This is a genomic window from Deinococcus sp. LM3 (assembly GCF_002017875.1).
Lineage (GTDB): Bacteria > Deinococcota > Deinococci > Deinococcales > Deinococcaceae > Deinococcus.
Genome location: NZ_MUFV01000002.1, coordinates 288,357 through 345,629, shown reverse-complemented (window position 1 = coordinate 345,629; position 57,273 = coordinate 288,357). Strand labels below are relative to the sequence as shown.

The 57,273-nt window shown below is 71.6% G+C and carries 48 protein-coding genes and 2 pseudogenes (2 of these 50 running past the window's edge); 23 read left to right on the top strand and 27 right to left on the bottom strand.

The genetic code is table 11. The annotated features are described in order from the left end of the window. Both BXU09_RS15670 and BXU09_RS15665 read right to left on the bottom strand, forming a co-directional pair. Positions 1–1,344 carry the 5' portion of a TolC family protein gene (locus BXU09_RS15670; protein WP_240501406.1) on the bottom strand. It extends 147 nt beyond the left edge of the window, so only the first 1,344 of its 1,491 coding nucleotides appear in the window; it begins with the start codon at positions 1,342–1,344; its stop codon lies beyond the left edge, outside the window. Positions 1,345–1,503: 159 nt separating this feature from the next. Next, entirely contained in the window at positions 1,504–2,097 is a 594-nt protein-coding gene (locus BXU09_RS15665) for a TetR/AcrR family transcriptional regulator (RefSeq protein WP_078305269.1), read from the bottom strand. Positions 2,098–2,229: 132 nt separating this feature from the next. Between BXU09_RS15665 and BXU09_RS15660 the strand changes: the two genes are divergently transcribed. Both BXU09_RS15660 and BXU09_RS15655 read left to right on the top strand, forming a co-directional pair. Further along, positions 2,230–2,529 carry a recombinase family protein gene (locus BXU09_RS15660; protein ID WP_078305268.1) on the top strand — a complete coding sequence of 100 codons (300 nt, stop codon included), beginning with the start codon at positions 2,230–2,232 and terminating at the stop codon, positions 2,527–2,529. Between the two features lie 37 nt (positions 2,530–2,566). Further along, on the top strand, positions 2,567–2,854 hold the full coding sequence (locus tag BXU09_RS15655) for a PAAR domain-containing protein (RefSeq protein WP_078305267.1): 288 nt from the start codon (positions 2,567–2,569) through the stop codon (positions 2,852–2,854). A gap of 69 nt (positions 2,855–2,923) precedes the next feature. Here the strand turns inward: BXU09_RS15655 and BXU09_RS15650 are convergent, their stop codons facing one another. The 10 genes from BXU09_RS15650 to BXU09_RS15605 form a co-directional block, all read right to left on the bottom strand. After that, on the bottom strand, positions 2,924–4,996 hold the full coding sequence (locus BXU09_RS15650) for a beta-galactosidase (protein WP_078305266.1): 2,073 nt from the start codon (positions 4,994–4,996) through the stop codon (positions 2,924–2,926). Between the two features lie 115 nt (positions 4,997–5,111). Next, positions 5,112–5,996, bottom strand: a complete 885-nt coding sequence (locus BXU09_RS15645; RefSeq protein ID WP_240501400.1) for an urease accessory protein UreD — start codon at positions 5,994–5,996, stop codon at positions 5,112–5,114. Further along, positions 5,924–6,592 (bottom strand): urease accessory protein UreG, encoded by a 669-nt coding sequence (gene ureG / locus BXU09_RS15640; RefSeq protein ID WP_078305265.1) that lies wholly within the window; start codon positions 6,590–6,592, stop codon positions 5,924–5,926. The genes BXU09_RS15645 and ureG overlap by 73 nt, the downstream gene beginning before the upstream one ends. Before the next feature lie 25 nt (positions 6,593–6,617). Then, positions 6,618–7,262: an urease accessory UreF family protein gene (locus BXU09_RS15635; protein ID WP_078305264.1), complete on the bottom strand. Its 645-nt coding sequence runs from the start codon at positions 7,260–7,262 to the stop codon at positions 6,618–6,620. Further along, a complete protein-coding gene (locus BXU09_RS15630; protein ID WP_240501398.1) occupies positions 7,259–7,711 on the bottom strand; it encodes an urease accessory protein UreE in 453 nt (150 codons plus the stop codon). The genes BXU09_RS15635 and BXU09_RS15630 overlap by 4 nt, the downstream gene beginning before the upstream one ends. Beyond that, positions 7,708–8,373, bottom strand: coding sequence for a hydrogenase nickel incorporation protein HypB (gene hypB, locus BXU09_RS15625; protein WP_078305263.1), 666 nt, complete (start codon positions 8,371–8,373; stop codon positions 7,708–7,710). The genes BXU09_RS15630 and hypB overlap by 4 nt, the downstream gene beginning before the upstream one ends. Next, on the bottom strand, positions 8,370–8,732 hold the full coding sequence (locus BXU09_RS15620; protein ID WP_078305262.1) for a hydrogenase maturation nickel metallochaperone HypA: 363 nt from the start codon (positions 8,730–8,732) through the stop codon (positions 8,370–8,372). Before BXU09_RS15620 ends, hypB begins: the two co-directional genes overlap by 4 nt. Positions 8,733–8,738: 6 nt before the next feature. Further along, a complete protein-coding gene (locus BXU09_RS15615; protein WP_078305261.1) occupies positions 8,739–8,936 on the bottom strand; it encodes a hypothetical protein in 198 nt (65 codons plus the stop codon). Next, complete coding sequence (gene ureC, locus BXU09_RS15610; RefSeq protein ID WP_078305260.1) at positions 8,936–10,657, bottom strand: urease subunit alpha; 1,722 nt, start codon at positions 10,655–10,657, stop codon at positions 8,936–8,938. Before ureC ends, BXU09_RS15615 begins: the two co-directional genes overlap by 1 nt. A 145-nt stretch (positions 10,658–10,802) precedes the next feature. Then, positions 10,803–11,489 (bottom strand): urease subunit beta, encoded by a 687-nt coding sequence (locus BXU09_RS15605; protein ID WP_078305259.1) that lies wholly within the window; start codon positions 11,487–11,489, stop codon positions 10,803–10,805. A 241-nt stretch (positions 11,490–11,730) separates the two neighbouring features. Here BXU09_RS15605 and urtA point away from each other — a divergent pair, with 241 nt between their 5' ends. The 5 genes from urtA (at position 11,731) to urtE (ending at position 16,492) form a co-directional block, all read left to right on the top strand. Then, positions 11,731–12,915, top strand: a complete 1,185-nt coding sequence (gene urtA, locus BXU09_RS15600; protein ID WP_078305258.1) for an urea ABC transporter substrate-binding protein — start codon at positions 11,731–11,733, stop codon at positions 12,913–12,915. A 72-nt stretch (positions 12,916–12,987) separates the two neighbouring features. Continuing rightward, a complete protein-coding gene (urtB, locus tag BXU09_RS15595) occupies positions 12,988–13,896 on the top strand; it encodes an urea ABC transporter permease subunit UrtB (RefSeq protein WP_168174638.1) in 909 nt (302 codons plus the stop codon). Next, positions 13,896–14,966 carry an urea ABC transporter permease subunit UrtC gene (gene urtC / locus BXU09_RS15590; RefSeq protein WP_078305257.1) on the top strand — a complete coding sequence of 357 codons (1,071 nt, stop codon included), beginning with the start codon at positions 13,896–13,898 and terminating at the stop codon, positions 14,964–14,966. The genes urtB and urtC overlap by 1 nt, the downstream gene beginning before the upstream one ends. Beyond that, complete coding sequence (gene urtD / locus BXU09_RS15585) at positions 14,956–15,726, top strand: urea ABC transporter ATP-binding protein UrtD (RefSeq protein WP_078305256.1); 771 nt, start codon at positions 14,956–14,958, stop codon at positions 15,724–15,726. Before urtC ends, urtD begins: the two co-directional genes overlap by 11 nt. A gap of 61 nt (positions 15,727–15,787) precedes the next feature. Beyond that, the gene (urtE, locus tag BXU09_RS15580; protein ID WP_078305255.1) at positions 15,788–16,492 is read left to right on the top strand and encodes an urea ABC transporter ATP-binding subunit UrtE; all 705 of its coding nucleotides are present in this window, start codon (positions 15,788–15,790) and stop codon (positions 16,490–16,492) included. A 100-nt stretch (positions 16,493–16,592) separates the two neighbouring features. Here urtE and BXU09_RS15575 read toward each other — a convergent pair whose 3' ends face one another. Further along, a complete protein-coding gene (locus tag BXU09_RS15575) occupies positions 16,593–17,414 on the bottom strand; it encodes an HD-GYP domain-containing protein (RefSeq protein WP_168174637.1) in 822 nt (273 codons plus the stop codon). Between the two features lie 425 nt (positions 17,415–17,839). On the opposite strand from BXU09_RS15575, the gene BXU09_RS15570 reads away from it, so the two are divergent. Genes BXU09_RS15570 through BXU09_RS15560 form a run of 3 tightly spaced genes read left to right on the top strand, consistent with a single transcriptional unit; the run spans position 17,840 to position 21,666 of the window. Then, positions 17,840–18,355, top strand: a complete 516-nt coding sequence (locus tag BXU09_RS15570) for a hypothetical protein (protein WP_144012279.1) — start codon at positions 17,840–17,842, stop codon at positions 18,353–18,355. A 3-nt stretch (positions 18,356–18,358) separates the two neighbouring features. Continuing rightward, on the top strand, positions 18,359–21,298 hold the full coding sequence (locus tag BXU09_RS15565) for a PAS domain S-box protein (protein ID WP_078305252.1): 2,940 nt from the start codon (positions 18,359–18,361) through the stop codon (positions 21,296–21,298). Continuing rightward, entirely contained in the window at positions 21,295–21,666 is a 372-nt protein-coding gene (locus BXU09_RS15560; RefSeq protein WP_078305251.1) for a response regulator, read from the top strand. The genes BXU09_RS15565 and BXU09_RS15560 overlap by 4 nt, the downstream gene beginning before the upstream one ends. Before the next feature lie 24 nt (positions 21,667–21,690). On the opposite strand, the gene BXU09_RS15555 is transcribed toward BXU09_RS15560, so the two are convergent. The 4 genes from BXU09_RS15555 to BXU09_RS15540 are packed head-to-tail and all read right to left on the bottom strand — an operon-like array spanning position 21,691 to position 26,984. After that, the gene (locus BXU09_RS15555; RefSeq protein ID WP_078305250.1) at positions 21,691–23,613 is read right to left on the bottom strand and encodes an ATP-binding protein; all 1,923 of its coding nucleotides are present in this window, start codon (positions 23,611–23,613) and stop codon (positions 21,691–21,693) included. Then, the gene (locus BXU09_RS15550) at positions 23,610–24,038 is read right to left on the bottom strand and encodes a response regulator (protein WP_205684169.1); all 429 of its coding nucleotides are present in this window, start codon (positions 24,036–24,038) and stop codon (positions 23,610–23,612) included. The genes BXU09_RS15555 and BXU09_RS15550 overlap by 4 nt, the downstream gene beginning before the upstream one ends. A 1-nt stretch (position 24,039) precedes the next feature. Beyond that, complete coding sequence (locus BXU09_RS15545; RefSeq protein WP_205684168.1) at positions 24,040–26,358, bottom strand: ATP-binding protein; 2,319 nt, start codon at positions 26,356–26,358, stop codon at positions 24,040–24,042. Continuing rightward, the gene (locus BXU09_RS15540; RefSeq protein ID WP_168174636.1) at positions 26,355–26,984 is read right to left on the bottom strand and encodes a biliverdin-producing heme oxygenase; all 630 of its coding nucleotides are present in this window, start codon (positions 26,982–26,984) and stop codon (positions 26,355–26,357) included. The genes BXU09_RS15545 and BXU09_RS15540 overlap by 4 nt, the downstream gene beginning before the upstream one ends. Positions 26,985–27,104: 120 nt before the next feature. Between BXU09_RS15540 and BXU09_RS15535 the strand changes: the two genes are divergently transcribed. After that, entirely contained in the window at positions 27,105–29,693 is a 2,589-nt protein-coding gene (locus BXU09_RS15535) for an ATP-binding protein (RefSeq protein ID WP_078305248.1), read from the top strand. A 210-nt stretch (positions 29,694–29,903) separates the two neighbouring features. After that, positions 29,904–31,169, top strand: a complete 1,266-nt coding sequence (locus tag BXU09_RS15530; protein ID WP_078305247.1) for an AMP-binding protein — start codon at positions 29,904–29,906, stop codon at positions 31,167–31,169. Positions 31,170–31,240: 71 nt separating this feature from the next. On the opposite strand, the gene BXU09_RS15525 is transcribed toward BXU09_RS15530, so the two are convergent. Continuing rightward, positions 31,241–32,470 (bottom strand): PLP-dependent aspartate aminotransferase family protein, encoded by a 1,230-nt coding sequence (locus BXU09_RS15525; RefSeq protein WP_078305246.1) that lies wholly within the window; start codon positions 32,468–32,470, stop codon positions 31,241–31,243. A 131-nt stretch (positions 32,471–32,601) separates the two neighbouring features. Between BXU09_RS15525 and BXU09_RS15520 the strand changes: the two genes are divergently transcribed. Next, positions 32,602–33,996, top strand: a complete 1,395-nt coding sequence (locus BXU09_RS15520; protein WP_078305245.1) for an MATE family efflux transporter — start codon at positions 32,602–32,604, stop codon at positions 33,994–33,996. A 53-nt stretch (positions 33,997–34,049) separates the two neighbouring features. On the opposite strand, the gene BXU09_RS15515 is transcribed toward BXU09_RS15520, so the two are convergent. From BXU09_RS15515 to BXU09_RS15500, 4 genes and pseudogenes are all read right to left on the bottom strand, one after another. After that, entirely contained in the window at positions 34,050–35,150 is a 1,101-nt protein-coding gene (locus BXU09_RS15515; RefSeq protein ID WP_078305244.1) for a GGDEF domain-containing protein, read from the bottom strand. 163 nt (positions 35,151–35,313) lie between these two features. Then, positions 35,314–36,899: pseudogene (locus tag BXU09_RS15510) on the bottom strand (glycerol-3-phosphate dehydrogenase/oxidase). A gap of 448 nt (positions 36,900–37,347) precedes the next feature. Continuing rightward, positions 37,348–38,847 carry a glycerol kinase GlpK gene (glpK, locus tag BXU09_RS15505; RefSeq protein WP_078305243.1) on the bottom strand — a complete coding sequence of 500 codons (1,500 nt, stop codon included), beginning with the start codon at positions 38,845–38,847 and terminating at the stop codon, positions 37,348–37,350. Positions 38,848–38,936: 89 nt separating this feature from the next. Continuing rightward, positions 38,937–39,767 (bottom strand): MIP/aquaporin family protein, encoded by an 831-nt coding sequence (locus BXU09_RS15500; protein ID WP_078305242.1) that lies wholly within the window; start codon positions 39,765–39,767, stop codon positions 38,937–38,939. A 248-nt stretch (positions 39,768–40,015) separates the two neighbouring features. On the opposite strand from BXU09_RS15500, the gene BXU09_RS15495 reads away from it, so the two are divergent. Both BXU09_RS15495 and BXU09_RS15490 read left to right on the top strand, forming a co-directional pair. Next, positions 40,016–40,981, top strand: coding sequence for a sugar-binding transcriptional regulator (locus BXU09_RS15495; protein ID WP_230273628.1), 966 nt, complete (start codon positions 40,016–40,018; stop codon positions 40,979–40,981). Positions 40,982–41,037: 56 nt separating this feature from the next. Further along, positions 41,038–42,189, top strand: a complete 1,152-nt coding sequence (locus tag BXU09_RS15490; RefSeq protein ID WP_078305240.1) for an HD domain-containing phosphohydrolase — start codon at positions 41,038–41,040, stop codon at positions 42,187–42,189. A gap of 102 nt (positions 42,190–42,291) precedes the next feature. On the opposite strand, the gene BXU09_RS15485 is transcribed toward BXU09_RS15490, so the two are convergent. After that, positions 42,292–43,176 carry a BadF/BadG/BcrA/BcrD ATPase family protein gene (locus BXU09_RS15485; RefSeq protein WP_078305239.1) on the bottom strand — a complete coding sequence of 295 codons (885 nt, stop codon included), beginning with the start codon at positions 43,174–43,176 and terminating at the stop codon, positions 42,292–42,294. A 112-nt stretch (positions 43,177–43,288) separates the two neighbouring features. Between BXU09_RS15485 and BXU09_RS15480 the strand changes: the two genes are divergently transcribed. Further along, the gene (locus tag BXU09_RS15480) at positions 43,289–44,548 is read left to right on the top strand and encodes an MFS transporter (protein ID WP_240501397.1); all 1,260 of its coding nucleotides are present in this window, start codon (positions 43,289–43,291) and stop codon (positions 44,546–44,548) included. Between the two features lie 6 nt (positions 44,549–44,554). Here the strand turns inward: BXU09_RS15480 and BXU09_RS15475 are convergent, their stop codons facing one another. Beyond that, positions 44,555–45,478 carry an MJ1477/TM1410 family putative glycoside hydrolase gene (locus BXU09_RS15475; protein ID WP_078305238.1) on the bottom strand — a complete coding sequence of 308 codons (924 nt, stop codon included), beginning with the start codon at positions 45,476–45,478 and terminating at the stop codon, positions 44,555–44,557. Between the two features lie 79 nt (positions 45,479–45,557). Beyond that, positions 45,558–45,854, bottom strand: coding sequence for a hypothetical protein (locus BXU09_RS21010; RefSeq protein ID WP_168174635.1), 297 nt, complete (start codon positions 45,852–45,854; stop codon positions 45,558–45,560). 114 nt (positions 45,855–45,968) lie between these two features. Between BXU09_RS21010 and BXU09_RS15465 the strand changes: the two genes are divergently transcribed. From BXU09_RS15465 to BXU09_RS15450, 4 genes and pseudogenes are all read left to right on the top strand, one after another. Continuing rightward, positions 45,969–48,521, top strand: a complete 2,553-nt coding sequence (locus tag BXU09_RS15465; RefSeq protein ID WP_078305236.1) for a UvrD-helicase domain-containing protein — start codon at positions 45,969–45,971, stop codon at positions 48,519–48,521. Between the two features lie 60 nt (positions 48,522–48,581). Beyond that, positions 48,582–48,764: pseudogene (locus BXU09_RS15460) on the top strand (GTP-binding protein); the annotation flags it as partial. A gap of 614 nt (positions 48,765–49,378) precedes the next feature. Then, complete coding sequence (locus tag BXU09_RS15455; protein ID WP_078305235.1) at positions 49,379–49,909, top strand: MarR family transcriptional regulator; 531 nt, start codon at positions 49,379–49,381, stop codon at positions 49,907–49,909. Beyond that, a complete protein-coding gene (locus BXU09_RS15450) occupies positions 49,906–51,828 on the top strand; it encodes an MDR family MFS transporter (RefSeq protein WP_078305234.1) in 1,923 nt (640 codons plus the stop codon). The genes BXU09_RS15455 and BXU09_RS15450 overlap by 4 nt, the downstream gene beginning before the upstream one ends. 81 nt (positions 51,829–51,909) lie before the next feature. Here BXU09_RS15450 and BXU09_RS21620 read toward each other — a convergent pair whose 3' ends face one another. After that, positions 51,910–52,056, bottom strand: a complete 147-nt coding sequence (locus tag BXU09_RS21620) for a hypothetical protein (RefSeq protein WP_240501395.1) — start codon at positions 52,054–52,056, stop codon at positions 51,910–51,912. Continuing rightward, on the bottom strand, positions 52,029–52,814 hold the full coding sequence (locus tag BXU09_RS15445) for a DMT family transporter (RefSeq protein WP_240501393.1): 786 nt from the start codon (positions 52,812–52,814) through the stop codon (positions 52,029–52,031). Before BXU09_RS15445 ends, BXU09_RS21620 begins: the two co-directional genes overlap by 28 nt. Before the next feature lie 113 nt (positions 52,815–52,927). On the opposite strand from BXU09_RS15445, the gene BXU09_RS15440 reads away from it, so the two are divergent. The 3 genes from BXU09_RS15440 to BXU09_RS15430 form a co-directional block, all read left to right on the top strand. Continuing rightward, complete coding sequence (locus tag BXU09_RS15440; protein ID WP_078305233.1) at positions 52,928–54,610, top strand: DNA repair helicase XPB; 1,683 nt, start codon at positions 52,928–52,930, stop codon at positions 54,608–54,610. A gap of 76 nt (positions 54,611–54,686) precedes the next feature. Then, entirely contained in the window at positions 54,687–55,040 is a 354-nt protein-coding gene (locus tag BXU09_RS15435; RefSeq protein ID WP_078305232.1) for a hypothetical protein, read from the top strand. After that, positions 55,037–57,273, top strand: partial view of a helicase-associated domain-containing protein gene (locus BXU09_RS15430; RefSeq protein ID WP_078305231.1) — the 5' portion only. It continues 181 nt past the right edge of the window; the window shows 2,237 of its 2,418 coding nt (coding positions 1–2,237); it begins with the start codon at positions 55,037–55,039; its stop codon lies beyond the right edge, outside the window. Before BXU09_RS15435 ends, BXU09_RS15430 begins: the two co-directional genes overlap by 4 nt.

Sequence of the window (57,273 nt, the reverse complement as noted above, 5' to 3'; positions counted from 1 at the left end):
GGTGGTGATCAGTCCGGCCTCCAGGCGGGCGCGGGCGCTGCCGAGGGCGGCGCGGGCCTGCTCGTCGGTCAGGCGCGCGGCGTTCAGGGCGGCCTGCTCGTCCGTCCAGGTGTCGAACCTGGAACGGACGTCCAGTTCCACGCTCTGCAGGGCGCTGTCGAGCGCCAGCTGCGCCTGCGCCGCGCCGAGTTCCGCCTGCGTGACGGCCGCGCCGCGTCCACTGCCGAGCAGCGGCAGCGAGGCGCTCAGGGACAGCGCGAAGCCGTTCGGTGCGGCGGACGTGTCACGCAGCGGCAGGCTGACCTGCGCGCCCAGCGTGCCGGCCTTCACGTTCAGGCTGCCGCTCACGGTGCGGCCCGGGTTGCCCTGGGCGTCTGCCAGCTGCCCGGCCCGGACACTGGCGGTCAGGTCCGGCAGACGCGCGTCGAGCTGCGCGGCACCCAGACCGGCCTGCGCGTCCCCCAGTCCGGCGCGGGCGCGGGCCACTTCGGGGCGGCGCTGCTGCGCGCGGGCGATCAGGGTCGTCAGGTCGGCCGTGACGGTGACCTGCGGCGGCGGCGCGAAGTCGGCTGCCTGCGCGGGCAGCGTGACGGGCTGGCCCAGCAGGCGCGTCAGGGCGCGGCTGGCCTGCGCGGCGGCGCGGCTGGCGCGGCCCTGCGCAGCGCGGGCGTTTTCCAGTGCGGCCTGCCGGCCCAGCACGGCCTCGGCCGGGAGCAGGCCCTGGGTGCGCTGCGCCTGCGCGATCTCCAGCTGGCGCGTGGCGATGTCCAGTTGCGCGTCGGCCAGACTCAGGCCGGCGGCGGCGCTGCGGGCCGCCTCGTATGCCTGCGCGGCCTGCAGGGTCAGGGCGGCGCGGGTGGCGCGCAGTTCCACGGCAGCGCTGTCCAGGGCGCGCTGGGCGCTGCGCACGCCCTCCAGGGCCGCCGACCAGGGCAGGACGCTCAGGCCGGCCGTGACCGTCAGGGTGGCCGAGGTGTTCCAGCTGCCGCTCTCCCAGGGAAAGCGGGTCAGGGTGCCGTCTGCGCCGGCGGTCAGGCTCAGTCCGGCGCGGGTGCGGGCGCTGTCCAGGGTCAGCTGGGCGGAACGGAACTTCAGGTCGGCGGCCCGCCAGTCGGGCGAACGGCGCAGCCACTCCAGCAGCGCCGCGAATTCAGGAGAGACGGTGACGGTCGGCAGGGGAGAGGTGGCGGGCGTCACCGGGGCAGACAGCGGTGCAGGCGCGGGCGACGTGACCGGCGTCTGCTGGGCCTGGGCGGAGGCCAGCAGGGCGCTCAGGCCCAGCAGCAGCGCCCGGCGGCGCAGGCGGACGGTCCGCTCTGGAGGTGGGAACTTGGATTGGGGCATCGGGAAACCTCGGGACAACGGGAGCGGAGGGGGGAGAGGCGGGCGGCGTACGACCACGGTAGGGGCAGGCGGTGATCGGCGCGTCACCCATCGGTTGTAGGGTCACGGGCGCGCGTATTAAAAAGTGAATACTTACTTACGAATCCGGGGCGGCGCACCTCAGGGCTCCAGTCCGGGCCACATGACGTCCAGCAGGCCCCGCACGAAGCGCGCCGGGTCGACGACCTCGCGCCCCAGGGCCGGCAGCATCTGCTCGCGGTGGATGTAGTGCGTGACCGCTCCCATCAGGGCCAGCGAGGTCACGGCCGCGTCCATCGGCCGGACCCGCCCCAGCTGCGCCTCGGCCTGAAGGTACTCGGCCAGCGCGTCGGCGTCCGAGCGCACCGGGTCGTCCAGGCGTTGCAGCAGCGGGTTGTGGCTGGGGTCGTGCCCGCGTGAGAACATCACCATCAGCTTCGGCAGCAGCGACGTGGCCTCCTGCAGCAGCGCCATCAGGGCGCGCTCCAGGTTGCGGTGAACCTCGCCCTGACCGACGTGTGCCAGCAGTTGCGATCGCCACTGACCGTAGTTTCTCAGGCCGATGGCCGCGACGAACAGATCCTCCTTGGACTGAAAACGGTTGAACAGCGTGCCTTCCGAGACCCCCGCCCGCCGCGCGATGGCAGCGGTGGTGGCCGAGAATCCCTGCTCCAGGAACACCTCGTGCGCGGCCTCGACAATCTGTTCATCGGTAATTGAACGGGGTCTGGCCATATCTGAGTGTTTACTACAATAACGGTGGTCGACAGTGTAGGCTCCCTCACAACCCCCCCCGAACCCACCCTCGAAGGTGCATCATGCAGGCCAGCCCTCCCCATCCGCCCCGCCCCCTTCAGAGGTTTTCCCATGCTCATCGGTTACGCCCGCTCCGCCCAGGACAACAAACAACCCCTCACCCAGATCCGCGAACTGCTTGCCGCCGGCTGTCAGGCCGTCTACATAGACCAGAACAGCGGCGACCACCTCGAACGCCCCACCCTGCACCGCGCCATCGAAAGCCTGCGCCCGGGCGACATCCTCGTCACCCAGAACGGTGACCGCCTGAGCCGCAACCCCGCCCAGACCGGCATCCTGCTCGGACGGGTCGCCGCGCAGGGCGCCGACGTGCGGTTCCTGCACACCACGCCCCGCCAGCCCCCCACCTGAGCAGACCGGCCGCCCCCACCTGCCGTACAGTACGGGTATGCCGCAGGCCGCCCGTTCCGGAGACCACCACACCTGCCCGCTGTACAGCGGCTGGACCCCGCATGTCGGTGGTCCCATCGCCGCCGGCAGTCCCAACGTCCTGATCGGCCGGCAACCCGCCGCGCGCGCCGGTGACTCCTGCGTCTGTCAGGGGCCACCGGACTCCATCGTGCGCGGCAGCGCCACCGTCTTCATCAACGGCCGCCCCGCCGCCCGCATGGGCGACAGTACCGCCCACGGCGGGGTCATCAGCGCCGGGGCGCCCACCGTGAACATCGGCGGCTGACCTCACCCTCCGGCCCCCGGCCCACTCCGGGCGGACAGAGTGGGCCAGGGTGCCGGACAGCAGCTCCGGTCAGGCGACCGGAAATTCCGCGCTGACCTGCTGGACCGTCACGGCACTCACGTCGACCGGCCCGGGGTAGTGGATCAGGGTGACGCTGAACGGCGCGAGGTCCACCTGCGTGCCGGCCCCCCCACGTTCGGGCCGGGCGGGGAAGAAGGTGCCGCCGGCCGGGATCTGCACCCGCTGCGTGCGCTGCGGGTCGGCGCTGAGCAGGTGCAGCAGGTGCGAGCCGTCCGGCAGCTGCGAGACGCTCAGGTCCAGCGTGGCCGGCAGGTCAGTGTGGGGCACGCCCGCGCCGTCCAGCACGCCGCGCAGCACGTCCCGCAGGGCGTGGGCGGGCAGTTCGGTGCCCACGTACCACGCCGTTCCCTGCCCCGCCGTGTGGCGGGTCACGGCGGCCTGACCGGCGTAGAAGCGTCCTTCGTAGGTGGCGACCGCCTCGGCGCCGTCCAGGTGCAGTACGTCACACCAGTCGGTGACGGTCACGGTCTGGCCGTTCAGGGTCACGGTGTTCGTCTGGCCGGGCGGCAGCACGTCCCATTCCTCGACCCACAGGCCCAGCACGTCCCGCAGCGGGCCGCCGTACCCGCCCAGGTGCACGTGTTCCCGGCTGTCCACGACACCCGTGAAGTACCCGGCGATCAGGTGCCCGCCGCGCTGCGTGAAGGCCCGCAGGTCCGCGCCGGTCGCGTCGTCCATCAGGTACAGGTTCGGCAGGACGACCACGTCGTACCCTTCCAGATCGCCGCCGGGCGCAACGAAGTCCACGTTCTGCCCGAGCGTGCGCAGCGCGGCGTACCAGCGGCCCAGCAGCGGCAGCAGCGGCAGGACGCCGGGTTTACTGTCGATGTTCAGCGCCCACCAGTTATGCCAGTCGAACATCACCGCCACCCGCGCGGGCACGCGGGCGTCCAGCAGGGGCGTCAGCTCCCGCAGTTCCGTGCCGAAGTCCGTCACCTCACGCCACACCCGCGACCGCTCCGGGCCGACGTGCTGCACGAGGCCGCTGTGGAATTTCTCCGCACCGGCCTTCGAGGCCCGCCACTGGAAGAACATGATCCCGCTGGCCCCCTTCGCCAGCGCGAGGTGGTTGAGCATCCGCATCTGCCCCGGCGCCTTGGGCGCGTTACGCGTCCGCCAGTTCACGGCGCTCGTCGCCTGCTCCATCAGGATCCAGCGGTTCCCGCCGCCCAGCGACCGGGTCAGGTCGAACACCATGCCCGCCTCCAGGTGCGAGTCCGGCTGACCGGGGTCCGGGTAGGCGTCCAGGGACACCACGTCCTCCTCCTGCGCCCAGCGGAAGTAATCCAGGCCCGGCAGGAACCCCAGGAAGTTCGTGGTGGCGGGCACGTCCGGCGTCATTTCGGTCAGGATGCCGCGTTCCAGGGTGTGCAGTTCCAGGATGTTGTCGCTGGAAAAGCGCCGCCAGTCGAGCTGCTGCGTGGGGTTGGCGTAGGTGGGCGCGCGGCGCGGCGGTTGAATCTCGGCCCAGTCGGTGTACCGCTGACTCCAGAAGGCGGTGCCCCAGGCGTCGTTCAGCGCGTCGATGGTCGCGTAGCGGGCTTCCAGCCACGCGCGGAAGCGGCGGGCGCAGTGCTCGCAGAAACACTGGTCGATGTGGCAGCCGTACTCGTTGTTGATGTGCCACAGCTTCAGCGCCGGGTGCCGCGCATACCGGGTCGCCACGGCGCGCGTCAGGCGGGCCACGCCCTCCCGCAGCGCCGGGTGGCTCGGGCAGTACCCCTGCCGCCCGCCGACTTCCAGTCGCACGCCGTCCACCGTCACCGGGCGAGAATCCGGGTACTTCAGCGAGAACCACGGGGGCGGCGAGGCCGTCGCGGTCGCCAGGTTCACGTCCACGCCGCCTGCGTGCAGCAGGTCCATCACCTCGTCCAGCCACCCGAAATCGAAGTCGCCCTCGCCTCGTTCCAGCTGCGCCCACGAGAAGATGCCCAGCGACACCAGATTCACGCCCGCCTCGTTCATCAGGCGCACGTCCTCGGCCCACACCTCACGCGGCCACTGCTCCGGGTTGTAATCCGCTCCGTAAATCACGCCACCGAACCGACGAATATCGAACATTCCGTTCCCCTCCCTTCCGGCCCTGACGACGCTGCGCGCCGGGTCCCTGCTGTAACGCACCGGACTGTAGCGCGCCCCGTGCAAAGAGGGGCCGGGACCGGACCGGGGGCCGGCGTCAGCGTCTCACCTGCGCCGGTTCCGCGTTCCACAGCTGCCGCCGCAACGACTCGCGCGCGCTCAGCAGGGCCCGGTCGAGGTCCGGTCCCCGGGACGCCACGCCGCGCAGCCACACGGCCCCGCCCGCTGAGACGCCGGACGCCAGGACGCCCGGTACGCCCGGCAGCGTGGTGGGGGGCTCACCACCCACGAACACGCCGGACGCCTGATAGTCGTGGCTGCCCCACACGCCGGGCGCCCGCGTGTGCTCGCCCGGCACGAGCCGCTGCCGGTCCAGGTACACCCGCCGCCCCGCGACGCTGACCTGCACGCGGCTCTGGTACGACGCAAAGGCCAGCCGCTCGCCGGTCTGCACGCGCCCCGACGCGAGCGTCTCGGTCAGGGCGAACTGCGCGCCTTCCTCCAGCTCAGCCGTCAGGGTCTGCGCGAAGGCACTCCCGGCGAAGGGAATCGTGCGTTCCGGGTGGTACTCCAGCCGCCCGCCCGCCGCCACCTGAAACTGAACGTCCTGCGTGGCGGGCCGCCCGTCCGGCGAGGGCTGCACCCGCGTGGCCGACTGCGTGAGGATCAGCACCCGCGCGCCTCCCTCGACCGTCACGCGGATCTCGGCGTGATCGCCGCCCAGCACGCCGCCGGTCGGGTTCACGATGAAGACCATCAGCGTTCCGCACGGCAGTTCGAAGGGCCGGATGACCATCAGCGGGGCTTTCTGCGTGTCGCGCAGCAGCGCGGTGCGCCCGCCCCGCACGCCGAAGTGCAGGTGCAGGACGCCCGTGCGCGTGCGGGCCAGCAGCGCGGAAGGAGACAGGGTCAGACCGGCGCTCCCGGCAACCCCACGCGGGGCGGCGGCACGTCCCGGAACAGCAGGTCGTGCTCGATCCACGCGATCACGTCCGCCAGCCCGTCGCCGCTCTTGAGGTTCGTGAACACGTACGGCCGCAGCTCGCCCTGAACGGTGCGGCCCGCGCGGGCATCGGCGTCCATCACGCGCAGGTCGGCGCCCACCAGCGGCGCCAGATCCGTCTTGTTGATCACCAGCAGATCACTCGCGCGGATGCCGGGGCCACCCTTGCGCGGCACCTTCTCGCCGCCGGACACGTCCAGCACGAAAATCCACGCGTCCACCAGCTCCGGCGAGAAACTGGAGGCGAGATTGTCGCCGCCCGACTCGATGAACAGCAGTTCCAGGCCCGGGTACTCGCTGGTCAGCGCCTCGGCTGCCTCCTGGTTCAGCGAGGAATCCTCACGGATCGCGGTGTGCGGGCAGCCGCCCGTCTGCACGCCCCGGATCCGCCCGGCCGGGAGGGCCGCCGCCGCTGTCAGGATCCGCTGATCCTCGAAGGTATAGATGTCGTTCGTGATGACGGCCAGCTCGAAGCGGTCCCGCAGCGCGCGGCACAGCGCCTCCAGCAGCGCCGTCTTGCCGCTGCCGACCGGGCCGCCCACGCCGATCCGCAGGGGAGAGGAAGGTTGGGTCATGGGAACTCCTTTGGGAATGGTGGGGTCATGTCTGGAACAGCCGCGCGTCCAGGCCGGGCTGCTCGCTGGCAGCAAGATCCAGCAGGGGCGTGAAGGTGAACAGGTCGTCCGGCGTGGCGTGCAGCGCCGCCCGGATGCAGGCCTGCGCGGCGCCGTTGCAGTGGGCGGCGCCGCGCTGGGCGTCCAGGCCGCCCAGTTTCATCAGCCGGGTGGCGGAGGTCGCGCGGCCGAGTAACCACCCGCTCACGAACGCCGTGACGGTGTCCTCACGCGGAGCGCCCAGCGCGCAGGCCAGCGTGCCGAAGGTGGTGGCGTGGTGGCGCGTGACCGGCAGCGCTGCCGTCACTTCGGGCCACAGGTGCGTGGCGGCGCGGCGCAGGTTCGCCCCGACCCGCGTGCTCGCGGCGCGCGGTCCCGGCACGAGCTTCAGGTCGTCCAGCAGCGCGTCCAGTTCCGCCAGCGTGCCGGGGTCGGCGCCCCAGGCCAGGGCGCAGGCGGGCGCGTCCTGCGCCCCCCAGCCGTGAGTCAGTTGCCCCGCCAGGAACGCGGTCAGGTCGGCGGGCGACCGCACCGCGCCGCGCGTCGTCAGGGTCTCCAGACCGTCGCTGAAGGCATACGCCCCGGTCGGGAACGCCGAGTCCGACAGTTGAAGCAGGCGCAGCAGGCTCATCCCTCATGCTCCCAGGCCGGGCGGCCATAAAACGGGCGTTCCTCGCGCGTGAACGGCACGCCCAGCCGCGACAGCAGCAGCTCCAGCGGCGCGTCCCACAGGGCCAGGAACGCCGCTCCGTCCGGCACGAAATCCCGGTGCAGGTTCCCCACCGCGTGCGCCACCGCCGCCGCCTCGGTCAGGTCACGCGGGCAGACCACCGCCACGTCCTCCGGCGCGGCCCCCACCACGTAACTCACGCCGCCGCGCACCTCCAGCACGCTGCCCGGCGTGAGGACCGTCCCGGTCGGCAGGGCCAGCCGCAATTCCACACCGTCCGGCGCGCGCAGGCGGCGGCGTACCCGGCGGCGATCCACAGCCGTCATCAGCACGACCACCACCGGGCCGGTCACGGCTTCCGCCGCCGTCTGGGCGCCCAGGATCGGGCGGCGCAGGCCGGACAGTTTCACACCCGTTCGCCCCGCGTGAACGCGAACCACGCGTCCAGCCCCGCGCCGCTGCGGCTGCTCAGCTCAATGATGGGCACGCCGGGCCGCGCCCGGTCGATGTTCTCACGGCACAACTCACGGTCGAAACCCACCGCGTCCGCGAGGTCCATCTTCGTGATGACCACCACGTCCGCCGTGTTGAACATCGTCGGGTACTTCAGCGGCTTGTCCTCACCCTCGGTGGTGCTGATCAGCACGGCGCGGGCCGCCTCGCCCAGATCGTACGAACTCGGGCACACGAGGTTCCCCACGTTCTCCAGGAACAGCACGTCCAGCGCGTCCAGATCGAAGCGCGGCAGGATGTTCTGCACCATGTCCGCGTCCAGGTGGCAGACCGTGCCGGTCACGATCTGCTCGGCCTGCGAACCCCACTGCCGCAGCCGCGCCGCGTCGTTCTCGGTGGCGAGGTCACCGACCGCCACGCCCATACGCACGCTGCCCGCCAGATCCCGCAGCGTGCGTTCCAGCAGCGCCGTCTTGCCCGCACCGGGACTGCTCGCCAGATTGATGGCCCGCACGCCCGCCGCCCGGAAGGCCGCGCGGTTCCCGGCCGCCGTGTGGTCGTTCGCCTTCAGGATGTTCTGCCGCACCGTCACGATGCGCGGCGCCTGTGTGGTCGTCATGATTCCTCCAGTTGAGGTTCAGCCAGTTCGATCTCGTCCAGCTCCAGTTCGTCGCCCTGCACCAGCGTCGGCGTGGGCGCCCCGCACGCCGGGCAGCGCAGGCCCCGTCTCACGTCCAGCGTCACCGGCCCGTGGGTCGGGCACTCGCCCACGCCCGGCACCGTCACCACGTTCAGGTGCGCGCCCTCCAGCGGTGTGCCCTGCGCGCAGGCCGGGAACGCCGCCGTCAGCGCCTCCGGCACCACGCTCGACCACGCGCCCACCCGCACCGTCAGCGCCGACGCCCGCGCCCCGCCGTTCTCGCGCAGCACCTCGGATGCCACGTCGATCAGCGACAGGGCAATGGACGCCTCATGCACGGGTGCTCACGGTCCCTTCCTACCCTTCTCGCCCAGACGGTGAACGCTCGTCACCTCACGCACCATAGGTGTCTGGTCGGCTCCCCACATGGCCCGCAGGCGGAACACCTCCATGAAGCGCTCCTCCGGCGTGCGCGTCAGCCAGTACTCACTCTCGCGGGGCTCCTCGCCCAGACGGAATTTGTGAACCGTGACCTGGCGCATCAGAACAGGAAGTACCGCTGGGCGAGCGGCAGTTCGTCGAGGGGTTCGCAGGTGACCACTTCGCCGTTCACGCGCACCTCGTAGGTTTCGGGGTTGACGTGGATGTCGGGCGTCTCGGCGTTGAGGATCATGTCTTTCTTGCCGATGTCGCGGGTGTGCTGCACGGCGCTGTAGCGGCGGCCCAGATCCGGCAGGTTGCCTTCTTCCAGGCTGACCTGCGACACGAAGTGCAGGCAGGTGGCGTCCGGCCCGCCGCCGTGTGCGGCAAACATGGGGCGTGGGTACACGGGCTGAGGCGTGGGGATGCTGGCGTTCGCGTCGCCCATCTGCGCGGCGACGACGAACCCGCCCTTGATCACCACGGCGGTCTTCGCGCCGAAGAACGCGGGTTTCCACAGCACCAGATCGGCGAGCTTGCCGACCTCGACGCTGCCGACCTCGTGCGCGATGCCGTGGGCGACGGCGGGGTTGATGGTGTACTTGGCGACGTACCGCCGGGCACGCAGGTTGTCGGCGCGGGTGTCGGCGCCCAGGCCGGGAATGCCGAGCGGGCCGCGCTGGAGTTTCATCTTGTGCGCCGTCTGCCACGTGCGGGTGATGACCTCGCCCACGCGGCCCATCGCCTGCGAGTCGCTGCTCATCATGGAGAACACGCCCAGGTCGTGCAGCACGTCCTCGGCGGCGATCGTCTCGGGACGGATGCGGCTCTCGGCGAAAGAGACGTCCTCGGGAATGCGGGGCGACAGGTGGTGGCAGACCATCAGCATGTCGAGGTGCTCGTGGATGGTGTTCACCGTGAACGGCATGGTCGGGTTGGTGGAGCTGGGCAGCACGTTCGGCAGGCCCGCGACCCTGATGATGTCCGGCGCGTGCCCGCCCCCGGCGCCCTCGGTGTGGAAGGTATGGATGGTGCGCCCCGCGAACGCCCGGATGGAGTCCTCGACGAACCCCGACTCGTTCAGCGTGTCGGTGTGGATCGCGACCTGGATGTCGTAGTCCTCGGCGACGCTCAGTGCGGCGTGGATGGCGGCGGGCGTGGTGCCCCAGTCCTCGTGCAGCTTCAGGCCCAGCGCCCCGGCGCGGATCTGCTCGGCCAGGGGCGGCTGGGTGCTGGCGTTCCCTTTACCGAGCAGCCCGAAGTTCAGTGGTAATCCGGCCAGACTCTCCAGCATGCGGTGAATGTGCCACTCGCCCGGCGTGCAGGTCGTCGCCGACGTTCCGGCCGTGGGGCCGGTGCCGCCGCCGATCATGGTCGTCACGCCGGACTCCAGCGCCGTCCAGCACTGCTGCGGCGCGATGAAGTGAATGTGCGTGTCCACGCCGCCCGCCGTGAGGATGTGCCCCTCGCCCGCCACGATCTCGGTGCTCGCCCCGATGGTCAGGCCCGGCGTCACGCCGTCCTGCGTGCCGGGATTCCCCGCCTTCCCGATGGCCGTGATGCGCCCGTTCTTCACGCCCACGTCCGCCTTCACCACGCCCCAGTGATCCAGGATCAGCGCGTTCGTGATCACCAGATCCGGCACGTTCGCATCCTCGCGGGTGGCGGTGCTGCTCTGGCCCAGGCCGTCGCGGATGACCTTCCCGCCGCCGAACTTGACCTCCTCGCCGTACGTGGTGAAATCCCGTTCCACCTCGATCAGCAGGCCCGTGTCGCCCAGACGCACGCGGTCACCCACCGTCGGGCCGTACAGGTCGGCGTACTGTTTCCGGGTTACACGCATGGGGAAACCTCCGTTTGAGTCGAAGGCGAACCCCTCAGTCCGCTTCGCGGCCAGCTCCCCTTGAGGGGAGCCAAACAGTCACGTCGTTGCCTCCCCTTGAGGGGAGGTGCCCGAAGGGCGGAGGGGTTCACACGCGACGCTGCCCTCATTCCGCCCCCCCAAATCCCTGCTCGCGGGCGCGGCCGAGCGCGGCATCTCTCATTCCGTTCCCCTCGAGTTCGCCGCTCACCAGGGCGTTCATGCCGTACACCTCGCGCGTGCCGCCGAGGGGCACGAGTTCGATGTCCCTTTCCTCGCCGGGTTCGAAGCGGACGGCGGTGCCGGCGGGGATGTTCAGGCGCTGGCCGTACGCGGCCTCGCGGTCGAAGTGCAGTCCGGCGTTGACCTCGAAGAAGTGGAAGTGGCTGCCGATCTGGATGGGCCGGTCGGCGCGGTTGGCGACGGTGAGGGGCGTGACGGGCCGCCCGGCGTTGAGTTCGATGTGGCCGTCTTCCAGCAGGTACTCGCCGGGCACCACGGCGCTGTGGCCGCCGCGGATGGGGTCGTGGATGGTCACGAGTTTGGTGCCGTCGGGGAAGGTGCCCTCGACCTGAATGTCGTGGATCAGTTCGGGGATGCCGTCCATGACGTCGTCCGGGGTCAGGATGGTCGCGCCCCAGCTCATGAGGTCCTCGACGCGCCGTCCGTCGCGGATGCCATCGAGGACGGCGGCGGTGATCAGGGCGACGGCTTCCGGGTGGTTGAGTTTCAGGCCGCGGGCCCGGCGGGTCTGGGCGACCTGGGCGGCAGCGTGGATGAGCAGTTTGTCGCGTTCGCGTTCGGTGAGTTGCATCCCTGGGTGGCCTCCTGCGTGGGCGTGTGGTGAGAGCGGCGGTTAGGGTGCAGCGTACCTGCCCTGCAGGCATAAAACGATCGTTTTTCTAAACAACTTGCACGGTGGCTCCGGGCGACTCTCCTATTCTCCTCTCGTCTGTGCAATTTGTTAAGAAAAAATTGAACAACTCGCACAGAAGACGTACGATTCACCTCACGGCAGAGCCGGGACGCGTCACGCGTTCCCAAAAGGAGTCCACATGAGCAAGCTCCGTTCCGTCTGCACCACCACCCTCAGCCTCGTCCTCCTCGCCGCCAGCAGTGCCAGCGCCCAGGGCACCGTGAAAGTCGGCATCCTGCACTCGCTGACCGGCACCATGGCCATCAGCGAGATTACGGTCGCCAACGCCGCGCAACTCGCCATCGACGAGATCAACGCAAAAGGCGGCGTCATGGGCCGCAAGATCGTGGTCGTCAAGGAGGACGGCGCCAGTGACTGGCCCACCTTCGCCACCAAGGCCGAGAAACTGCTCACCCAGGACAAGGTCGCCACCGTGTTCGGCGGGTGGACGAGTGCCAGCCGCAAATCCATGCTCCCGGTGTTCGAGAAGAACGGTGGTCTGCTGTTCTACCCCGTGCAGTTCGAGGGCAACGAGTGCTCCCCCAATATCATCTATACCGGGGCGCAACCCAACCAGCAGGCCCTGCCGGCCCTGGAATGGGCGCTGAGCAAGGGCTACAAGAAGATCTTCCTGCTCGGCAGCGATTACGTGTACCCCCGCACCGCCAACCTCATCCTGAAAAAGCACATCGCTGCGAAGAAAGCCACGCTGTCCGGCGAGGAGTACGTCGCGCTGGGCGGCACCGAGTTCAGCTCCGTCATCAACAAGATCAAGGCCGCGAAACCCGACGTGATCATCAACACCCTGAACGGCGACTCCAACGTCTCGTTCTTCAAGCAGTACCAGGCCGCCGGGTACAAGGCCAGCACCCTGCCCGTCATCTCGTTCTCCATCGCCGAGCAGGAAGCGCAGGCCATCGGCACGGGGCTCCTGAACGGCCAGTACGCCACCTGGAATTACTTCCAGAGCCTCCCGAACCCCGCCAACAGGAAGTTCGTCGCCGCGTACCAGAAGAAATACGGAGCGGGCGCCGCCATCACGGACCCCATGGCGCACGCGTACATGGACGTGTACCTCTGGAAGGCCGCCGTCGAGAAGGCCAAGTCCTTCGACCCCATGGCGGTCCGCAAGGCCATCGTGGGCATCAGCATGGACAGCCCGCTCGGCAGGATCACCGTCGCGCCCAACGGCAGCCTCACGCAGGCCGTGTACACCGGCGTTTCTGGCGCGGGCGGGCAGTTCAAGGTGATCAGCCAGAGCAAGGGCGTGGTCGCGCCGCAGCCGTACGACAAGCTCGCCTTCCCCGGCAAGACCTGCCCGTAAGCCGCCCCGGCTGAGCGGAACGCGGGCAGTGCCGGGCCACTGCGGCGTTCCGCTCGGCGCCCTGGAGGAGGGATGCAAGTGGACTTCACTTTTATTTCCGGTCAGCTGTTCACGGGCCTGTCGGTCGCGTCGATCCTGCTGCTGGCTGCGCTGGGCCTCGCGCTGAGCTTCGGGCTGATGCGCGTGATCAACATGGCGCACGGCGAATTCCTGATGGTCGGCGGGTACCTCACGTACCTCGCCGCGCAGTGGGCCGGGCCGACTCTGGGTGACGCGTACCTGTGGGTGGCCTTTCCACTCGCGTTCCTGGGCGCCGCGCTGCTGGGCGCCGTCATGGAGTTCACGGTGATCCGCCGCCTGTATGGCCGCCCGCTGGACACGCTGCTCGCCACGTTCGGAATCAGTCTGATCCTGCAGCAGGCCGCGCGGCAACTGTTCGGCAGTACCGGCGTGCCCGTCACCGCCCCCGCGTGGCTGAGCGGCGCGCTGCAACTGGGCGACGTGACCCTGCCGTTCGTGCGTCTGTTCGTGATCGCGCTGGCGCTGATCGTGCTGGGCGGCATGTGGTGGCTGCTGAATCGCAGCCGCTTCGGCATGCACGTCCGCGCCGTGAACCAGAACCGCGAGATGGCGGCCGCACTCGGCGTGAACACCCGCTCGCTGGACCTGCTGGTGTTCGCGCTCGGCGCGGGCGTGGCGGGCGTGGCGGGCGTGGGCCTCGCCCTGATCGCCCCGGTGAACCCCACGGTGGGCGCGGCGTACATCGTGAACGCATTCCTGGTGGTCGTGGTGGGCGGCGTGGGCAGCGTGCTGGGCGGCGCGGTCGCGGCCGTGCTGCTGGGCTTCGTGACCGCGCTGGCCGAGGGCTTCACGAGCGTCAGCCTCGCGCAGGCGATCCTGCTGGTGCTCGTCGTGGCTTTCCTGCAGTGGAAACCGCGCGGCCTGATCCCCACGAAATCACGGGCACTGGAGGAAGCGTGATGCGACTGTCCACCTCCACCATCGCCGTGATCGCCGTGCTGATCGCCCTGGCGTTCGCGCCGCTGTACCTGGGCGCGTACCCGCTGACGCTGCTGGGGCGGGTGCTGGCGCTGTCCATCGCGGCGGTCGGCGTCATGGTCGTGTGGGGCCGCGCGGGCATCCTGAGCCTGGGGCAGGGATTGTTCTTCGGGCTGGGCGGGTACGCGCTGGCCATGCACCTGAAACTCGTGGCGACCCCGAAGGGCGAACTGCCGGACTTCATGCTGTACAACGGCGTGGAGGCCTTGCCGTGGTTCTGGGCGCCGTTCACGAGTGCGCCGTTTGCGCTGGCGATGGTGCTGATCCTTCCGGCGGCGGCGGCCGGACTGGTCGCGTGGCTGATGTTCCGCCGCCGCATCACCGGCGTGTACGTGAGCATCATCACGCAGGCGCTGCTGCTGGCGTTCGTGACGTGGCTGAACGGCTCGCAGGGCCTGACGAGCGGCACGAACGGCATCACGGACTTCCAGACCTTCCTGGGCATTGACCTGCGTGGCGCGGACGTGGCGAACGGCCTGTACTGGGTGACGCTGCTGTTCGTGGCGCTCGCGCTGGGCGGCACGGCCCTGCTGCTGCGCACGCCGTTCGGGGCGATTCTGACCGCCATCCGCGACAACGAGAACCGCACGCGCTTCCTGGGCTTCAACCCGGCGGCGTTCAAGATCGCGGCGTTCATGCTGGGCGGCCTGCTCGCGGGCGTGTCCGGCGCGCTGTACACGCTGCACCTGGGCACCATCTCGCCCGCCATGATCGGCACGGCGTTCAGCATCGAACTCGTCGTGTGGGTCGCGCTGGGCGGCCGCGCGAGCCTGATCGGCGCGGCGGCCGGGCTGGTGCTGGGGCAACTGGCGAAAGACCGCATCTCCAGCGCCGCGCCGGACGCGTGGCTGTACGTCATGGGGTCGCTGTTCGTGCTGGTCGTGCTGGTCATGCCGCAGGGCGTGGCCGGGCTGATCCAGGGCCGCCGCCGCCCTGCCCCCGCACCCACGCCACCCAGTCCCCTGACCCGCGAGGTGAGCGATGCCGTCTGACACATCTGAACCGCTGCTGGAGGTGCGGGACATCACGGTGTCCTTCGACGGCTTCAAGGCCATCACCAACCTGAGCCTCAGTGTCCCGAAGGGCAGCCTGCGCGTGCTGATCGGCCCGAACGGAGCGGGCAAGAGCACCCTGCTGGACACCGTGATCGGCAAGGTGCGCCCCGAGACCGGCGAGGTGCGCTTCGCCGGGCAGGTCATCTCGAAGCTGCCCGAACACCGCATCGCGGGCCTGGGCATCTGCCGCAAGTTCCAGGCGCCCGGCGTGCTGGAGGGCCTGAGCGTCCGCGAGAACCTGCTGCTGACCGCCCGCCGCGACAAGGGCGTGCTGGGCATCCTGAAGGCCCCCACCCGCGCCGAACAGGACCGCGCCGACGAACTGCTGCACCTGACCGGCCTGACGGCACGGGCCGACGTGCCCGCCGCCTCGCTGGCGCACGGCGAGAAGCAGTGGCTGGAGATCGGCATGGTCGTCGCCGCCGACCCGCAACTGCTGCTGCTGGACGAACCCACCGCCGGCATGACCGCGCAGGAGACCGCGCAGACCGCCGCGCTCATCCACACCCTTGCCGGGCGGCACACGGTGCTGGTCATCGACCACGACATGCACTTCGTGGAACTTCTGGACGCCCCGATCACGGTGCTGCACCAGGGACAGGTGTTCCGCGAGGGCGACCTGGAGACCCTGCGGGCCGACCCGGACGTCATGGAGATCTACCTGGGCAGGCCCAGGGAGCTGATGACACATGGCTGAACGCACAAGGCTCCTCCCGCACCTGTCGGCCTTCTGCCTTCGGCACTTCAAAGGAGCCCCCATGCTGAAACTGGAAGGTGTCACCGCCGCGTACGGGCAGAGCCCCGTGCTGTTCGGCATCGATCTGGAGGTCGCCGACGCCGAGGCTGTCACGCTCATCGGCCGCAACGGCGTGGGCAAGACCACCCTGTTGCGCGCCATCACGGGCCTGCACCCGGTCACGGGGGGCGGCGTGCGCCTGAACGGCGCGCAGGTCGAGCGGGAGGCCGCGTTCACCCGCGCCCGCAGCGGCCTGGCGTACGTGCCGCAGGGCCGCGGGCTGTTCGGGCACCTGACCGTCGAGGAGAACCTGCTGATGGGCCTCCCGGCGCTGTCCGGCCGCGCCACCGCGAAGCGCGAGATTCCGGACCTCGTGTACGACCTCTTTCCCATCTGCCGGGACATGGCGGGCCGCCGGGCGGGGAACCTCTCGGGCGGGCAGCAGCAGCAGGTCGCCATCGGGCGGGCGCTGGTCACGCAGCCGCGTTACCTCCTGCTCGACGAACCCACCGAGGGCATCCAGCCCAGCATCGTGCAGGAGATCGAGGTGGCCCTGACCCGCATCCGCACGGAACTGCGCGTCGCCGTGCTGCTGGTCGAGCAGTACCTCGACTTCGCGTGGGCCTTCGCCGACCGCTACTACGTCATGCAGAAGGGGCGCGTCGTCGAGACCGGCCACACCGCCGACACACCCACCCACGCCGTCCAGCGCTACCTGGGCGTCTGATACGGAAGGAGTCCGTTCTGCTCCTGCTCTGCGGGGCAGTTCTGCGAGTCGCATCCGCTCGGATGGAAGGGTTTTGCAAACCACTCAATCCGGGTCCGTATCAGTCCGTCTCGGGTGCGGGGGCGCTGTCCCCGGCGGCGTCCGGGAGGTACAGGTCCAGTGCGCCGCAGTCGAGGAACGCCGTGATCATGTCCGGGTCGAACTGGTGGCCGCGGCCGCGCAGCAGTTCCTGCGTGACCTGCGTGACGCTCAGCGCCTGCCGGTAGGGCCGGTCGGTCAGCATGGCGTCCACGGCGTCCACGACGGCCAGCAGTCGGCCCTGCACGGGAATGTCCGTTCCGGCGAGCCGGTCGGGGTAGCCGCGTCCGTCCCAGCGTTCGTGGTGGTGCAGTACGAACGGCTGGGCGGGCGTCAGGGCGGGAAAACCGGCGATCATGTGCGCGCCGATCACGGGATGCTGCGCGATCGCCTGGAATTCCGCGTCGGTCAGGCGGCCGGGTTTGCGCAGGATGGTGTCGGACACGGACGTCTTGCCGATGTCGTGCAGCAGCGCGCCGAGGCGCACGTCTTCCAGTTGCCCGCTGTCCCAGCCGAGCGTCCGAGCCAGGGTCAGGGCGCTGGCCTGCACCCGCTGGGTGTGGTGGCGCGTGTACGGGTCGTGCGCGCCGAGCGCCACCACGAAAGCGTGGACGACGGCGCGGGTCGCGGTTTCCAGTTCCGCCGTCTGCTGCCGGTACTTCAGGTACAGCGTGCCGAACTCGGCGGCGTAGCGTTCAAGTTGCGCGGCGTACATCACGTCATGTTCAGCCGTGGTGGGAGGGCTGTCCGGCCCGGACGGCGGGCTCCCCGCGCTGGCGCTGACCGGGATGTCCGGTGTGGCGTCCGTTCCGGGGGGCGGCGGGGTCGGGTCGCGCGAGGTCATGCCCATAGCGTACGCGGGAGATTCGTGCAGGAGTCTTTCAGGGGAGTCCGTCTGTTTCGTTGGCAGGCCGCCAGTGTGCCGGGTGGCCAGCTGCACGCCCGCAGGGCCGCTTGGCTTGCACTGTGCGGGGCCGTTCTACGGACCTGGCGGATCTGCCGGTCGTCCGGGCTCATACGGATTCCGTTTGTTTCGCTAACAATCCGGGACTTCACCGGATTGTCAGCTCCACGTCCGGAACCCGCTTGACTCCCACTCGCATCCGCTCGGATTGAAGGGTCTTTGTAGCCCCTTCAATCGGAGTCCGTATCAGGTGTTCGCGGCGAGGACCGCAGGGGGGGAGGCGCGCTGCAAGAAAAGCGTAGGAGTCCGGGTGTCACGATGGGCGGAACACGCCCCCTCCCGGCGTGTGGGGAGGTTTCAGGGTCATGAATTCCATTCGCGTATTCCCCTTACTGCTGCTGTGCGCCTGTCAGAGCGGGCCGGATCCTTACGTGAAGGTCGGCCCGGATCCGCAGCTGTCGGCGGCCGGGCCGGTGGTCCTGACGGTCACGCCCGCGTCCGGGAAGGCCGTGACGTTCACGCGGGCGCAACTGGCGGCGCTGGGACTGGTGAGTTTCACGACGCCCGACCCTTCCCGCAAGAACGAGGTGCACGAGTACACGGGGCCGCTGCTGAGCAGCGTTCTGGACGCGGCGGGCATCGCGCCGGACGCGACGTTGCACCTGACGGCGCACGACCGTTACTCGACCGACCTGAAGCTGGGGCCGCTGCGGGACGTGCCGGTGATCGTGGCGCTCAAATCCGGCGAGGAACTGCTGGAACTGCGGAATTACGGCCCGGTGTACCTGACGTTCCCGTACCACGCGTTCAAACTCGACCCGACCATCTACAACGCCGCGTGGGTCTGGCAGATGATGGGCATCACGGAACGCACGGACTGAGCGGTGCGGGGCCTGCTGAGCCGGAGCGCGGGGCGGGGCGGATGGGCCGCGCCGCTCAGTCTGCTGCTGCTGGGCGCGGTGGTCGTGCTGACCGCCGTGAGTTTCGCGTTCACGTTCATGCACCTGAACCGCGTGGCGCAGCTGTCCGGGGCGTCCATCACCGGTTGGTCGTTCTCGGAGTTCGTGCGGCAGACGGCCGAGGTGCAGGTGATGGTGGGTCGCGGGGCCACGCCCGCGCAGCTGGAGGTGCCGCTGGCCATCCTGCAGTCCAAGGGGCAGGTCGTGGCGGACGAGCAGCTCGTGGATCAGCTGCCGGCCGCGGAGCGCGAGGCCCTGAACCGAGCGGTGCTGGCCGTTCAGGGCTTTACCCCGGCGCAGCTGAGCGGTCCTGGCGGGAACAGGCAGATGGAAACCGTGATGGACGTGGCGCTGCGGACGTACACGGCGGCCCTTCAGGCGCTGGACCGTCAGCGCAACGGTATCGCGGCGAACCTGCGCGCGGCAGAGCAGACCCTGGCGGGCCTGGGGGCGCTGCTGGCGGGCCTGACCGGGTTCAGCGTGTGGCTCCTGATGCGCAATGCCGCGCGGGCGCTGGCGACCGAGGTCAGACGGACCCGCGAGGCCGAGCGGGCGCGGGCGGAACTGGAACGGGGCGCCGAGGCGTTACGGGCCGCGCAGGCCGCCGCGCAGCGTGACCGGGATTTCGCGGTGCAGCTCACGGAAACCATGGGCGAAGGCCTGATCGTGACCGACGCGGACGGGCAGTTCTCGTACGTGAATCCGGCCTTCGCGGCGCTGGTGGACCGCGCCCCGGCGGACCTGCTGGGCGAGCCGGTGGACCGCGCTGTGCCGGACCTGCGTCCCTGGCCAGCCGACGGAACGGAGCGGCGCGCGGCGGAGGTCGTGCTGCGCCGCCCGGACGGGCAGGAGCGGCAGGTGCTCGTGACGGCCGTGCCGCGCGCCACCGGCGGGCAGATCGCCGTCCTGACGGACCTGACGGACCTGAAACGCGCCCAGGCGCGGCTGCGCGCGCTGTACGACGTGGCGGCCACGCCGGATGCCGGTCCGGGCATGGCGGAGCCTGGTGCTCTGGAGCCGGGCGCTGCGGAGCCGGGTGCCGCCGGCCTGGACCGGACGCTGGCGCGGCTGTTGCAGCTGGGCCGCGACGCGTTCGGCGGTGTGGGCGCCTACGCCGTGCCGGACGGCGCGTCGTGGCGGCTGGCGCTGCTGGCTGGCGCGGCCGGTCCGGCGGACCCGGACGTCCGGGCGGGACTGCTCGACTGCGCCGCCCGGTCCGCGCCGGACGGGGGACGCTGCGGCGCCGGTCAGGTGTGCGCCGTGCCGGTCCGGGTGGACGGTGAGACGCGCGGCGTGCTGATCTTCCGGCGGGACCCGCCGGACCCGCCCTTCAGCGCGGCGGACGAGGATTACCTGCGCCTGATCGGGCAGTGGGCAGAGACGCACGCCGAGCGCGAGCAGGCGGGCGCGCTGCTGCGCTCCAGCGAGGCCCGCCTGAAGGCGATCATCGGGGCGTCGCTGGACGCGATCATCACCAGTGACGAGCGGGGTGTCATCACGGAATTCAACCCGGCGGCCGAGCAGATCTTCGCCGTGCCGCGCACCCGTGCGATCGGGCAGTCCATGGCGCAGCTGATCGTGCCGCCCGCCATGCGTGAGGCGCATGCGCGCGGCATGGAACGCGTGCGGCGCGGCGGCCCGGACCACATCCTGGGGCAGCGGCTGGAACTGCTCGCCTGCCGCGCGGACGGGCAGGAATTCCCGGTGGAGCTGACCGTGGTGCGCCTCCCGACCGACCCGCCCGTGTACGCCGGGTTCCTGCGGGACATCACGGACCGGCTCGCGGCGGAAGCGCAGCTGCGGGAACGGACCGTGCAGCTCGACTCGGTGTTCAACGTCAGCCCGGACGGATTCGTGACCTTCGGCCCGGACGACCGCATCACCGAGTCGAACCCCGCCTTCGAGCGGCTGACCGGCCTGAGCGCCGCTGAACTGACGGGCCTGGACGAGGCCGGGCTGGAGGCGCTGCTGCTCTTGCGCAGCGAGGCCGTGCCGCTGGCCGGGCTGGGCGGCGACGCCCTGCAGGTGTCCTGCCCGGCCCGGCGCGTACTGAAACGGGCCACGCGCGTCATGGAAGGCGGAAGCGGCGAGGCGCTGGGCCGCGTCATGTACTTCCGGGACATCACGCCGGAAGCGGAGATCAGCCTGATGAAAAGCGAGTTCCTGTCCACGGCCGCGCACGAACTGCGCACGCCGATGACCAGCATCTACGGCTTCACGGAACTGCTCCTGACCCGCTCGCTGGACGCGGACACCACCCGCGACCTGCTGGACACCATCTACCGGCAGGCGGGACGTCTGATCGTGCTGCTGGGCGAGCTGCTGGACCTCGCGCGGATCGAGGCGCGCGACCGTCAGGACTTCGAATTCCTGGATCAGCCGCTCGCGCCGCTGGTGCGCGGCGCGGCGCGGGCCTTCACGCCGCCCGGCGAGACGGACCGCCTGCACCTGAGCGTCCCGGACGACCTGAACGTCCGGGTGGACGCCGCGAAGTTCCAGCAGGCGCTCGGGAACGTCCTCTCGAACGCCTTCAAGTACTCTCCCTCTGGCGGGGAGGTGCACGTGCAGGTGGTGTCCGCGCCGGGCGGGACCGTGGCGGTCCGCGTGACCGATCAGGGCATCGGCATGACCGCCGACCAGTGCCGCCGCGCCTTCGAACGCTTCTACCGGGCCGACGCGTCCGGCCGCATTCCCGGCACCGGACTGGGGCTCAGTCTGGTGCAGGAGATCATGCGCTGCCACGGGGGCGAGGCGACCCTGGCGAGCGTTCCGGGGCAGGGCACCGCCGTCACCCTCTCGTTTCCTTCTGCCGCGCCGGCCGGGGGCGCGTCAGGTTCCCTCACAGCACAGGCAGGCCACCCATGAACCGAACCATACTGATTGCCGACGACCACGCCGATCTCCGCAAACTGATTCGCATGACCCTGCTGGGCGGGCCGTTCACGGTCCTGGAAGCCGAGGACGGCGTGCAGGCGCTGGCCGACGCGCGCGCCCGCAGGCCCGACCTGATCATCCTGGACGTGATGATGCCCGGCGAACTCGACGGGTATCAGGTGTGCGCGGCCGTGAAGGCCGACCCTGCGCTGCGGGACGTGCCGGTGATTCTGGTCACGGCCCGCGCGCAGCGGGCCGACCTGCACGCCGGGCAGCAGGCCGGCGCGGACGCGTACCTGATCAAGCCGTTCAGTCCGATGGAACTGCTCGAACGGGTCACGGCGATGCTCGGCTCCTGATCCGGCTTCCAGAGCGCGGGTCGGTCAGGAAGCGGTGTCGCCGGACTGGAAGGGAACCGTGAAGTGCACGTCCGTGCCGCCCTGCGCGTTCCCGGTCATCCAGATGGCGCCGCCGCGTGCCTCGACGATCTTGCGGCACAGTGCCAGGCCGATGCCGTTGCCCTGGTAATGCTCGCGGTTGTGCAGCCGCTGGAAGATCACGAACACCCGCTCGAAGTACGCCGGTTCGATGCCGATGCCGTTGTCGCTGACCGTGAACTGCCAGCCGTCCGGGTGCGGCTGCGCGCGCAGGTGCACCTGCGGGGGCGTGCCTTCGCGGCGGAATTTCAGGGCGTTGCCGATCAGGTTCTGGAGCAGCTGCGTGAACTGGGTGGGGTCCACCATCAGGCGGGGCAGCGAGTCCACGCGCACCTGGGCGCCCGTCTGGTCGGTCAGGGCCTGCAGCTGCGCGGTGACGTTCGCGGCGACGGCGCCCAGGTCGGTCAGGGTGGGGACGCTGGGCTGGGTGTTCAGGCGACTGACGGCCAGGACGTCCTCGATCAGGGTGGACATGCGCTGCGCCCCCGCGACGGTGATGTCGATGTACCGCTGCGCCCGTTCGTCGAGCTGCGGGCCGTAGCGGCTCTGCAGCAGCTGCGTGAAGGAGCTGATGGTCCGCAGCGGTTCTTTCAGGTCGTGGCTGGCGACGTACGCGAACTGTTCGAGTTCGCGGTTGCTGCGTTCCAGCGCGGCGGTGCGGGCCTGCACGCGCTCCTCGAGGTGCTCGCGGTGCTGGCGGTCCGCCTCGACCAGTGCCGAGCGGGTCAGGGCGTGCGAGAGCATCTGCCCCAGCGTCAGCAGCAGCGTCTCGGTGTCGGGGTCCGGGGGGCCGTCCGGGCTGGAGAAGGCCAGTACGCCCAGCAGGCTGTCCGGGTCACGTTCGGGGTCCGTGGCTCGCACGAGGGGCAGCGCGGTCCAGGGGCCGTCCCGCAGGGCGCCGGTGACGTCCGGCGTGATCTGTTCCAGCACGCGCCGCAGGTCGTCGGCGGGCGGGCCGGTCAGGCCGCTGAACTGCCACTCGCCCGGCGGGTCGTTCGGGACAGCCAGCGTCACCTGCTGGGTGCCGAGCAGGTCCCGGCTGATCTGCACGGCGGCGTTCAGGACGTCCTGGCGTTCCCGGACGGTGTTCAGGGTGAAGGCCGCGTCGTACAGGTTCTGGAGTTGCCGGGATTGCCGCTGCGCGCGCCGCTCGGCCTGCCTCCGCTCGGTCACGTCGTACAGGTACGCGGTCAGGCCGGCGTCCGAGGGGTACAGCCGGGCGTGCAACCAGCGGTTCGTGACGTCCACCGGCACCTCGGCGGTGGTGAACGCGCCGGTCTCCTGCGCGCGGCGCATGGCCTGCGCGAACGCGCCGCTGCTGTCCCAGGCGAACGGCGGGCCGGGCATGGGCAGCTGCGCGCCGAGCAGCCCGGCGGCCGCGCCGTTCAGTTCGGCGGCCTGTCCGTCCGGCCCGAAACTCAGGAAGCCGTCCGTGATGGACCCCAGGATCGCGGCGGTCCGTTCGCGGGAACGCCGCAACTCGCGTTCCAGGGCGTGGGTGTTCACGGCGCGTTCCAGCGACTGGCGCAGCCGCGCGGCCGTCAGCCGTCCCTTGACGAGGTAATCCTGCGCGCCCAGTTGCATGGCTTCCACGGCCACCTGCTCGTCCCCGACGCCGGTCAGGACGATCACGGCGCAGCCGGGCCGCGCCTCGCGCAGGAATTCCAGTCCGGTCATGTCCGGCAGCCGGTAGTCGAGCAGCAGCGCGTCCGGCGACCAGTCGCGCAGGGCGTCCAGGCCGTCCTCGCCGAGCGGTTCGACGCGGGTGCTGATCTCGAACGCCTCCCAGCCGTTCAGGTGGTGGCGGTAGGTCTCGGCGTCTTCCGGGCTGTCCTCGACGATCAGGACGCGCAGCGACGGGCCGCTCACGGGCGTTCCGGCGGTTCGGGCAGGCGGGCCAGGTCCAGCCAGAAGTCCAGCGTGACACGCAGCTGCTCGGTGAACTGCTCGAAGTTCACGGGCTTGATCAGGTAGGCGTTCACGCCCAGGTCATAGCAGGCGTTCACGTCCTCCTCGCTGGCCGACGTGGACAGCACCACGACCGGCAGTGAGCGCAGCTGCGGGTCCCGGCGGATGAAGGCCAGCACCTCCAGGCCGTCGGTGCCGGGCAGGTTCAGGTCCAGCAGCACCACCCGCGGCCAGGGCCGGTCGCGGTCCCGCAGGCGTTCGGTGGCCTCGTCCCCGTCGCAGCAGCGTTCCAGCGGGTCGTGGCGGCCCAGGCGGCGCATCGCCCAGCGCATCGCCTCGAAGTCCTCGTCGCTGTCCTCGACGATCAGGACGGGCCGTACGTTCACGTCAGGCCTCCAGCGTGAAGTAGAACACGCTGCCCTGACCGTACTCGCTGTCCACCCAGATCTGCCCGCCGTGGCGTTCCACGATCTTGCGGACGATGGTGAGGCCCGCGCCGGTCCCGCCGCCGAACTGGTCGCGGGTGTGCAGACGCTTGAAGATCCGGAAGATGTTCTCGAAATGCTTCTCGCGGATACCGATGCCGTTGTCGCGCACGAACAGCACGGTCGCGTGTTCCGGCACGCCCGGCGGCACGCGCAGGTCCCCGCGCCCGCCGGGACGCAGCGCGCCGATCTGCACGGTCGGCTGCGGACTGTCGTTGTACTTCATGGCGTTCGTGACGAGGTTGCTGAAGACCTCGCCGGTCCGCACGCGGTCCACGGTCAGGGTCGGCAGGTCCGGCGGGACCTGCACTTGCACCCGCAACTGCTCCAGCCGGGGAGACAGGACGTCCAGAACGTCGCGCAGCAGGTCGTTCAGGTCGGTGGGCCGGAAACTCAGGTCCACGCGTCCCACACGGGAGTACAGCAGCAGCGAGTCGATCAGCGCGTCCATGCGCTGCGTGAGACGCACCAGCGTCCGCAGTTTCGCCGCGCCGTCCTCGTCGAGCTGATGTTCGTACGCTTCGAGCAGGAAGACCGAGTAGTTGTGCAGGCCGCGCAGCGGTTCCTTCAGGTCGTGACTGGCGATGTATGCGAAGGCGTCCAGGTCGGCGTTGCTGCGCTCGAGGTCCGCGTTGCTGCGTTCCAGGTGGTCGTTCAGCGCGCCGAGTTCCTCCACGCGGCGCAGCACGACCGACATGATCGCCCGGCGCAGCGCCCGCGCCGCCGCGAGTTCCTCGGCCTGCCAGGGCCGGGAGCGGCCGCGCACGGTTTCCATCCAGGCCTCGAAGGACCGCCGGGGCGTGAGCCGGTCGGAGCCGTCCGGGGCCACCTCGACCGGTTTGGTCGGGTCGCCGCCCCAGGTGACGGTCTGCAACTCCTCGGGCCGGAACCACATCACGTAGTCGTGCCGGGACCGCGAGAGCCGCACGGCGAGCAGGCCGCTCGCCTGCGCGCTGAACGCCGCGGCGGGCGGGTACTCGCGCGCCAGGGTCGTCGTGTGCAGCACGTCCCCGTCCGGCTGGGTGTCCAGCCACGCCAGCAGCGCCTGAACCTGCTCGCGCGGCGGCGTGACGCCCAGCAGGACCGTCTCGCCGTGCAGGGTCACAGCCGCGCCGGGCGCGTCGATCAGTTGCAGCAGGTTCGTGTCGCTCCCGACCAGCGCCTCGAGCAGGTCGCGTTCCTCGGCCATGCGCTCGACCAGCTGCGCCTGCGCGGTTTTCAGGTTCAGACGGTACGACTGGTTCAGCTGCTCCTGCCGCGCGCTGACCTGCACGCTCGCCACCTGCCCCAGCAACTCGCACGCCGAGCGCAGGTCGTACGGCAGGTGCCGGGGCGTCTGGTGATGACAGGCGATCAGGCCCCACAGTTCCTGCCCGCGCACCAGACTGACGCTCATGGACGCCCCGACCCCCATGTTCTTCAGGTACTGCAGGTGAATGGGGGAGACGCTGCGCAGCACGCAGTAACTCATGTCCAGCGGCTCCTGCTCCGGCCCGCGCGCGAACATCGGGGCGGGTTCGTACCCCACGTCCGCGATGATCCGCAGCATGTTCTGCACGTACAGCGCCCGCGCCTGCTGCGGAATGTCCGACGCGGGGTAACGCAGCCCCAGGAACGGCGTCAGGTCGTCGCGGCGCTCCTCGGCGATCACGGTGCCCGTGCCGTCCTCCCCGAACTGGTACACCATCACCCGGTCGAAGCCCGTCAGTTGCCGCACCTCGCGCGCCAGGACCGACGTGAACTCCGAGAGGCTCGCGGCGCTGTTCAGGCGGTTCATGGCGCGCCTGACCTCCGCGTAGGCGTCCACGCGGGGCCGGCCGGACGTCACGGCCTCGAATTCCAGGATGGTCAGCCCGGCGCGGCGGTGCGCGATCAGGTCGAACAGGCCCCGCCCGGCGACGGGCGTACTCAGCAGGAATAGCGGGCTGTCGTCTAGCGCCTCGCTGCGCAGCGAGGCCTGCACCCGCTCCAGCACCTCCGGTTCCAGCAGGACGCCCAGGCCGCCGTCCAGCACCTGCGCGACCTCCAGCCCGAAGTGCCCGGCGGTGTTCCCGCTGACCTGTTCGGGCTGCCCGTCCCGCAGGACCAGCATGACCCCGTGCGGCTGCGCCGCCCCCGGAATGTGGATGGGTTCCCGGTCGCAGTTCGTGAGGTCCACCGGCGCGCCCAGCCGGGCCGTGCGCACCGCGCCGGGCGGCTGATCGCCGCTGCGGCCGGTCACGTCAGGCTCCGCGTGACCGGGCGGCCCGGATCCGGCCGGCGGCCCTCCGGCGCGGCGGCCAGCCGGTCCACGAACAGCCCGAAGGTGCGCCGGGCCGCGTCGGTCGCGCGGGCCGTGAAGGTCGCGGGGTCCGGCCCCTGCGCCACGCGCGCCTCCAGCGCCTCCCCGAAGGCCCGCCAGCGCGGCCCGGTCAGCGGGCCGTAACTGCTGTAGAAGGCCGTTCCCTCATCGCGCAGGCCCAGCCGGGCTTCCAGGTGACGGCGGACCAGCTGGCCGCCCAGCGTGGCGCCCTCCAGCACGTACGCCGCGCCCCAGGCGTCCGCCTCGTCCCGCAGGAACACGTCGACCGTCCCGGCGTCCAGGTCGGCGGCGGGCGCCACGTCCAGGGCGCGCAGGTCACGGTCCAGCAGCGGCACCTTCAGGCGGGCCGGCCAGTCGAGCGCCGCGCGTCCCGCCTCGCCCAGCCGCGCCCCGACGCGCGGTTCCAGCGTGCCGTACAGGCTCCGCATGGTCCGCAGCACGTCCCCGTAACGCCGCCGGTCCAGCGCCGGGTCCATCAGGTTCAGGTGGGCTTCGGCCCGCTCGTGCTGCTCGCGGGTACTGGCCTTCAGGTGCGGCAGGATCACGCCCTCAGTTGTAGCAGAAAACCCGCGCGCCCCCACCCGCGCCCGCCCCCACGCACATGAAGAAAACCCTCTGATGACCCGCCCCGCGCCGTCACGGGGCCGGCGCTATGCTGAACCGGTATGACCGCCCCCACCTCCTCGCTGCTGCGCCGCTGGCAGGAGGTCATCAGCGCCCTGTCCACCGCCGTCACCCTCAGTCAGGTCCGCGACGCCCTGCGCGGCCTGGGAGCCGCCGTGGACCTCGCCCATCCGGACGACCCACCCGAACCCTTCCCGGACAGCCTGCCCGGCACGGTCACGGTCGAACTGCCGGTCAGCGGCGCGACCGGCCCGCTGACCGCCCGCCTGCACTTCGCGCCGGACACGCCCCTGGGCGACGTGGACCACGCCCTGCTCGCGGCCCTGCCGCCCCTGATCGGCGCGGCCCTGACCCGCACCGCCCTGCCGGACGGCGGCCGCACCCGCGACCGGGAAGCGGCCCTGCGCGCCTTCATGCTGCTGACCGAGGAACTCGGGGACGCGTCGGACCCGGACGCCCTGATCCGCAGCGCCGACCGTGGCATCCGTCAGCTGCTGCCGGGCGTCTCGCTGGCGTACATGGACCGCGTCGGCAGCGGCTGGTGCGTGCAGTTCATGTCCGGCAACATCGAACTGGACCTGACCGGCGCGGCCCCCGGCGGCCTCCTGACCGGCATCTCCGCGCTGGACAGCGCCGTGCGATCCGGACAGCCGACCTTCATCGACCACTGGGACGCCGGCGCCCAGGGCCTCCCGCAGACCGCGCGGTACCGCGCCGCCGCCCTGCAGGCCTTCTACCGCGACGGGCAGGTCAGCGGCCTCCTGGCGGTCGGCACCACCGACCACGACACCTGGACCGACCTGGAACGCGGCGTGTTCACCGCCGCCTGCCGCAGCCTGAACCTCGCCCTGAGCCGCGCCTGGCACGTGCAGCAACTCGCGGAGGAACGCGCCGCGCTGGCCGCCTTCGTGAGCTTCGAGGAGCAGGTCCTGCACACCACCGACCTGCTGGACCTCTCCACCCGCGCCGCCGACGTGCTGCGCGCCACCCTCGGCGACGTGGACGTCGCGTACCTCGAGGCGCACCACGGACAGTGGACGCCGGTCACGTCGGCGGCCGACCTGCCCCCGGAACTGACGGACCTGCTGGGCGGCCCCCTGGCCCCCGACACCCACACGGCCCTCACCGCGCAGCAGGCCGGGCAGACGCTGTTCCTGCCGTTCCCGGACGCCCCCGCCGGTCCCCACGTCCCCCGTGCGTTCGCAGTGCATGTCACGCTGCGCGACGGGCATCCGGCAGGCATGCTGGTCATGCTCAACCGCGCCGGGCGTGACTGGACCGAACGGGAACGCAGCGTGTTCCGCTCGGTGGGCCGCTCGCTGGGCATGGCCCTGGACCGCGCCGCGAAAGACGACCTGCTGCGCAACCAGAACGCCTCGCTTCAGGCGCAGACCCGCTCGCTGGAGGCGTTCGCGCAGCTCAGCGCCGACCTGGGCGCGCAGGAGGACCGCTACGCCCTGATCCGCCGCGCCCAGGAAGTCGCCCTGTCGCTGCTGCCCACAGGATTTGCCGTGTACTACGAACCCGACACCGCCCCCGGCGGCCCGCGCCTGTGGCGCCTGAAATCCCAGGTGGGCGACATGGGCAACCCGGAACTCCAGCGGACCGTGGACGCCGGACTGGACTTCGAACGGACCCTGAACCTGATCACGCCCTGGCGGACCCGCGAGCCGCTGTACCAGGACGCCTACGCCCTGGACACCGACGGCCTGACCCACACCGACGGGGTCGGCGCGACCGCCTGCCTGCCACTGCTGGAGAACGGAACGCCGGTCGGGGTGTTCTGCATGGCTCAGGATCATGCCCGCCCCTGGACTCCCGCCGACCGGTCACTGCTCAGCAGCGTCACGCGCAGCCTCGCCCTGGCCCTGGACCGCGCGCGGAGCGTCACGGAACTGCGGCGCTACTCGGCGGAACTCGAACGCAGCAACGCCGCCATGCACGCCGCCAACGAGGAACTCGAGGCCTTCGCGTACTCGGTCAGTCACGACCTGCGCGCCCCGGTGCGGCACATCGCGGGCTTCGCGGACCTGCTGCGCAAGGCGCTCGGTCAGGAACTGGACACCAACCCCAAGGCGGCGCGCGCCCTGAACATCATCACGGAATCCACCGCGCACATGAACGAACTGATCGACGCGATGCTGAACCTCTCCCGCACGGCGCGTCAGGAACTGCGCGTCGGACCCGTCGACCTGAACGACCTGGTGCGCGGCGTGCAGACCGACCTGAAACCCGACCTGAAGGGCCGCTCGGTGCAGTGGCGCGTGTCGGAACTGCCGGCCGTGCAGGGCGACGCGGCGCTGCTGCGGCAGGTCCTGTCGAACCTGATGGGTAACGCCGTGAAGTACACCACCCGCCGCCCCGAGGCCCTCATCGAGATCTGGGCCGAGGCGCACCCGGAACGCTGGACCGTGCACGTCCGCGACAATGGGGTCGGATTCGACAGCCGCTACGCACACAAACTGTTCGGCGTGTTCCAGCGCCTTCACCGCCCCGAGGAGTTCGGCGGCACCGGCGTGGGCCTCGCGAACGTGCGCCGCATCCTGTCCCGCCACGGGGGCAGCTGGGCCGCGCAGGGCGCGCCGGACCAGGGAGCGACCTTCTCGTTCTCCCTGCCGCGCACCGACTGAACACTGCTGTGAACGCGGGCTACACTGCGGGCCACCACATCGATGCCCGCCCGCTTCACCGGGCGGCCCAGGGAGGCACTGCCCGTGACCGATTCCGTCCACTCCCCGTCCCCTGACCCGACCGCCGCCGGGCGCCCACCGGCCGACTCCCCGGACTGCTCCCCGCCGGACCTCTACCAGCCGGACCTCTATCAGCCGGACCGGGAAGCGATGCCGCTCCCGGCCCTGCGCGCCCTGCAACTGGCGCAGCTTCAGCAGATGCTGGCCCTGCAGGACGCGCGGGTCCCCGCGTACCGGGAACGGTTCGCGCGGGCGGAACTGACGCCCGGCGACCTGCGCTGCCTGGAGGACCTGCGGGCGTTCCCGTTCACCCGCAAGAGCGACCTGCGCGACCACTACCCCCTGGGCCTGTGCGCCGCGCCCCGCGCCGAGTTGCGCCGCATTCACGCCAGCAGCGGCACCAGCGGCAAACCCACCGTCGTGGCGTACGACGCGCACGACCTGAACGTCTTTGCCGAGGTCGTGGCGCGCAGCCTGCACGCGGCGGGTGCGCGGCCCGGCATGACCTTCCATAACGCCTACGGGTACGGGCTCTTCACCGGCGGCCTGGGCACCCATGCCGGGGCCGAGCGGCTGGGCCTGTGCACCGTGCCGGTCTCGGGCGGCGGGACCGAACGGCAACTGGACCTGCTGCTGGACCTGCAACCCGAGGTGATCGCCTGCACGCCCAGTTACGCGCTCGTGCTGGCCGAGGGACTGGAGCGGCGGGGCGTCCTTCCCGGCGACCTCGCGCTGCGTTACGCAGTACTGGGCGCGGAACCCTGGGCGGAAAAGACCCGCCGGGCCGTGCAGGAACGCCTGGGCGTGCGCGCCACGAACATCTACGGCCTATCCGAGATCATCGGCCCCGGCGTCAGCAACGAGGACGTGCGCGAACAGAGCGGCAGCTACGTCTGGGAGGATCACTTCTACCCTGAGATCGTGGACCCCCAGACCGGTGAACCCCTGCCGGACGGCGAGTGGGGCGTGCTGATCCTGACCTCCATGACCCGCACGGCCCTGCCGCTGCTGCGCTACTGGACCGGCGACATCACGCGCCTGCTGCCCGGCCCGAACGGCACCGGACGCACCCTGCGCCGCATGGACGCCGTGCGGGGCCGCAGCGACGATCTGATCATCCTGCGCGGCGTGAACGTGTACCCGGCGCAACTGGAGGACGCGCTGCTGCGCCTGGGGCAGACCAGCCCGCACTACCACGTCGTCCTGACCCGCAGCGGCCTGATGGACGAACTGACCCTGCAACTGGAGGTGGCGGCCCCCGCCGTGTCAGCTGCCGCGCTGGCCGCCGAGGTCGAACGGCAGGTCAAGGCGCAGGTGGGCGTGACCATCCGCTGCCAGCCCTGCGAGCCCGGCAGCCTGCCGCGCAGCGAGGGCGGCAAGCTGCGCCGCGTGACCGACCTGCGCCAGGAGCGCTGACAGCCCGGAGGGAGCGGAATGGACTCCCTCTGAAGGCTGTGCCAGCAGCGTTGACGCGCACAGCCCCGCGTTCAGGCGCGGCTGAGGTCGCGGTCGGTGCGGGCGGGCGTCCCGACGTGATCCAGGGCGCTCAGGACGTCGTCGATCAGGTCGGCGGGGTCCTCGATGCCCACGCTCAGGCGGACCAGTCCGGGCGTCACGCCCTGGCGCAGCAGGGCCTCGTCGCCCAGCAGGTGGTGGGTGGTGCTGCCCGGATGGCATGACAGGCTTTCCACATCGCCCAGGCTGACGGCCTGCGTGAACAGCGTCAGGCTGTTCAGGAACGTGAACGCGGCCGCCTGGCTGCCCAGGTCGAGGCTCAGCAGGCCCCCGAAGGCGCGCATCTGGCGGCGGGCGACCTCGTGGCCCGGGTGGCGGCTCAGGCCGGGGTAGTGCAGGGCGTGCAGGGCCGGGTGGCCGTCCAGGGCGGCGGCCAGTTCGGCGGCCCCGGCGCAGTGGGCGTCCATGCGCAGCGGGAGGGTCTTCAGGCCGCGCAGGAACAGGTACGCCTCGAACGGCCCGAGGGACGCGCCCACGTGGCGCAGGCCCACGCCGCGCACCTCGGCCAGCAGGTCGGCGGGGCCGGCCAGGACGCCGCCGATGGCGTCGCCGTGCCCGCCGAGGTACTTGGTGGCGCTGTGCATGACGAGGTCCACGCCGTGTTCGGCCGGGCGGGTCAGATAGGGACTGCTGAAGGTGTTGTCCGCGACGCTCAGGGCGCCGCAGGCGCGAGCCATGCGCGACACGCGCTCAAGGTCCACGATGTTCAGGGCGGGGTTGGTGGGCGTCTCCACCCAGATCAGGCGGGTGCGGGGGCCGCACAGGGCCTCGGCGGCGGTCTCGTCGGCCGCCTCGTGGACGGTCACGCCGAACTTCGCGGCGACCTCGGTCAGGAAGCCGGTCGTGCCGCCGTACAGCGGCGCGATGAAGATGAGCTCGTCGCCGGGTTTCAGCAGGGTCAGGCACACGGCGGACACGGCGCCCATGCCGCTGGCGAAGGCCACGGCGTCCGGCAGGCCTTCCAGGCTGGCGACCTTCTCCTCGAAGGCGCGGACGGTGGGATTGGTCAGGCGCGAGTAGAAGTACCCCTGTTCCTCACCGGCAAACAGGCGCGCGCCGCGTTCGGCGCTGCCGTAGCCGAAGGTGCTGGTGGCGTAGATGGGCGTGGCGTGCGCGCCGGTGGCCGGGTCGAGGCCGTGTCCGGCGTGGACGGCGCGGGTCCGGAAGCCCCGCTGGCGGGCCGGGTCTGGATTGTGGGTCATGCCCTACTGTAACGGATCGCCCTAACGAACGTTCGTTGAAGTCTGTCTGCGGCGTCCAGGTGTCCGGCAGGGCGGATCACCCGCCCGGCCCCGTTCCCGGCGAAAGCCCCGCCCGCCCGTACACTGGCCGGATGCCGACCGACCCTCCTGCATTCTCACCCGCGCCGGCACCCGACCGCCCCCGCAGCGAGGGCGGCACGCTGCTGCGCCTCGCGGTGCCGGTCATCGTCTCGCAGTTCAGCGTGAACGCCCTGGCCCTGATCAGCACCGCCGTCATCGGCCGCCTCGGCCCGGCCGAACTGGCCGCCGTCGCGTACGGGAACGCCGCGTACTACCTGGGGTTCATCGTGCTGCTGGGCGTCATGCTCTCGGTCGCGCCGCGCGTGGCCGCCGCGCACGGTGCGGGCGACCCGGCCGGCGTGGCCCGCGCCACCCGCGCCGGGCTGCTGCTGGCCGCGCTGCTGTCCGCCGCGTTCCTGCCGCTGGCCTTCCTGGCCGCCCACCTGATGCAGACGCACGCGCCCGACGGCCTGCGCGGCGACCTCGCCGGCCTGTACCTGCGCCTGTACGCGCTGGGCATGCCGGCCACACTGGCCTTCAGCGCCCTGCGCGGCGCCCTTGAGGGCACCGGGCAGCCGCGCGCCGTCACCCTCACCGCGCTGGGCGGCGCGCTGGGCGCCGCCGCGCTGAGTCCCGCCCTGACCTTCGGCTGGGGGCCACTGCCCGCACTGGGCGTGGCCGGCGCGGCCCTGACCACCGTGATCGTGTACTGGGCGAGCGCCCTGATCCTGGCCTTCCTGGCCCGCTCCCGTCTCGCCGTTCCGAAGGCCGCGCCCACACCGCCCGGCACGGTTCGCGCGGAACTGCGCGTCCTGCTGCGCCTGGGCTGGCCCATCGGCCTGACCCTCGGCGCCGAGGGCGGCCTGTTCACCGTCACCTCGCTGCTGATGGCCCGCTTCGGCCCGGACGCGCTGGCCGCGCACAACGTGGCCCTGCAGGTCATCACGGCCGTGTTCATGGTGCCGCTGGGACTGGCGACCGCCACCGGCATCCGCGTCGCACACCACCACGGCGCCGGGAACCTGAGGGCCGCGCGCCGCGTGGGCCTGCTCGGCGCGGGGGCCGCCGCGCTGATCATGCTGCTCGTCAGCGTGTCCTACGTCCTGACGCCCGGCGCGGTCACGGGCGTGTTCGTGAACGTCCGCGACCCCGCCAACGCCGCCCTGGTCGCGCAGGCCGCCTCTTTCCTGCTGATCGCCACGCTGTTCCAGGCCGCCGACGGCGTGCAGGTCACCGCGAACGCCGCGCTGCGCGGACTTCAGGACACCCGCGTGCCCATGCTGATCTCCCTGGTCACGTACTGGATCGTGGGCCTGGGCAGCGGCGTCCTGCTGGCCTTCGGGCTGGGCCTGGGCCCGCGCGGCCTGTGGTTCGGCCTGTGCACCGGCCTGCTGTGCACCGCCGCGCTGCTGCTGGCCCGCTTCCTGCGCCGCACCGACGCCAGCCACATCCGGCAGCCAGTCTGAGCGCGGCGTTCCGTTCCCCCGGAGCGTCCCTTTCCCCGTCCGATGGCCGCCTTCTACGCCCGCTCCGCCTGTTCCGGTCGTGGCGCCGGGCCGGGAGGCGCCGGGACCGGCGCGCTCCGGCTGCGGGCCGGGCCGAGCTGCACGCGGTCCCGCCCGGCGTCCTTGGCCTCGTACAGGCGGCGGTCCGCGATCCGCAGCAGATCACTGACCGAGGTGACCTCGCCGGAACTCGCCACGCCCACGCTGGTGGTCACGGGCGGAAGGCCCGCCACGGCCGCCGTGCGCACCGCGTGCCAGAGCTGCCCGGCCACCGCGCGCACCACCGGCGGGTCACTGGTGTGCAGCAGGATCAGGAATTCCTCGCCGCCCCAGCGGGACACGCTGCCCTGGTCACCGACCTGGCGTTGCAGGACAGTCGCCACGCGCCGCAGCACCTGATCGCCCACGTCATGCCCGAAGGTGTCGTTCACGCGCTTGAAATGGTCGATGTCGGCCAGCAGGACCGTGAACTCCGCACCCTCCTCGTTAAGGCTCCGGGAGAACGCCTGCTGAATGCGTTCGTACATGCCGCGCCGGTTGTCCAGGCCGGTCAGGACGTCGGTGCGCGACAGCCGGTACTGCTCGTCCGAGCGGGCCCGTTCGGCGCTCACCTGCCGCCCGAAGTACGACAGGTGCGCGATCAGCAGGGACGTCAGCGCCAGCTGACCCAGCAGCACCACGTCACTGCCCGTGACAACCGACAGGCCCGCGAAGACGCTCAGCAGCACGGCCGTGTAGGTCAGCGCCGCCCGGACCGGCAGGACACTGAACGCCGCGATCACCAGGAACGCGCCGGGAAAGTAACTGCGGACCGGAATGGACTCCTGAAGGCGCAGCAGTTCCAGCAGCTGCGTGACGACAATGCCCGACGCGCCCACCAGCACGGTGTAATCCACCAGCAGCCAGGGCAGACGTGAGAACTGCAGCAGGCCCGCTACCCCCAGGCACAGCGCCAGCCCGCCCGCCACGCTGGCATCCATCTGACCGCGCCGCAGGTCGGTCAGCAGAATCACCACCAGCGCCGCGGCGGCCAGCAGACACACGGCCACATACACCCGGCGGCGCAGCGGTTCCTGCGCGCGGGAAGTGGGTTGATGCGGCGTGTGCGGAAGCATGAATACCGCAGCATAACCAAGCGCCGGGCCGGGGGTTGCCTCGTCTGCGCGGCCGGTCAATGTCCCGGCGCTGGGGTCGCGCCCGCCACGGCGCAGCGGCGGACCCTGCTGGAATCCGCCGCTGCTTTCGAGTGGTGGTCGGGCGCCGCCGTCAAGTCGACGGTCAGTTCAGGACGTACCCGCCTGCCAGTTCCCTGTACGCCTGCACCTGCGCGGCCTGCCACGCGGCGTCGCGGCCGAGTTCCTCGGCCAGGATGGCGACCACGCGCGGCGCGGCCTCGATACTGGCCCGCGCGTTCAGCAGCAGCGCGCGCAGGCGGCGGGACAGGACGTCCTCGGCGGTGCGGGCCTGCTCGGCGCGGACGGCCCAGCGGACCTCGGCCTCGGTGTACGGCAGTTCCGGGTGCAGCGGGGTATCCGCGCCGGGCATCGCCCGGATGTGCGCGGCGTCCGTGCCGTACACCTGCCAGTGATCCGCGAGGTGCGTGTCGGGCGCGGCGGCCCCGTGCAGTTTCAGGCCCGCCGTGAGGCTCAGGCGCTCGGGCAGTCCGGCCTGCGCGGCGGCGCGGTTGACGGTGTCCTCGCCCATGCGGCGGTAGGTGGTCCACTTGCCGCCGGTCAGGGTGATCAGGCCGCCGTCGCTGATGCGGATCACGTGATCGCGCGACAGGCTCTTGGTGTCGGTGCCCTCGGCGGCCTTCACCAGGGGGCGCAGGCCGGCGTACACGCTGCGCACGTCGGCGCGGGTGGGGGCGGGGTCCAGGTACTGCGCGGCCGTCTTCAGGATGAACTCGACCTCCTCGGGCAGAGCGCGGGGCTCCATGCTGGCCTCGGGCAGCGGCGTGTCGGTCGTGCCGATCACCACGTGGTCGTGCCAGGGCACGGCGAACAGCACGCGGCCGTCGTCGGTGCGGGGCACCATGATGGCGCTGTCGCCCGGCAGGAAGCGGCGGTCCACGACCACGTGCACACCCTGACTGGGCGAGAGCATGGGCTTGACCGACGGGTTCTCCATGCGGCGCACGTCGTCCACGAACACGCCCGTGGCATTCACGACGGCGCGTGCCTTCACGGCATGCTCCTGTCCGGTCTCCTGGTCACGGAAGCGGGCGCCCGTGATCTTCCCGCCTTCCCTGATCAGGCCCACGACCGGCGCGTGGTTCAGGGCGACGCCACCGTGGTTTTCCAGGGTGCGCAGCAGCGTGATCGCCAGCCGCGCGTCGTCGAACTGCCCGTCGAAGTACAGGATGCCGCCCTTGAGCGCCGCCTTCTTCAGGGTGGGCGTGCGTTCCAGCGCCTGGGTCTTGTTGATGTAGCGGCTGGATTTCAGGTTCAGTTTCCCGGCCAGCAGGTCGTACATCTTCAGGCCGATGCCGTAGAACGGCGCGGACCACCACTTGTACGCGGCGATCAGGAAGCCCAGGTCATGCACGAGGTGCGGGGCGTTCTGCTTGAGCAGGCCGCGTTCGTGCAGCGCCTCGCGCACCAGGGACACGTTCCCCTGCGCGAGGTAGCGCACGCCGCCGTGCACCAGTTTGGTCGAGCGGCTGCTCGTGCCCTTGGCGTAGTCGTGCGATTCGAGCAGCAGCACGCGGTAACCCCGCGTGGCCGCCTCGACGGCGGTGCCCAGGCCGGACGCGCCCCCCCGACGACCAAGAGGTCCCAGGTCTGATCGGCGGTGGCGGCGTGCAGGGCGGCCGCGCGGGGGTCGGTGGAGCGGGGGTCAGTGGGTTGGTTCTGGATGGTCATGGATTCAACCTTCTTTCTGGAGCGGGAAGAGCTGTGTCACGGCGTGCCGGAGGATTCGTGGAGAGTGCGGGCCGCTCCAGCGGACCCTCCTGCTCTCTTTTGAACGCATGTTCTCACATGTAGAACATTTGTTCAGTGGGCCTGCCTACATCATTTCTTCGTGCAGCCACGGCAGACCCCGGTGAGGTGGATGGGGAGGCGGCGGTCGGTCGGGCGCGGCTGATACGAACTCCGATTGAATGGCCTGCAAAGCCGCTGGGTCCGGGCGGACGCGACTCGTGGAGCTGCTCTGCAGAGTAGGAGTAGAAGCGGGCTGCCGGGCGTGGAGTTGGCAACCCGGTGCGTGGGCGGGTTGTCAGCGAAACAGACGGAAATGAAACAACAATCCCGGACCGCTGGCGAGTGGCGATCCGGGATTACTCTCAGGGCCGCGTGGCCCGGGACCGGCTCAGCTGTCGGCTTCGGCCCACTCGCGGCTGCGCTCGACGGCCTTGCGCCAGCGGCGCATCAGGCGCGCGCGCTCGTCCTCTTCCATCTGCGGCTCGAAGGTGCGGTCCACCTGCCACTGACGGGTGATGTCGTCCGTGCTCTTCCAGTACCCGACGGCCAGACCTGCCAGGTACGCGGCGCCCAGCGCGGTCGTCTCCGTGACTTTCGGGCGGACCACCGGCACGCCCAGAATGTCGGCCTGGAACTGCATCATCAGGTTGTTGTTGCTGGCCCCGCCGTCCACGCGCAGCTCCTTGAGAGGCGCGCCGCTGTCCTGCTGCATGGCGTCAAGCAGTTCCGCCGACTGGAACGCAATGCTTTCCAGGGCCGCGCGGGCAATGTGCGCGGCGGTCGTGCCGCGCGTCAGGCCCACCATGGTGCCGCGAGCGTAGCTGTCCCAGTACGGCGCGCCCAGGCCCACGAAGGCCGGCACCAGGAACACACCGTCACTGTCCGGCACGCTGGTCGCCAGCGCCTCGACCTCGGTGCTCGAGCGGATGATGCCCAGCCCGTCGCGCAGCCACTGCACCACGGCGCCCGCCACGAACACCGAGCCTTCCAGCGCGTACGTGCGCTGGCCTTCCAGCTGCCACGCGACCGTGGTGAGCAGCTTGTTCTGGCTGGGCACCGCTTCCTGCGCGGTGTTCATCAGCATGAAGCAGCCGGTGCCGTAGGTGTTCTTTGCCATGCCGCGGTCCAGGCAGGCCTGCCCGAAGGTCGCGGCCTGCTGGTCCCCGGCGATCCCGGCGATCTTCACGCGCGCACCCAGCAGGCCCTCGGCGGTCTCGCCGTACACCTCCGAGGAGTTCCGGACTTCGGGCAGCAGGGCGCGCGGCACGTTCAGCAGCGCGAGCAGTTCGTCGTCCCACTCGCCGGTGTGGATGTTGTACAGCAGCGTGCGGCTGGCGTTCGTAGCGTCCGTGATGTGCAGCTCGCCGCCGGTCAGGTTGAAGATCAGCCAGGAATCCACCGTCCCGAAGGCCAGTTCGCCGCGCTCGGCCCGTTCACGGGCGCCGTCCACGTGATCCAGAATCCACTTGACCTTGGTGCCGCTGAAGTACGCGTCGATCAGCAGGCCGGTCTTCTGCTGGATCATCTCGGCGCGGCCGGCGGCACGCAGGGCGTCGCACTCGCTGGCGGTGCGGCGGTCCTGCCACACGATGGCGTTGTGGATGGGTTTACCGGTCGCGCGGTCCCACACGACCACCGTCTCGCGCTGGTTGGTGATGCCGATGGCGGCGATGTCGCTGGCCTTCAGGCCCGCGCCGCTGATGGCTTCCTGCGCCACGCCGATCTGGGTGCTCCAGATCTCATTGGCGTCGTGCTCGACCCAGCCGGGGCGGGGGAAGATCTGCCGGAATTCCTTCTGCGCGGTGCGGATGATGTTGGCGTCCTGATCGAACACGATGGCGCGGCTGCTGGTGGTGCCCTGGTCGAGGGCGAGGATGAATTTGCTCATGCTGGACTCCTGTGTAGCTCTGCTGAGAGCCTGAGAGGGGCGGGGGCCTCATGCCGGTCGGTAAAGCCGTGCCGGTCGGTGAGCAGTGGTCAGCGGCGGGAATCCGCGTTGTAGGCGGGGTCGGCCCCCTGGATGCCCTGGTGGGCCTCTCCGGCACGCAGGAGTGGTTTGCCGATGAACGTATCGTAGATCAGCGCGCCGATGACCGCCCCGACGACCGGTCCGATCACGGGGACCAGCCACACGCCGTTCTCGAAGCCGGTGTTGCGGAACCCGGCGACCAGGGCGAACAGGCGCGGCCCCAGGTCACGGGCCGGGTTGATGGCGTAGCCGTGCATGCCGCCGAAGCTCATGCCGATCGCCATGACCACGAACGCCACGGCCAGCGCGCCCCAGGCGGCCCCGGCGGGGTTGTTCAGCTTGTCGCCGATGGCGAGGATCAGCGCCATGAGCAGCGCGGTGCCGACCACCTGGTCGGTGAAGCCGGGCCAGAAGCCGGGCACGGCCGGGAAGGTGCTGAAGATGCCGGCCGTGTTGTCGAGCTGCGGATCGAAGCCCAACCACTTGGCGTGGTACACGGCGAAGACGATGGCGGCCCCCAGGAAGGCGCCGAGGAACTGCCCGGCGAAGTAGTGCGGCGCCTTGGCCCAGGGGAAGCGGCCGGTGACGGCCAGCGCGATCGTGACCGCCGGGTTCAGGTGCGCGCCGCTGATGGTCCCGGAGATGAAGATGCCCATCAGGACCGCGAAGCCCCAGCCGAGCGTGATGTTGGTGTACCCGCCGTTGACGATCTGGCCGGGGATGGCCGGGTCGGTGGACTGGAACAGCACCACCATGGCGACGACCCCGCATCCGAAGAGGATGAGGACCATCGTGCCGAGCAACTCGGCCATGAACTCCTGTGACGCCTTGAATGTCATACGTGTACCTCCGGGTGTCGGGGGCAGTCCACCGGCCCGGAGCGTGGCCTGCGCCGGCAGGATGCCGGGACGTGCAGGACACGTTCGGGGAGGCGGACTGTGACCGCGACTGGATTGTTGATGCAGCCATCTTCACCGAGCATTGAACATATGTCAAGGCGGGATGAACATACGTTCAAGACGGTTCGACGGTTCGCCTCCGCAACCAGGTCGAATCAGGCGGGGCCCGGACGCGTATGCTGCCGGGCGTGAACGACGTCACCACGGACACCCAGGCCGCGCAGGTCGCCCGCCTGTACTACGTCCAGGGCCTGACCACCGACGCCATCGCCCGCGAACTCGGTCTGTCCCGCCCGAAAGTCTCCCGCCTGCTCTCGCACGCCCGCCGCACCGGACTGGTCGAGATCCGCATCCACGACCCGCAGGCCCAGCCGCAGAGCCTCGAGGCGCAGCTGCGCGCCGCGTATCCCTTCCTGACCCCGCACGTGATCCGCGTGCCACCCGGCAGCAGCGAGTCCGTCTGGCTCGAGCGCGTCTCGGTCGCGGCCGCCACGCTGCTGGGCCAGACGCTGCGGGCCGGGCAGACGGTCGGGCTGGCCTGGGGCACCACGCTGGACGCCGTGTCCCGGCACCTCACGCCCCGCCACATTCCGGACCTGCAGTTCGTGCAGCTCAACGGCAGCGCCAGCGCGCGGGACTTCATGAGCGGCTTCGTGACCGACACCGTCACCCGCTTCGCCGGCAATTACGGCGCGCGCGCGCACCTGTTCCCGGTCCCGACCTTCTTCGACGATCCCCTGACCAAGCAGGCCATGTGGCGTGAACGCAGCGTCCGGCACGTCCTGGAGTTGCAGGAACGGGCGGACGTGCTGCTGTACTCGGTCGGCGCGGCCAGCGCGAAACTGCCCAGTCACGTGTACGTCGCCGGGTACCTCGACCCGGCCGACCAGCAGACCCTGGCGGCGCAGGGCGTGGCAGGGGACATCGCCACCGTCTTCTACCGCGCCGACGGCACCTTCGGCGGCATTCCCATGAACGCTCGCAGCAGCGGCCCGGACCTGAGCCTGATCACCCGCGCGGCGCAGTCCATCTGCATCGTCAGCGGCCTGGGCAAGGTCGGGGCGCTGCGCGGCGCGCTGGCCGGCGGCCTGATGCGCACCCTGATCGTGGATGAACCCACCGCGCACGCCCTGCTGCACGGCCTGCCCGGCTGAACCCTCCGGCCGGATTGTTCACAGGTCCGGCCCGCCCCCGCCGGTTAAGCTGCAGCATGGACACTTCTCTGACCCTGCTCAGCGTCGGAACTGAGATTCCTGCCGACCGGGACGCGGCGGCGCGGGATCTTCTGGGGCTCACGGCGGCGGCGCTGGCCTCACCGGACCTGGCCGGGGGCGTGACCCCCACCCTGGAGAAACTGGTGCGCGACACGGCCGCCGTCGGGTCGGCGTACTTCCAGACCGACACGCGCGCCCTGACCTACCGCGTGCGGGCCGCGACCGGCGAGATGCCCCAGACGGACGGCATGCAGGCCGTCGCCGCGCACGGCCTGCCGGCCGACACGCCCCTGATGCGCGCCCTGGAACGCGCGCAGGCGCCGCTGTTCTTCGACGATACGCGCCGCAGCCCGGAAACGCAGGGCTTCCCGGAACTGGGGGTCGCCAGTGTCGCCGCCGCTCCCGTCCGGGACGCGGATGGCCGGCTGTTGGGCGCGTTCCTGATGCACACCTTCGAGCCGCACGTCTGGCAGACGCAGGAGGCGACGCTGTTCAGCATGGTGTGCGGCACCGTCGCGGCGCTCGCCGGTCGGCTGGCGGCCGAGGAGGAAGCCCGCGCCGCCCGCGAGGCCGCCCTGCGCGCCCTGGGACTGGCGCTCGAGGCGCGGGACCGGGAAACGCAGGGCCACACCGACCGCGTGACTGGACTCGCCACGCGCTTCGCCCGTCGTCTCGGCTGGACCGACGCCGCCTGCGAGACGCTGCGCTGGGGCGCGTACCTGCACGACATCGGCAAGATCGCCGTTCCGGACGCGGTGCTGCTGAAACCCGGCCGCCTGGACCCGGAGGAATGGACCGTCATGCGTTCGCACGTCCATGCCGGCGTGAGATTCGCGCAGGCCCTGAACTTCCTGCCGCCGGGCGCGCTGGCCGTCATCCAGGATCACCATGAACGCTGGGACGGCAGCGGCTACCCCCGCAGTCTGGCGGGCGAGCAGATCAGCCTCCAGGGCCGCCTGTTCGCCCTGTGCGACGTGTACGACGCCCTGACCAGCGACCGGCCGTACCGGGCCGCCTGGACGCACGAACAGACGACCCGCGAGCTGCGCAGTCTGTCCGGCATTCACTTCGATCCGGGACTGGTCGAGGCGTTCATCGCGCTGACCGAGACGCGGCCCGACAGCGGCCCGCGCGACCCGCAGGACTGATACGGACTCCGGTTGAATGGCTTGTACAAGCCATTCGATCCGAGCGGATGCGAGTGGGAGCCAAGCGGCCGGAGCCCGGATGACCGGGGGGGCTGCCGGCGATCAGCCGCCGAACTGCGCGCCGGCGTACCGCGCGGCGGCCTCGGCGTGATCCCGCTGCTGCACGTTGACGCCCGGCAGCGCCCGCCCGAGCGCGGCGGCCAGCAGCGGCGAGCGCAGCGCCCCCCCGGTCGCCGTGACCGGCAGCGGCCCCACCTGCTCCTGCACGCGCCGCGCGAGTTCCGCCAGGGCCTGCGCGGCCTCCTCGATCAGGTGGGCGGCCTCCGCGTCGCCCGCCTCGGCCGCGCGGGACACGGCCGGCGCGAGCCGCGCCACCGCCGACGCGCCCGGATCCCCGTACGTGAAGCTCCGCAGGGTGTCCCAGTCGGTGCCGCCCGTGACGGCCCTCACCTCGCGGGCTAGCGGCGAGTCGGGCTCCTGACCCCGGTCGATCGCGGCCGTCAGGACCCGCAGCGCCGCGCGGCCCAGACTGAAGCCCGCCCCGTCGTCCCCGATGCGGTACCCGCGCCCACCGGCCCGCACGACCTCGCTGGCGCGGCCCACGTGGTACGCGACGCTGCCGGTGCCGGCGTACAGCAGCACGCCCGCGCCGGGCGACAGGTGCGCGCGGTACGCGAGATCCAGGTCACCCTCGAGACTCAGGTGCGCGGGGTTCATCTTCAGCGTGCCGGCCAGCGCCGCCGCCACCTGCGCCGCGTGGTCACTGCCGGCGCTCAGGCCCGGCACGCCCGCGTGCGCCGCGTCCGGCCGGCCCGGCAGCGCCGCGCCCAGTTCCGCCAGGGCCGCGTCGCCGGCCGGCGTGCCCAGCAGCGCCGCCGTGAACGGCGCGGTCCGCCCGGACGCGACCGACTGACCGGCGCGCACCAGCGTCCACTTGGTGCCGCTGCCACCGGCATCCAGGCCCAGCAGCAGGGGAGAGCGCGTCAAGAATTCACCACGAAACAGCGTTGCATCGCAGGCATTGTGACACCTCGGCCTGCGTGGTGGGGCCAGCCGTCCGCTGGACCGGGTGCAGTCCACGCGTGCTACGGTCGGGGACGTGCCCCCAGACCGCGCCCACCACGAGGTCCGCGCCCCGGACGACCGGCCCGGAACCCCGCCTGACGCCCGGCGCTGGCAGGCGCTGACGCTGCTGGCCGTGTCGGTCGTGCTGAGCATGTCCCCGTGGTTTTCGGCGGCCGCCGTGATCGGGCAGCTGCGCGCCGAGTGGGCCGTCAGCGAGGGCGCCTCAGCGTGGCTGACGCTGGCCGTGCAGCTGGGTTTCGTGGCAGGCGCCGTCCTGAGCGCTGGTCTGAACCTCCCGGACCGCGCGCCCCCCCGCACGCTGATCGCGCTGGGCTCCCTGCTGGCCGCCGCCGCGAACGCCGCGCTGCTGATCGCCCCCGGCGCGCTGGCCGGAACGGGCCTGCGCGCCCTGACCGGCGCGGCCCTGGCGCTGGTGTACCCGGTCACGCTGAAACTCATGAGCGCGCACTTCACGCGCGGGCGCGGGCTGGCGCTGGGCGTCATGGTGGGCGCCCTGACGCTCGGCGGGTCGCTGCCGCACCTCGTGAACGGCCTGGGCGGCGCGGACTGGCGCAGCGTGATCGCCGTGACCAGCCTGCTGGCCGCGCTGGGCGGCGCACTGGCCCTGACCGTCCCGCCCGGCCCGCGCGCCGCGCCGCCCGCCGCCTTCCGGCCCGCGCAGGCGTGGCAGTCCGTCACGCGCGGCGGCGTGGGCCTCGCGACCCTCGGGTACCTGGGTCACATGTGGGAACTGTACGCCCTGTGGACCTGGTTCGGCGTGTACTTCGCGGGCGTCCTGAGCGGCCCGCGCGCCGCCACGGACGCCCCGCTCGCCACGGCGCTCGTCGTCGGGGTCGGCGCGCTCGGCTGCGTGCTGGGCGGCGTCCTCGGGGACCGCTGGGGCCGGGTGCGCCTCACGGTCCTGGCGATGGTCCTGTCGGGCGGCGCGGCGCTGCTGCTCGCCGCGCTCAGCTGGGCCGGCGCCGGCCCGGCCGCCCTGCTGACCGTCAGCGTGTTCTGGGGATTCTGGATCATCGCGGACAGCGCGCAGTTCAGCACGGTCGTCAGCGAGATCGCCGACCCCGCCTACACCGGCACGGCCCTCACCGCGCAACTCGCACTGGGCTTCACGCTGACCGCCCTGAGCATCGCGCTGGTCCCGGTCCTGGCGGCCGCGGCCGGCTGGCCCGCCGTGTTCGCCGTGCTGGCCGCCGGGCCGCTGCTGGGCGCGTGGGCCATGACCCGCCTGGGCCGCCACCCGGACGCCGCGCGCATCGGCGGCGGGCGCGGATAGGGTGACTCAGCGGCCCGGTGTCAGGACGTCCGCCGCCCGCACCGTCACGTACGGGACCAGCCCGGCGGCGCGGGCGCGGGCGTACAGCGGCCCGATCAGCGCCTCCCGGTCGGCGTACTCGACGGTGAACACCGGTTTGCCGTGCGCCTTCCAGCGGGCGAATTCGGCCAGCAGCCGCGCCTGCCGCCCGGGTTCGGTGGGCGTGTTCATCGCGTACATGAACGTTTCCTCGTGCCCCAGGGCGTCCACGCACGGCACGTACCGCGCCTCCCGGATCAGGTCCGGGGCGTTCTGCGGCACGATCAGGAACTGCGGGTCGCGTGCGCGGGCGTGCGCGGCGACGCGGCACACCCAGTCGATCATCTCGTCGCGCGCCCCGGCCCGCTGCGGGTGGCGTTCGAAGGCGTCCACGAGATCCAGGTACGCCCCGTCGAACCCGGACTCCATCAGGCGGTCCAGGCTGCCCAGCGCGGTTGCCTGCCACTGGGGATGCCAGTACGCCACGTCGAAATTCCCGGGCCAGTCCGGGTCCTCTGCCAGCAGCCACGCGGGCGGGCGCTGCGCCCAGCCGGCCTGCCAGTACGCGCGGTAGCTCTCGGCCGCGCCGATGCTCAGGTACCCCAGCAGCAGCCGCTCCGGCTGACCCGTCCGGGTCCGCGCCGCGCCCAGCTCGGCCGGCGGCCACGGCATGCCGTCGTCATCCCCGGCGTCTATGACCACCAGATCGAACCCGGACGCCGCGACCGGCCCCAGCCGCGCCGGCCCGTACCCGGTGAGCTGGTACCCCCAGGTGCGTGCGCCGAGCAGACGCCGGGCCCGGTCCTGCGCCGCCGGGCTGTCCGCGCAGGCGCCTGCCAGCACGGCGAGCAGAGCGGCGACCAGCGAGCGGCGGGCACAGGACCGGCCGGACCGGCGAGCGGAATACACCATGACACCCCCTCCCCGGCCAGCTCCCTGGAGACACCTCTCCGGTCGACCCGGCGCGACTACTGGCCCCAGGGTACTCCCGTCAGGGGCGCGCGGCGCCGTGTTCCGGTACGGGGGCGCTGGGACTGACCGGTGTGGGGACACTGGGGCTGGCAGGCGCGCGGCGTTCCGGCGGGAGGACGCGGACGGCCACGACGGCGCCCCGGTGTTCGTTCGGGTGGCTCAGCAGTTCCTCGACGTGCCACGTGCCGAACGAGGCGGTCTCGATCCGGTCGTTCGGTGCGGGTGGACGGACGTGCCAGCGCAGCGTCATCAGCACCCGGGAGCCCTGCGTGATCATGTCGGTGACAAAACCGTCCGGGACGCGCAGGAGTCTCATCGTGCCGATCATGACCCGCCGGGAGCGCGGGTGTGTCAGCTCGCGCCGCTCTGTCTAGACGCCCCCGGGTCCCTGTCACCCGGCCGCGCGGCGCGTCATCATGTGGGCCGGCGCATGACCGACCGACCCCTCCACCTCCGCGCAGACCGGCCCGTCCCGGCACAGTTCACGGCCGAGCAGGCGGCCGTGGTGAGCGCCGTGCGGGATTCCGGGCGGCACCTGCTGATCCGCGCGACGGCCGGCAGCGGCAAGACGACCACCCTGACCGAGGCGGCGTGGCACGCCGGGCCGCGCAGCGTGTACTTCGTGTACAACCGCCACGCGACGGCCGGCGTGGCGGGCCGCCTGCCGCCGGACCTGCCGGCCCGGACGCTGCACGGGCACGGGCTGGGCCTGCTGGTCCGCGAGCTTCAGGGAAGGCGCGGGGGGGACGCTCCGGGCGCCGGACCGGACGTGCAACCCGGCAAGACCGCGCGCCTGCTGGGGGACGCCGGGCTGCTGCCGCCTCCGCAGGCGCCGGGCGACGCGGCGGCGCGGCGGGCGCTGCTGGGCGCGCTGGGCCGCGCGTGGGACACCTGCCGGGAATTCACGCTGAACCCGGAGGACCCGGACGACCGGGCGCTGCTGCTGGGCCTGAGCGGCTGGCCCGCCCCGGACGCCCACCCGCAGGTGAGCGCCGCCCTGCGAGGTGTGCTGAGTGACGGGCCGGGCAGTGGGCCGGGCGGCGGTGCGGACGCGCTGCTGCTGGACGCGCTGCGGCGACTGCCGGACCTGAGCGCCGCCGCGTTCCGCCAGGGCGGCGTGATCGATCACGCGGACATGCTGTGGCTGCCGCTGCACCTGAAGCTGGGACGCGGCGCGGTCCGCACGGCGCTGGTAGACGAGGCGCAGGACCTGACGCCGCTGCGCCGGGCGTTCGTGGAGCACGTCGCGGGCGTGCGCGCCCGGCAGCCGGGCCGGGTGATCCTGTGCGGCGACCCGGAGCAGACGATCTACGCGTACGCGGGCGCAGACCCGGCGGGCCTGCTGAACCTGGCGCGCGAACTGGGCGCGCAGGAGTTGCCGCTCAGCGTGTCGTTCCGCTGCGCGCGGGCCGTGGTCGCGGCGGCCCGGACGGTCAGTTCCTTCATCACGGCCGCGCCCGGGGCGCCGCGCGGCGCGGTCGAACACGTCAGCGCCGCCGGGCTGGAGGTCCGCCCCGGCGAGGCGGTCCTGTGCCGCCTGAACGCGCCCCTGCTGCGGCTGGCGCTGGACCTGCTGGCGCGGGGCGTGCGGGTCCATCTGACCGGCGGGGACCTCGCCGGGCGGCTGCTGGACGTGGCGGGGGCCGCGCTGCCGCCCACCTTCACCCGCCAGCAGGCCGACGACGGCCTGAGCGCGTACCTGACCGGCCGGCTGGAAAGCCTGGAGCGCGCCGGGGCCGCCGGGGACCGCCGCGCGCGCCGCGCCGCGCAGGACCTGCGGGACCTGTGCCGCTGCGCGCTGCTGCTGGCCCGCCGCGTGACCCGGCGCGGCCCGGCCCACCAGGAGGACCTGCGGGCCCTGCTGGCGCAGCTGCACGCGCCGCCCGCTGCGGGCACGGACGGCGCGGCGGTCACGCTGAGCACCGTGCACCGCGCCAAGGGCCTGGAGTGGCCGCGCGTGACGGTGCTGCACCCGGAACTGATGCCGCTGGGAGGCGGGGACCCGCAGGAGGAACGCTGCGTGCAGTTCGTGGCGTTCACGCGCGCGCGCACCACCCTGCGCCTCGCGTATGGCCCGGAGGCCTGGGCGCAGGGCCTGCGCGTTCCGACCGGCCCTGACCCCGAACCGGACGCGGCGGACGTGTCCGCCCAGTCCCCGGTGGCGCCAGCGGGCGTGGCGCCGAGGGGACTGCCGGGCCGCCGCCGTGCGGCGCCGCGCCCACCCGCGCCGCCCGGCTGGCAGCCCCCCGCCCTGACAGCCCGTACGGACGGTACGCCCACCTGGGTCGCGCCGGACGTTCCGGAGGCCGGACCTGTCGCTGCTGGGCCTGTCGCCGCCGGACCTGTGGCTGCCGGGGCTGCTGGCGGCGCGTCTGCTGGGGGGGCTTCTGCCGAGCACGAGGCGCTGCTGCGGGCGGCCCTGCGCGCCGCGCAGCGCGCCCCGGCCCTGCCGGAGCCTGCGCCACCGCTGAAGTTGCCGGACGACCGGGACTGGCCGCTGTTCGGCGGGCCGGACCTGCTGGACGCCGCCGACCTGCGCGCCCGGCTGAGTGCGCTGGCTGGGGAGGCCCGCGTGACCCTGCGCGAGTGGGCGGCCCTGGGCCTGACCCGGCTGGACCGCGCGCTGGCCGGTGTGGTGCCGGACCCGGCTGTGCCTGCGTCCGGGGCCACCAGCGTGCGCGTGTGCGTGCAGGTCGCCACGCTGCGGACCCTGGAAAGCGCGGCGGGCCGGGCGCGGCGGGCTGTTCCGGCCTTCCGCGTGCCGGACGGGGGCGGCGTGCGGGTGCTGGTCATGGAGGCCGGCGTGGCGCGCGAGGTGTTCGGGACGCTGCTGCGGGCGGGGCCGCGCGTGATCTCGGTGCAGGTGGCGGGGGAGACGTGGCGGTTTCACGCGCGGACCGGCGAGCCGCTGGACACGCCGTTCGAGCCGCTGGGCACGCACCTGCCGGCGCCGACGCTGGCCGCGCTGCGCCCGGCCGATTGACCGGGCCGGGCGGATGGTGCGGGTCAGCCGGGCAGGCGCCCTCTTGTCTTATTGATAAAGATGTATCAATATCATCGGGTGAGCGATCGACATATTCCCGTGACCGTCATCGGCGGCTTCCTCGGCGCCGGTAAGACCACCCTCGTCAACCACCTCATCCGCTCCACGGCCGACCACTTCGCCCTCACCACACCGGGGCGGCGCATCGGCGTAATCGTCAACGAATTCGGCGCGACCGGCATTAGACCTCTTGCGAAAATGGGTTTTCGGCAACCTTGACGAAAGAGGGTCGCAAGCCCGTGGCTTCAGTCATGGGTTAACCCCTCCCTTTCGCAGGACGGCGAAGCCGAAGCACTCAGTTCTGTGGTGAGCTAAACGGGCAATGCTCCCACACCGCATCAACGGCTGGGAGCGTGGCAAGCACCTGTACGAGGGTGTTGCGAGATGGAAGTTACTCTCCGCTACCGTCGTCTGCGAGGAGGAATCCCCGCGCATGTTCAGGAGTCAGAGTGACTTTCGCAGGAGGTCTGCTGAACCAATCCTGATGCGGATTCCTCTTCGCTCTTCGAACCACCCGGCCCGTCGCTGGGTGGTTCGTCGTCTGTGGAGAGACTTCTAGCCCCCGGGTCCCGGCCCGCTGCTGGGTGGGCCATGTGGCCTATGACCCGGCGCGTGCCAAGGGCGTACAGTCGATCGTTTCGAGGAGTGAATTCTTTCGACTCTCTGACAGGTGTGATGGGAAATACTATTTAGACTCAGAAATAGTTTCACGATTGAGAGCAATTCGGTCGACAGCCGACAGGCGGTCCGTCCCGCGCACCGACGGCAGGACAGACCCAGAGGAGACGCCCTACACGATGAACCAGAATTCCCCCACACCCGACCTGCCGTCCGATCCGGCCGCCGCCGCCCAGCGCCTGGGCGAGCAGATGAAAGCCCTGCACCGCTACGTGTCCGGGCAACTCATGCGCGCCATGCAGGACCAGTTGCAGGGCGACGACATGAGCTTCTCGCAGATGACGGCCCTGCACCAGCTGCGCGCCCACGCCGCCCTGAGTATCGGCGGACTGGCCGACCTGACCGGCCTGAGCCTCCCGGCCGCCAGTCACCTGACCGACCGCCTCGTGCAGCGCGGCTTCGCGGAACGCCGCGAGAACCCGGACGACCGCCGCGCCAAACTGCTCGCCCTCACCGCAGACGGGCACGCCTTCCTGGACAGCATGGACCGCCGCTTCAACGAGACCTACCAGCAGGTGTTCGGGCGGGTCGGCGTGGACCTGCTCGGCGCGGCCGCCGACACCATCGAGGCCGTCATGACCGAACTGCACGCCCAGGACGCCCGGCAGCCGGACCGCACCTGCCCACCCATCCCGGAGGACCCCGAATGACCCACGCCCAGCAGGCCCCCGAGGGCCGCATCGACTACGCCGAGACGCTGGACTTCCCGACCAAGCGCCTGATCCTGATCGGGACGCTGCTCGGCCTGTTCCTGAGCGCGCTGGACCAGACCATCGTCTCGACCGCCCTGCCGCGCATCACGCAGGAACTCGACGGCCTGTCCCTGTACTCCTGGGTGACGACCGCGTACCTGCTCGCCAGCACCGCCATGGTGCCCATCTACGGCAAACTCTCGGACATCTACGGCCGCAAGCCGGTGCTGATGTTCGGGATCGTGGTGTTCCTGATCGGCAGCGCCCTGTGTGGCATGGCGGGCGAACCCTTCCTGAACAACGTGTTCGGCAGTGGCATGATGCAGCTCGTGGTGTTCCGCGCCCTGCAGGGCCTCGGCGCGGCCGCCCTGACCAGCGTGGCGTTCGCGATCATCGCGGACATCTTCGCGCCCGCCGAGCGCGGCAAGTACCAGGGTCTGTTCGGCGCGGTGTTCGGACTGAGCAGCGTGATCGGGCCGCTGCTGGGCGGCTTCCTGACCGACAACATCTCGTGGCGGTGGGTGTTCTACGTGAACCTGCCCATCGGCCTGGTGGCGCTGGCGTTCATCTTCACGAAGATGCCGCGCCTCGCCAGCGGCCTGAAACCCAAGATCGACTACCTGGGCGCGCTGCTGATCATCGTGTTCAGCGTGCCGCTGCTGCTGGCCCTGACCTTCGGCGCGGACGGCACGTACGCCTGGACCAGCCCGGTCGTGCTGGGCATGTTCGCCCTGAGCGCCGCCGCGCTGGGCCTGTTCCTGTTCGTCGAGTCCCGTCACGAGAGCCCCATCCTGCCCCTGAGCCTGTTCAAGAACCCGACCTTCGCGTGGGGCGTCCTGGCGCGCTTCTTCATCGGCGCGGCGTTCCTGGGCGCCATCCTGTTCCTGAGCCTGTACCTCGTGAACGTGCAGGGCGTGTCCGCCACGGCCGCCGGGACCGCCACGATCCCCCTGACCATGGGCCTGATCGCCGGCGCGATCGGCAGCGGGCAACTGGCCTCGCGCCTCGGGTACTACAAGACCATGATCATCATCGGCCTGCTGCTCATGATGGGCGGCTTCGGGCTGCTCAGCACCCTGAACGCCGACACGCCGTACCTGCGCGTGGTGCTGTACATGGTCGTGCTGGGCCTGGGCCTGGGGCCGGCGCTGCCGCTGTACAACCTCGCCATCCAGAACGCCGTGAAACCCTGGGAGATCGGCGTGGCCACCAGCAGCGGGCAGTTCTTCCAGCAGTTCGGCAGCGTCATCGGGACCGCCGTGTTCGGTGCGATCCTGACTGCCACGCTGCCCGGCCAGATCGACCGTCAACTGGAACCCGTCCGGGCCGACGCGCCCCCCGCCCTGCGCGCGCAGCTCGAATCGATGAGCAGCAGCGCACCGCAGGGCGGCGGTGAGGGCAGCCCCAGCGTGGCCTTCGACGCGGCCGCCGCCAAGCAGAGCGCCGGGCAGGCCATTGAGGAAGGCTTCAGCGGCCTGCGCGCGGCCGTGACGGACGCCGTGAACACCGGCAACGTCGCGGCGGTCCAGGCGGTCGGAGCCAGCCCGCAGGTCCCGGCGGCGCTGGGCGAGCAGCTGCGCGCGATCACGGCGCCGGCCATCGCCACGCCGCAGGGCCGCGAGGCGGTCATCGCGGGCGTCACGCAGGGCCTCGACACCGCGCAGGCCGAAGCGGTGAAGCAGTCCGACACCACCCTGGACCGCGTGGGCCGCGCGTTCAAGGAGGCGTTCGCCACGACCGTCAGCCGCATCTACCTCGTGAGCATCCTCGTGGCGTTCCTGGCGCTGCTGGCCTCACTGCCCATGCCGAACCTGCGCCTGCCCCGCAAGGGCGAGGGCAAGGGAGAACCCGGCGGTCTCGCCTCCCTGGAAGGCTGAGCGACCCCACCACAGGCAGGAGAGGAGGCCCGGACGCGATGTCCGGGCCCCTCGCTGTTCATCTTTCGCGCTCCCTACCCCCTACTTGCCACTTCCTGCCTCCTCCTTCCCGTGCCCTCCGAAGGCGGCCACGCTCACGCCCGCCGCGAGCAGGATGCCCATGCCGGTCAGGGCCAGCGGGTCGGGCACGTGACCGAAGATCAGCAGGCCCAGCAGCGCCGCCCACACGAGTTGCAGGTACGAGATGGGCGCCAGGAACGAGGCGGGCGCCTCGCGGAACGCCAGCGTGAACAGCAGGTGCCCCCGCCACCCGTGACGCCCAGGCTCAGGAACAGCGCGGCGCGCAGCGGCGTCAGCGGCGGGCCGCTCAGGAACCACGGCAGCATCAGCCCGAAACACAGCGTGCCGATCAGGGCGCTGGAGTACAGCAGGTTCACCGGGCGTTCCGTGCCGCTCAGCAGCCGCGAGAGCAGCTGGTACGCGGCGTTCGATCCGGCGGCCAGCAGCGCCAGGGTCACGCCCAGCGGGTCGAGGTTCCCGCCGGGCCGGGCGATCAGCAGCACGCCCACGAAGCCCACCAGAACGCCCGCGCCGCGCAGCCACCCGACCTGTTCGCGCAGCAGCGGCTGGGCCAGCAGCACGACCAGCAGCGGCGCCGCGAACGACAGGGCCGTCGCCTCGGCCAGCGGCAGGCGTTGCAGCGCCGAGTTCATCAGCAGGGTGAGTAGCACCAGCGTCAGCGAGCGCGCCGCGACCAGCCAGGGCCGCTGCGTGACCAGCATGGACCGCCCGCGCGAGGGTGCGAGCAGGGCCGTCATCAGCAGCAGTTGCACCGCGTAGCGGACGCTGGCGACCAGCGGAACCGGGTACTCGGCGGTCAGGTGCTTGACGGTGGCGTCCAGGCACGCGAACAGCAGCAGCGCGCCCGCCAGCAGCGCCGCGCCGCGCAGGGGCCGGGAGACGCGCGTGGCGGCCGGCGCGGTCACGCGGACCGGCCGCGCCGGAGGGACAGGCCGGGCAGGGAAGGGCGGGGCATCGCGGCCCACCATACGCGCATTCCGCCCCGCCCCGGCCCTCACGCCGCTATGCTGCCCGGCGTATGCCGACCGATCCCATGAACCCGCTGATCGTGCAGGCGGACCGCAGCGTCTTCCTGGAGGCGTTCAACCCGCGCGCCGACGAGGCCCGCGCGGCCATTGCGCCGTTCGCGGAACTCGTGAGCAGCCCCGAGCACCTGCACACGTACCGCGTGACGCCGCTGTCGCTGTGGAACGCCGCCAGCACCGGCATGACCGCCGACGCCATGCTGGGCGCGCTGGAAGGACACGCGAAATTCCCGCTGCCGGGGAACGTCGTGACCGACATCCGCGAACTGGTGGGCCGCTGGGGCCGCCTGACCCTGGACCGCTTCGACGAGGCGCTGATCCTGTCCGCCGCGCCCGGCGACGGCCCGCTGCTGAGCGAACTGGCCCGCCACAAGGCCGTGGGACCGCTGCTGCGCGAACGCATGAGCGACGTGGTGTACACCGTGGACGCCGGAGCGCGCGGGGAACTCAAACGCGCCCTGATGGACGCCGGCTGGCCCGTCGACGACCACGCCGGGTACGCGCCGGGCGCGCCGTTCGCCGTGACCCTCGCGCCGGACCTGACCGTGCGCGACTACCAGCGCGAGGCGGCGCAGGCGTTCTACCAGAGCGGCAGCGACACCGGCGGGTCCGGCGTGGTCGTCCTCGCGCCCGGCGCCGGCAAGACCGTGGTCGGCATGGTCGCCATGAGCCTCGTGGGGCAGCGGACGCTGGTGCTGACCACCAACCGCACCAGCGTTAACCAGTGGCAACGCGAACTGCTCGCCAAGACGGACCTGACCCCCGACGACGTGCAGGAGTACGCGCCGGGCCGTCCCGCCGGGCGGGAACTGGCGCCCGTGACGCTGTGCACGTACCAGATGCTCACGCACCGCCGCCCCGGCGCGCCCGCCGGGGAGGAGCATCCGCACATGAGCCTGATCGGCGCGGCCGAGTGGGGCCTGATCATCTACGACGAGGTGCACCTGTTGCCCGCCCCGGTGTTCCGCCTGACGGCCGGCGTGCAGGCCCGCCGCCGCCTGGGCCTGACCGCCACCCTGGTCCGCGAGGACGGCCGCGAGGGCGACGTGTTCGCCCTGATCGGCCCGAAACGCTACGACCAGCCCTGGAAAACCCTCGAAGCGCAGGGCTGGATCGCGGCCGCCACCTGCGCCGAGGTGCGCCTGCGTCTCCCGGCCGACGAGCGGCCCGCGTACGCCGCCGCGCCCGACCGGCAGAAGCACGGGCTGGCCGCCGTGAACCCCGCCAAGCGCGCCGCGCTGCGCGCCGTCCTGGCCCGCCACCCGGACGCCCCGACCCTGGTGATCGGCGCGTACCTGGACCAGCTGGACCTGATGGCCGCCGACCTGGAGGCGCCGCTGATCACCGGGAAGACCCCGCAGCGCGAACGCGAACGGCTGTTCCAGGCGTTCCGCGAGGGGCGGCTGCGGGTGCTGCTGCTCTCCAAGGTCGGGAACTTCGCGCTGGACCTCCCGGACGCCGAGGTGCTCGTGCAGGTGTCCGGCGCGTTCGGGTCCCGGCAGGAGGAAGCGCAGCGGCTCGGGCGACTGCTGCGCCCCAAGGCCGACGGACGCGGCGCGCACTTCTACTCGCTGGTCACCCGCGAGACCGTCGAGGAGGACTACGCGCACCACCGGCAGCTGTTCCTCGCGGAGCAGGGCTACACGTACGACATCATCGACGAGAGCGAACTGTAGGCGCTCTGGCCGGTGGGCCGGCGTGCCGTCACGGCATTGACAGCGCGCCGTTCCATGCGCAGCATGCACGTACCTCATGACCGACCAGACTCCCAAACGACGCGGACGGCCCCCCAAGGTGCGGCCTGACGAGACGACCACGCCCGCCGCGCCCGCACCGGCCAGAGCTTCCCGCTCCAAGGCGGCCCCGGCCCTGCCGGAGCCCACCTTTCTTCCCGAACGCCTGACCGTCCACGCGGGCCTGACCCTGCTGGAAGTGCAGGACCCGGCCGACCTGGACGCCCTCCTGAGCGACGCGCGGCTGAGTCCGCACGTCGCCGAGCGGCTCGCGCCGACGTTCGCGCTGCTGCGCCCCGGCACGGACGCCGCCGCGCTCGACGCCCTGCGCCGCGCCGGGCACACGCCCCGCGTGACCGGGGGCCAGCCGTGAGTGGCCCCACCGACCAGGGGGCGTTCACGAAAGCCAACGCGAAGGTCGCGCTGGACGCCGTGGCGGCCCTGGAGGAACGCAAGGCCCAGGACTTCGACGATTCCATCAGCCGCCTGCCTCGCCCGTACCAGCAGAGAATCGCGGCCCGGTACAGCGGCGAGAAGATCGGCAGTGGCGCCCGCGCGGCCGAGGTGATCGGTCAGGTGCGCAGCAGCCCGGAGGCGCTGCGGAAACTGGTGGCGAGCCTGAGCGTCATGGAACGCGCGGCGCTGAACGAGGTGGCCCGGCAGGGCGGATTCATGGACGGCTGGGACCTGCACGTCTTCCTGCGACTGCGGGACCTGCGCGGCGACCCGCGCGTGTTCGGCAGTCCGAAGGGCAGGGTCGGGGACTTCTCGGTGTCGGAATTCACCGGGGCCGCCGCCCTGTGGGAACTGCTGACGGGCGGTCTGCTGCTGCCCGAGGCACTCCCGAACGTCTGGATGCAGTCGTACTACAGCCAGTTCGAACCGCTGGGACGACTGCCCAGCCGGGTCCTGCTCGACCCGCGCCTGAGGCCCCTGCTGCCGCCGGAACCTGCCCCGCCCATCACGGCCCCCCCGACCGAGGTGCCGGCCGCGCCCGGCCAGACGGACCTGACGCCCCTGCGGCTGCTGGAGGTGCTGCGCGGCGTGCGCCTGCACCCGCTGGCCGTCACGAAGACCGGCACGATCAGCCGCGCGTCCCTGAAGAACCTCGCCAGGAGCGTCACGGCCGTGGACGACCTGGAAGGCTGGGTGATCGCGGGCCTGAACCTGGGCCTGCTGATCCGCGAGGGCGACCGCGTGACGGTCACCGCGCAGGCCGAGCGGCACCTGACGACCCTCGACCCGGCGCGGCTGCGCGCCGTCCTGAGCGGCCCGAGCGGGCACGTCCATCCGGAGGACGCCCGCGTGTCCTTCAACTCGGTCACGGTCGTGCGGCGACTGCTGGGCGCCGTGCTGCGCGCCCTGCCCCACGCGACCACGCAGGCCGAGGTGATCCGCCTGACCCGGCTGGTCACGCCGCCGGAACTGCTGGGGTCCCGGCCCGGCCAGTCAGCCCGGCCCGACGCGCTGGACCGGTGGGCGGCCGTGGCACTGCGCGGGCAGCTGAGCGCGGCCGGACTGGTGCACGTCAGCGGCGAGGGACCGGACTCGGCCGTCACGCCCGCGCACCTGATGACCCCGCCCGCTCCGTCCGGCCCGGCCTGGATCCTGCAACCGAACTTCGACCTGCTGGTGTACCCCGCCAACCTCACGCCGCAGCAGTGGCCCCTGCTGGCCGCCGCCGAGGCCGTGCGTTTCGACGGTCAGACCGCCTCGTACCGCCTGACCCGCCAGAGCGTGTACGCCGCGCTGGAAAGCGGCCTGAGCCTACCGGACCTGCTGGCCGGGTTGCAGGCCGGGTCCGCCACGCCCCTGGCGCCGGGCGTGCAGCGCAGCCTGGAGGACTGGGCGGCGCGCCGCGACCGCCTGACCCTGCACCGCGCCGTCAGCCTGCTGGAGTACCCCACGCCCGCCGAACGCGGCGCCGCCCTGAAGAAACTCGGCGGCACGCCGGTCGGCGAGCGCTTCCTGCTGCCCGCCGGCACCGACTTCAAACTCCCGTCCGGCACGCCGGTCCTGCTGGCCGACGGGTCGCCCACCCAGACCTTCTCGTTCAACCCGGACGGCTCCTTCCGCGCCGAGGGCAGCGTGGACCTGCACGCCCGCGGACTGCTGCGCGGCCGCGTGGCCACCCGCCCGGACGGCCGCCTGGAACTGCGGCCCACCGCGCCCGGCGCTCTGCCCGCGTCGTTCCTGCCGGACCTGGAGGCGCGCGTCAAGGGTCGCCTGCCGGGCGCGCTGCGGCTGCAACTGGGCGTCTGGAGCGGCCAGACGCCCCCGCCGTCCCTGGCGAGCGTGGCGCTGCTGTCTCATCCGCAGGCCGCCGCGCTGGCCGCGCACCCGCGCCTGAAAGGCCTGATCGGCCCGGTGATCGGCCCGAACCTGTTCACGGTGGACGCCGCGAACGTGGACGCCGTGCGCCGCGCCCTGGACACCCTGGGCCTGAGTCCCACCACCGACCTGACCGTCCCGGAGAACCGCTCGGCGGAACTGACCATCATGGACGACACCCGCCAGAAACGCGCCTTCCTGGAACGCGCCATCGAGGCCGGGCAACGCGTGCTGGTGCAGTACAACGTCGAGAAGTACGTCGGCTGGTCGGGGCA

Bases quoted from the DNA above. Each gene is read 5' to 3' on its own strand.
- BXU09_RS15665 (WP_078305269.1), bottom strand. From the start codon at position 2,097: ATGGCCAGACCCCGTTCAATTACCGATGAACAGATTGTCGAGGCCGCG.
- BXU09_RS15660 (WP_078305268.1), top strand. From the start codon at position 2,230: ATGCTCATCGGTTACGCCCGCTCCGCCCAGGACAACAAACAACCCCTC.
- BXU09_RS15655 (WP_078305267.1), top strand. From the start codon at position 2,567: ATGCCGCAGGCCGCCCGTTCCGGAGACCACCACACCTGCCCGCTGTAC.
- BXU09_RS15650 (WP_078305266.1), bottom strand. From the start codon at position 4,996: ATGTTCGATATTCGTCGGTTCGGTGGCGTGATTTACGGAGCGGATTAC.
- ureG (WP_078305265.1), bottom strand. From the start codon at position 6,592: ATGACCCAACCTTCCTCTCCCCTGCGGATCGGCGTGGGCGGCCCGGTC.
- BXU09_RS15635 (WP_078305264.1), bottom strand. From the start codon at position 7,262: ATGAGCCTGCTGCGCCTGCTTCAACTGTCGGACTCGGCGTTCCCGACC.
- hypB (WP_078305263.1), bottom strand. From the start codon at position 8,373: ATGACGACCACACAGGCGCCGCGCATCGTGACGGTGCGGCAGAACATC.
- BXU09_RS15615 (WP_078305261.1), bottom strand. From the start codon at position 8,936: ATGCGCCAGGTCACGGTTCACAAATTCCGTCTGGGCGAGGAGCCCCGC.
- ureC (WP_078305260.1), bottom strand. From the start codon at position 10,657: ATGCGTGTAACCCGGAAACAGTACGCCGACCTGTACGGCCCGACGGTG.
- BXU09_RS15605 (WP_078305259.1), bottom strand. From the start codon at position 11,489: ATGCAACTCACCGAACGCGAACGCGACAAACTGCTCATCCACGCTGCC.
- urtA (WP_078305258.1), top strand. From the start codon at position 11,731: ATGAGCAAGCTCCGTTCCGTCTGCACCACCACCCTCAGCCTCGTCCTC.
- urtB (WP_168174638.1), top strand. From the start codon at position 12,988: ATGCAAGTGGACTTCACTTTTATTTCCGGTCAGCTGTTCACGGGCCTG.
- urtC (WP_078305257.1), top strand. From the start codon at position 13,896: ATGCGACTGTCCACCTCCACCATCGCCGTGATCGCCGTGCTGATCGCC.
- urtD (WP_078305256.1), top strand. From the start codon at position 14,956: ATGCCGTCTGACACATCTGAACCGCTGCTGGAGGTGCGGGACATCACG.
- urtE (WP_078305255.1), top strand. From the start codon at position 15,788: ATGCTGAAACTGGAAGGTGTCACCGCCGCGTACGGGCAGAGCCCCGTG.
- BXU09_RS15575 (WP_168174637.1), bottom strand. From the start codon at position 17,414: ATGACCTCGCGCGACCCGACCCCGCCGCCCCCCGGAACGGACGCCACA.
- BXU09_RS15570 (WP_144012279.1), top strand. From the start codon at position 17,840: ATGAATTCCATTCGCGTATTCCCCTTACTGCTGCTGTGCGCCTGTCAG.
- BXU09_RS15560 (WP_078305251.1), top strand. From the start codon at position 21,295: ATGAACCGAACCATACTGATTGCCGACGACCACGCCGATCTCCGCAAA.
- BXU09_RS15535 (WP_078305248.1), top strand. From the start codon at position 27,105: ATGACCGCCCCCACCTCCTCGCTGCTGCGCCGCTGGCAGGAGGTCATC.
- BXU09_RS15530 (WP_078305247.1), top strand. From the start codon at position 29,904: ATGCCGCTCCCGGCCCTGCGCGCCCTGCAACTGGCGCAGCTTCAGCAG.
- BXU09_RS15525 (WP_078305246.1), bottom strand. From the start codon at position 32,470: ATGACCCACAATCCAGACCCGGCCCGCCAGCGGGGCTTCCGGACCCGC.
- BXU09_RS15520 (WP_078305245.1), top strand. From the start codon at position 32,602: ATGCCGACCGACCCTCCTGCATTCTCACCCGCGCCGGCACCCGACCGC.
- BXU09_RS15515 (WP_078305244.1), bottom strand. From the start codon at position 35,150: ATGCTTCCGCACACGCCGCATCAACCCACTTCCCGCGCGCAGGAACCG.
- glpK (WP_078305243.1), bottom strand. From the start codon at position 38,847: ATGAGCAAATTCATCCTCGCCCTCGACCAGGGCACCACCAGCAGCCGC.
- BXU09_RS15500 (WP_078305242.1), bottom strand. From the start codon at position 39,767: ATGACATTCAAGGCGTCACAGGAGTTCATGGCCGAGTTGCTCGGCACG.
- BXU09_RS15490 (WP_078305240.1), top strand. From the start codon at position 41,038: ATGGACACTTCTCTGACCCTGCTCAGCGTCGGAACTGAGATTCCTGCC.
- BXU09_RS15475 (WP_078305238.1), bottom strand. From the start codon at position 45,478: ATGGTGTATTCCGCTCGCCGGTCCGGCCGGTCCTGTGCCCGCCGCTCG.
- BXU09_RS21010 (WP_168174635.1), bottom strand. From the start codon at position 45,854: ATGAGACTCCTGCGCGTCCCGGACGGTTTTGTCACCGACATGATCACG.
- BXU09_RS15465 (WP_078305236.1), top strand. From the start codon at position 45,969: ATGACCGACCGACCCCTCCACCTCCGCGCAGACCGGCCCGTCCCGGCA.
- BXU09_RS15455 (WP_078305235.1), top strand. From the start codon at position 49,379: ATGAACCAGAATTCCCCCACACCCGACCTGCCGTCCGATCCGGCCGCC.
- BXU09_RS15450 (WP_078305234.1), top strand. From the start codon at position 49,906: ATGACCCACGCCCAGCAGGCCCCCGAGGGCCGCATCGACTACGCCGAG.
- BXU09_RS15440 (WP_078305233.1), top strand. From the start codon at position 52,928: ATGCCGACCGATCCCATGAACCCGCTGATCGTGCAGGCGGACCGCAGC.
- BXU09_RS15435 (WP_078305232.1), top strand. From the start codon at position 54,687: ATGACCGACCAGACTCCCAAACGACGCGGACGGCCCCCCAAGGTGCGG.